Genomic DNA, 57,671 nt, shown 5'->3' on the forward strand with positions numbered 1-57,671 from the left:
ACAAGCATAAACGCCTTTGGTGTCCATATAATAGGACTGGTAAGTGTTATGCGAGAAATATAAGGATAATTTATATCATGGAACATGTAAATTTTTATATTCAGATCAAACCGGAGAAAAAGCCATATCAGAGGAACTCCCCTCTTAATGACTTATTCACCGGACAGTAACCCAACTTATTTAAACACGGGCTCCTTGAACTGGGTTAGTTTTGCTGCGGAATCCTTCTCCACATCTGCGTGCAGACTGTTTCCATGGGCATCCATAGTTACAATAGCAGCGAAACCATCCACATCCAGATGCCACATCGCCTCAGGAATGCCAAATTCCATGAAATCCACAGCATTGACCTTTTTGATGCATTCCGCATAATACTGCGCGGCTCCGCCGATCGCATTGAGGTATACACCGCCGTGCTCCTGCAGGGCTTTTAATGTTTTTGGACCCATTCCACCTTTTCCGATGACAGCACGTATACCGAACTTTTTAATAATATCGCCTTGATAAGGCTCTTCACGGATACTAGTAGTCGGACCCGCTGCTTTAACATGCCAGCCTTCTTCGTCCTTCATCATTACAGGACCACAGTGATAGATAACCGCACCTTCTAAATCCACCGGAGCATCATGATCCATTAGATACTTATGCAGTGCGTCACGGCCCGTATGCATTTCACCGGATAAAATAACTACATCCCCAACGCGCAAGCTACGAATATCCTCTTCACTAATCGGCGTGCTCAGACGTACTTCACGAGATTCAGTAGCTGCATTGTTATCACCTGTACTTGCGACTTCTGGTTCGGATGCCTGAACCCTTCCATCATCTACCGAGATCCCTGTTCCACTCTCATATAGCCAATTCTCTATATTGCCCGTTGACGGATCAACCAGCACGCCTTGACGGCGGAACGCCCAACAGTTGTAGGCAACAGATACGAAAAAGCTAGCAGGCAGACGATTCATAACACCAATTTTACAACCAAGCAGCGATACTTCTCCACCAAAGCCCATCGTTCCTATGCCCAGTTTATTGGCATTCTCCATGATGTAATCTTCCAGCTTGCTGAGGTCCTCTATTGGATTAACATCCTCCACTTTACGGAACAATTGCTTCTTAGCCAGCTCGTAGCCAGTCGTGCGGTCTCCGCCGATACCAACGCCAATAAAACCAGCGCTACATCCTTGCCCTTGTGCCTGATAAACGGCATGTAAAATGCATTTTCGAATCCCGTCCAGATCACGGCCTGCTTTGCCCAATCCTTCTAATTCTGCTGGAAGGCTGTATTGAATATTCTTATTCTCGCAGCCTCCACCCTTCAGAATAAGTCTAACGTCTATTTTATCTTCTTCCCATTGTTCGAAATGAATGACTGGTGTACCTGCCCCCAAGTTGTCTCCACTGTTCTCACCTGTCAGTGAATCTACGGAATTAGGACGAAGCTTGCCATTCTTGGTCGCCCGTACGATGGCGTTATGAATATCTTTTTTCATCTCAATCTGATTGATTCCCACAGGTGTGTGAATAATAAAGGTTGGCATCCCCGTATCCTGACAGATCGGTGACACTTGCGCTTCAGCCATTCCGATATTTTGTGCAATCGTTGTTAAAGCAAGACCTGACCGGGTAGCTCGGTCCTCTAGCGCGCGCCCCTTGGCAACCGCCCGGCGTACATCACCCGGCAAGTTCGTGGACGTTTCTACAATTAGATTATAAATGCTGTCTTCAAAATGCTGCATATTCATTCAAGCTCCTCTCAGCAGATCCAGGTTATCTAAAATCTGATACAATTAATATAATAATATCATACCTAGCACCGCATGAAAGGGGTTACTTTAAAATTGAACTACCATTTTTCCGCCTATTTATATCGGCTTCAATATATTCAGCGTTGGAGCCTTATGCGCAGCACCGCACCTGAGAACGTTGCTGAGCATTCTTTTCATGTTGCCCTGCTCACTCATATGCTCTGTTCTATTGGTAATGTTCATTACGGACGTTCATTAAACGCCGAACGAGCAGCAACCATGGCTCTGTTTCATGATGCCAGCGAAGTGTTCACAGGTGACATTGCCACGCCAGTGAAATACAATAACCCTCGCCTACTTACCAGCTTCCGCGAAATGGAAAGAGTTGCTGCGGAACGCTTAACCGGCATGATTCCCCCTGAGCTTCAGGTCATTTACACACAGCTCATGCAGCCAGAAGACAGCCCTCCCGATTCAGAGGACGTCCTGCTGCACAGCTACGTTAAGGCAGCCGATCGACTGGATGCTTACTTAAAGTGTGTGTGGGAGGTTGCTGCGGGCAACCGTGAATTCGCAGCGGCGAAGGAGCAAACAGCAGCGAAGCTGCGCGGGCTCGGGCTACAGGAAGTAGATTACTTCCTGACTCATATGGCTCCAAGCTTTGAAATGTCTCTTGATGAGCTCTCAGCGGGAAACTAAATTCCAAGATAAATACAAAAAGCTCTAATCCAGCTAATCCTGAATTAGAGCTCTTTTTGTATAAACAATTAGGTTTGAATGAGTTACTATCCGTTTACAACCTCGCCACCATTTACATGGATAACCTGTCCGGTCACATAACTCGAGTCGTCAGAGGCTAGATACACATAAGCTGGGGCCAGTTCCTCCGGTTGTCCCGGTCGCTTCATGGGCTGTGTGCCGCCGAACTCGCTAACCTGCTTCGCATCAAAAGTAGATGGAATAAGCGGTGTCCAGATTGGACCCGGTGCAACACCATTTACCCGGATGCCTTTCTCCGCCAGATTCGTAGATAAGGAACGCGTAAAGCTCAGAATGGCTCCTTTAGTTGACGAATAGTCCAGCAATTGTGGACTACCACGATAAGCAGTGATCGAAGTTGTATTAATGATAGCAGATCCTGCTTTAAGATGAGGCATGGCCGCTTTGGTCAAATAGAACATCGCAAAAATGTTCGTACGGAATGTTCGCTCTAACTGCTCGGACGTAATATCTTCAATCTTAGCTTGCGGATGCTGCTCCGCCGCATTATTGATGAGGATATCCAGTTTGCCAAGTCCCTCAACTGTCTGTTTTATGAGATCCTTACAGAAAGATTCCTCGCCAATATCTCCGGGAATTAGAATACATTTTCGGCCTTCCTGCTCTACCTGACGTTTCGTTTCCTCTGCATCAGAATGCTCATTCAGATATGATATGACGACATCTGCACCCTCTTTAGCAAAAAGAACAGCAACTGCCCGTCCGATACCGCTGTCTCCTCCGGTAATAAGCGCCGCCTTGTCCTGCAGTTTACCTGCTGCCTTATAATTAGCCGGCTCAAATTTCGGCAATGGCTTCATTTCACTTTCAATTCCCGGCTGATGATGCTGCTCTTGCGGGGGTAAGGTTTTCGTAGTTTTCTGGTTGTTTGACATAATCCCTATCTCCTCTCGGTAAGCAATTGATAGTCAACTGATCATCTTAGGATGGCTCAAGTGTTAATGTTTATACGTTACTTGCCCAATTTCTCAAACCACTTTACGATAAATTCTTACCACAATGCAGATAAAATCAAACAACCTGATGTTTTTTTAATCACAAAAAACTTTCATGAACCCTCGGCTCACATCCCACTATGAAAATGGTATTCCCTCTTATTCATCCGCACCTTTCGCTGGATGAAAGCCTGCATGAGTACAGTTTTTTGAGCAGATATTCTCTTCATAAATCCTAAAACTGCAAATATACAGGTATATTCTCACTTATAGCTCGGAGACTTCATCTGATGTAAGAATAACTACAGATTTGCAGGAATTATCGCTTTAGCCCTCCGCGTATCATTAAAAGATGTACTTTTGCAGGTTTATTCGTCGTCGGTAATCGTTACTGGTTAGTCAACCATCAGCATCTTTGAGCTACACCTTGTTGCTTGTACCCTTGATCGTTCCTTATGTTTACGTAAAAAAAGGACTGTCCGCTAAGCCTGTAATGGCAATTCGGAACAGTCCTTTTTTGTTTACCGAGAATTAGCCTTGCTTCAGTAAAAGCAATTTTTCCTTAAGTTCTACAATTTTAATTATAAGATCTCCCGCAATCAGTTTCTTTTGATCGTCGGTAAGCTTGAAATATCGATCATATACCCAGTTTACAGCTGCCTCATCATTCAATACTAACAAATCTACAGCAGGAAGCTTGCCAATTTTAAAACCCACATTATCTGCTTTCTGTTGGTCAGTCAAGTTAGCTTTGCCCTGATAGTAACCCAACACCTTTAACTCTGAATCGTATAGAATCACCATATATTCTTCTTCAAAATTCGGTTGAGTATAAAATGGCGATTCATCGTAGTCAAAACTTTCATACGAAATCTCAACAGCGCTATAACTTTCAGAAATCTCATTAAGATATGCTACCGTAGATGAAATATGCTCTACATTAAAACCCTTATTAGGGCCTACAATTTCATAGAATGCTGTATTTGGGGTTGTAGTAAAGTACTTCACTTCAGGATGTTGCTGAACAAATACACTATCTAGCGAGATGCTATTATTAATGTAATGCGAAATGCTTGCGCCTGTAATGTTTACACCCTCACTATATTTAGTTACTGTAGACATATCAAGAGTAGTATATTTCGCATTAAGATCTAATTTTATTGACTTATAGCCAATGGGTGCACTATCCTCATCAGTTAAAATAATCGTCATGTAATCCTTTATATGATCTGGATATATTGGAAAGGATACAAACATATCAATAGGAAACCATCCTTGTGCTTTATCCAGATCTGGTGAACCTTCGAGAGCGGTAGTGAAATAATATTCTGCATGTTCAGCTTGAGTACGTAATGCATGCGACACCTTACTTAAATTAACAGTAATAGTAGCAGCGTTCGTATATTTATATACAGCTTCTTGTACTAAAGTTATCTCGTTTACTAATGGAACATTTACCACTGGCGATGGTGTTGGGGTGGTTGTTGGCGTTGGTATCGGTGTAGTTGTTGGTGTTTCCCCGCCACTACTACCGTTACCGCCTCCACCACCACTCGAACCGCCAACAGCCGCTCCTACAGTAGGTGCAACCGTAGGAGTAGGCATAGTGATGGAATCCTTCTGAGACCCCTCTACCAAGTCAGGCTTTTTCTCAAACGAAGATCCTTTGGCCCTGTCGTTCACCGTTACAGATAATAGCTGACCCTGTCCAATTACCTTTGTGAGTGCATCCAGAATAACCTTACTCACTGTAGTACCTTCACCTAGATTAAGAATCGCTCCAGTCTGTACAAATATATTCTTGATTTGGGTTGTTCCTTCAGTTACGAGACGAACAACTCCGCTTTTTCTCTGAACGACTACTTGCTCTATGGTAGAATTCTTGAAGTGTATAGAATTAACACCGCCACCCTTAACAATGACTTTTCCTTTTACAGTTACATTATCTAAAGATACTTCACCTTCACCAATGCCTTCATCCAAAAGCAAGTCCCCGTGTATAACAGCGTTCTGAAGGTTAACCCCATAAGTACTCACTGTTAGACTATTATAACCCGTTAGTTGAGCAGGGTCTTTACTGCCAAAGACTCCAGATTGGGTAATAAGAAATCCACCACCCATTGGTGCATTCAAGGATTCCAATATAGCTACCGCTTCGGCACGAGTTAACGCCTGCGTTGGAGCAAAATTTCCACTAGGGTAACCTTTCATAGTTCCACTATTAATCATTGCTGCTACCTTGCGCTCACTCCATGCCGATATCTGGTCTCGATCTTTGAATTGATCCAATACATCTAGGTTGTTTGGCTCTTCCAAAAACAACAGCTTACTGATAATTGCCGCAACCTCCTGGCGGGTAACGGGAGCATTCGGGCGAACCTTATCTCCGTAACCCTTTATGTAACCTTGCGTAACTGCCTTGGAGAATTCCTCATACACCCAACCGGTTGCAGGCAAATCAGTAAATTTCACCGGTTGACTCTTTGTAATCTCGAAGACACGATTCACAAGGGCAACAAATTCAGCTCTAGTAATACTTTGGTTGGGCTTAACCGATCCATCTTCGAATCCCTTTAACAAACCCTTCTCTAACCAGCTCTCGATCTGCTGTTGCGCCCAGTGACCCTCATAATCTTTAATCGGGCTACTAGCTGCCGCGGATGCAAAACCCAACGAACTGAATAATAAACTAAGACCCAAGCTTACACTTAAAATTCTTCTTAACTTCCCGCCCATCCAAACTCCCCCGTAATCCATCAGTTAATTAAATAATTGTTATTTTAATCCAATCTCTAAACATATTAATATTACTCTATCACTACGTGAATTGAAAACGTTTTTTTCATACAAGTGCCATGCGATTTCAAAAAAATATGTTTTTTTATTCAAAAATGTAAATATAATAAAATGAATTAGAAAGGGGGGCCGCAAATGAACGAGCATAACCAGCACATCGTTGTTTGTGTTAAAGGGATTATCCTTCATCAAGGTAAAATACTGCTCGTAAAACGTGCTGCCAATGATTCCATTGGTGCAGGGACTTGGGAATGTGCTGGGGGAAAAATCGAATTTGGAGAAAAGCTAGATACTGCACTGATGAGGGAAATTGAAGAGGAAACTAGCCTAATTATAACTATTGGGAAATTATTATATGCAACTTCCTTTTTAACAGATCCGAACCGACAAATTATTCTGCTTACATATTTATGCACCGTCCAAGAGAACAAAGTTCACTTATCACTAGAACATTCTGATTATCACTGGTGTACCAAAGATGAACTTTATCGCCTTTTACCACATGGAGTCAGGGCTGATTTTGAGCAAAATGGTGTCTTCGCATTGAAGGAGCTGCTGTGATCTCTAACAAATGCACAAAAAACCCGCTCTCCATTACGGAAGCGGGCTCATATTGATACGGATTAAATAATGTCGTTAAATACCATGAAGAATACCATGATAAGCAATGACACTGACAGTAGCGCACTAAGTGTACGCAATTTTCCTGTTTCTGCCTTAACGTCACGGTTCTCACGAATTCCAGCAGCGGCAAGACGCAGAGGCTTGCTCATAATACCACCAAGTGCAAACATAGCTAGCAGCAGTACAACAATAATAATCATCCACGCTACAGAATATTCACCCTTGGTCATCATGTAACCACCTGTAAGTAGTTGAATTACCAATCCGTACTGTGCAAAGCGGTTAAATCCAGTAACTGCACTTAGCGTACCTTCTTTTGCCGCAGGCGACAATTTTTCAGCACGACCTAGAATGAAAGGCAGTACAAGGTAAAACCCAAGTGCCAGCGTCCCGATCATATGTAAGAAAAACAAAACGTTCCAATCCATATCATATCTCCTCCAATTTAACTGTGATATTAGTTACATTTAATTATACCCATAATAATAGAATAAGAAAAGCTATCATAGGTGTCCATTCTTTGAAGTTGTTAAATCATTGTCCTAAAATCCCTTTAACTCTCTGTAATGCAACTTCTACAACTTTATCCATATCATAATATTTGTATTCTGCTAATCGACCGCCAAAAATAACTTTGTTTTGAGCTTCTGTTAAAGCTTTATACTTTTCATACAGCTCATTGTTTTTATTATCATTGATCGGATAATATGGCTCATCGCCACGTTTCCATTCTTCACTATATTCACGACTAATAACGGTTTTAGGCTGCGTCCCAAAGTCAAAATGCTTGTGCTCAATAATACGGGTATAAGGCGTCTCACTATCGGTATAATTGACTACTGCATTCCCTTGATAATTAGGCGTATCCAATACTTCTGTTTCGAACCTTAAGCTCCTGTACTCCAAAACACCATACTTATAGTCAAAGAAAGCATCGATAGGGCCAGTGTAAACCACCTTTTCTGCCATGCTGTCCCATTTTTCTTTCTCGGCAAAATAGTCTGTACTCAGTACCACTTCTATCCCTTCAATCATACGCTCAACCATAGATGTATACCCACCTATAGGTATCCCTTGATAAGGGTCGTTGAAATAATTATTATCGTAAGTAAATCTTACTGGCAATCTTCGTATTATAAACGCGGGGATTTCTGTGCAAGGGCGACCCCATTGCTTCTCCGTATAGCCACGAATTAGTTTCTCGTAAATATCCAGACCAACTAGGTTAATAGCCTGTCCCTCTAAATTTTGAGGGCTTTCCACATAATTATCCTTACGTTGCTGCTCAATTTTCTCTTTGGCCTCATCTGGTGTTACAGCACCCCACATTTTATTAAATGTGTTCATATTAAACGGTAAATTATAAATTTCACCAAGATAATTCGCTATAGGACTATTAATATATCTGTTAAATTCAGCGAACTGGTTTACATATTTCCATACAGCCTTATTGCTGGTATGAAAAATATGAGCGCCGTATTTATGCACCTGAATATCCTCTACTTTTTCCGTATAAATATTTCCTGCAATATGGTCGCGTTTATCGATAATTAAGCATGTTTTCCCAGCTTTTTTCACTTCATGAGCAAATACTGCACCATATAAGCCCGCACCCACAATTAGAAAGTCATATTTAGTATTCATAAATGTCACTGTCCAATCATCATTATTATGAAAATAAAGAAAAACGAGTGCTTGAGATAAAACTACGGCGAGATAGATCGCAGTCTCTTCCACACTCGTTTTTACGATTTTATAATTCTTGCAATGCCTAGTTAAAGCCAACTAATCTTTGTGTTATTTTGTAGGCGCCTACTGAAATACTGCGTCCAGGACGACCAGGCAAATTCATTAATCCACCCATCATCCCATATCTAAGACGACGATACAACTCAACATCTTTATCTTTAATATACATCCATAACTCTTTCTTCTTGCTTAGATTCTCCGCCGTTCCTGATCGTATTGCCAAAATGGCCGATATAACGGTCACGATTTCAAGCTGATGGAGCATATACTGATGGAGCTTTGGATTTTTAATATTTTTAATTTGCACCTGTTCAAGCATAAGCTTGTTTACTTTAATCTGTTGATCAATTCTTTTGATCATGACACACTCTTGGATGGATTGATCTTCCCTGCCTATAAAATATCTGTAAAAATCCACATTGATATAGTACATGTTCTTAACATGTTCAAGCGGCACATATACAAATAAATTATCTACATAAAAAGTGTGCTTGGGAAGCTTCAGTCCACAATCTCTTAGCAGCTGTGTTCTGTAAATAACAGAGTGCATCAAAATATACTGCCCTTTACGAAACCGTTTAATGTCATCCCAGGAGAAAATGACCCCTTCTGGTAGCACATTTTCATATTTCATAACTTTCTTGTACTTTGCATTCTCTTTTTCATATACAAAATTGCTAAGAATCATATCTACTGATTTCTCTTCTACCATAAAATCGTTCAATGTACTTAATATCTTGAGATAGGCTCTCGTATCTACCCAGTCATCACTGTCTACTACCTTTAAATATAATCCAGAGGCATTTCGGATACCTGCATTTACAGCTTCGCCATGTCCGCCATTTTCCTGATGAATTACCTTAACGATAGTAGGATATTTTTGTGCATATTCATCTGCAATTGCTGCAGTTCGATCAACGGAACCATCATTTACTATCAGTAATTCTACATTCTCCCCTCCAGGTAACAGGGATTCGATGCAATATCTCATATATTCTTGTGAATTATAGCAAGGAATTACTACTGATAATAATTTCATACTAACACTACCTTTACCATTTCCTATTTTTCAGGTTCTTGTTTAAAAATCACTTTAAATATAGGGTAGAATACCCAGAAAGAAATCAAAGCATTGATCATCATTGTAATAAGATCCGCTGCTGTTTCACCGAACGAGCCCATTTCCCATGTGTTCATCAATAGGTTATAGACAGGAGCTTTATAGAAGCCTTGAGCTGCTGCTGCACCTATCGTGATTACAACGTACGCAAGCACATACCAAAAGGCCGCTGACCAAATGTTGCTATTGGATTTGAAGGTTATGTTTCTTTGTAGGAAAAAATTAATGATCTGTGCAAGGCCTATCGTAATTTGGACGGCTAGGAAATAAGCAAGTCCACCTCCACCTCCAGAAGCAAGTGAGCCCGATCCATAATCGAATAGATAATAATCACTTCCATCAAAGTTAGTCCCAAATTGAAGCCATTGGAAGCTTGTATTTACCAATGATGTTTGAGCGAAGATCCCTTTAAATACAGGCATTAAAACAAGCTGTAATATAGTCATTCCAGTACTTAGCAAAAAGAAGACGAAGAACTGAGCAATGTTGGGGTGCTTTTCCTTGTAGTTATTCCAATAACCCATCGCTCCTGCACCTGTTTTTTTAGTTTCGATATTTATATCGTTCATTATATTCTACGACTCCTTTATCGCTTTTGCTAGGGGATTTTTCTCCTTAGCGACTCTCGTCATCTTACGTCTTTCGCGCAATACTTGATTTAAACCTTTAAAGAATTGACCATTTACAATGGTCAAAATTCCATCCAACATCGGCATATTCACAACTCCGCCTGTCATTCTCGCAACACCTCTGAATGGCATATGATAGACAGACATCATAATTATGTTGGCAGTGCTCCTCTTACCGATCTTTCTTAAGAACCAATGTGCAAAAATCATTACGGAATATGCAAATCTCGCAATCCCTCCCTTTGCATATTGGCACTGGGCAATCGTATCGTTGTAACCAAGGGGTTGTGATCGATCCCATTTGGACACAGGCAGTTTGTAACCAATCAAGTGCTCAAATTCTTTTGCACCTACTTGATTGGCTCTACCCGAATAGTAGGTTGAAAGCTGATCCTTATCATATGGGATTGGTGCTCCTGTACCTTGGACAAAAAGAGTATCTGTCAATCTGATATCCGCACTTGAAGCACCAATACTGATTTCATACTCTGCTTCTTCAACTTCCCACTTATTCGTCTTCACATTAAAATAGCGGAATGTCTTATCATCAAAATATAGAGTTACCTTTTTGGTTTCGCCCGCATTTAAAAAGATTTTAGTAAATCCTTTTAATTCCTTTTTAGCTCTGAATATAGCCTCGGATTTGCAGCCTACGTACAGCTGTGCTATCTCCATGCCAGCAACACCACCGGTATTTCTCAACTCAAAGGTTACGCTATCCTTATCTACTTGAATATTGGAGTACTTAAATGTTGTATAGCTGAGTCCGTATCCAAACGGGAAACGAACTTCTTTATTTGCAGAATCATAATAACGGTAGCCAATATAAATACTTTCCCTGTATTCTATGCTAACTTCCTTACCCGGAAAATGATAATAGGAAGGTGTGTCCTCATATTGAATTGGATAGGATTCTGCTAGTTTTCCTGAAGGATTCACTTCACCTGATAAAACACTAAGTATAGCTCTTGCGCCAGCTTGTCCGGCTAAATATCCATGTACTAATCCTTTTACTTTATCAATCCATGGCATTTCTACTGCGGAGCCGCATGAGAGAATAGCCACAATATTGGGATTCACTTTATACAAAGCATTTAGAACGTCTATCTGATTCTCTGGAATCTCCATGTCTTCTCTATCCAGGCCTTCAGCTTCAGTAGCTTCATCTAGACCCATATAGAAAAGAACAACATCTGCCTCTTTGGCAAGAGTACATGCCTTATTTAGTTTTTTAATATTCTTTTTTCCGTAACGTTCAAAGCCTGGCTCATATCCTATGTTAACAATACCCGATTGACCAAAACAATCTAATATATTATCAAGGATTGTTGGATTTACAATAGATGATCCAGCGCCCTGATATCGTGCTTCTTTAGCGAAATCACCGATTACAGCAACCGTTTTACCTTTTTGAAGTGGTAATATCTTTCCTTCGTTTTTCAGCAGTACGATGGACTCTTCCGCAGCCCGCTGTGCGACCTTGTGATGCTTTTTGAAATCAATCTCTTGCGATTTATTCAAAGCTGCTTCTGTTGTAAAATTAAGATCCAGCAGCCTATCTACACACTCATCTAATACTTCTTCTTTAATTATTCCATTTCGAATGGCTTGGATGATTTCCTCATTAGTCTCACCAGCCGTGGTTGGCATTTCCAATTCATTACCCGCGAGTAATCCGGCTACACGATCATTACTACCACCCCAGTCAGTGACAACGACTCCATCGAAACCCCATTCATCACGCAGGATCTCTTTCATCAAATGGATGCTTTCATTCGTGTAGCTTCCGTTTAACTGATTGTAGGAAGACATAACCGTCTTCGTCTTACCTTCCTTCACTGCAATTTCAAATGCAGTCAGATACAACTCCCTAAGCGTTCTTTCATCGACGATGGTATCAATAGACATCCGTCTTTCTTCCTGGTTGTTCACGGCAAAATGCTTCACGCAGGCAGAAATTCCATGCGATTGAATGCCCCGGATATAACTAGCACCCATTTTACCGGCAAGATATGGATCTTCGCTGAAATATTCGAAGTTTCTTCCGCATAAAGGATTCCTCTTCATGTTAATACCAGGTCCCAAAAGAACATCGACTTGTTGTGCAACCGCCTCTTTCCCAAGATAATCTCCAATAGTCTCACCCAGTTCTACATTCCAGCTATTGGCTACGGTCGCAGCGGGTGGAAAACAAGTTGCAGGAATACTGGCATTCAGACCCAGATGGTCTGCTGCCGCCGCCTGCTTTCGTATCCCATGAGGTCCATCAGCAAGAAACATGCTACGAATTCCAAGACGATCAATGTTCTGGGTAGTCCAGAAATCTTTACCTGACATTAATGACGCTTTCTCTTCTAACGTCATTTTCTCTATTAAGTCTTTATATTTCATTTTTAATACCTCTTTTGCATTTCAGCGGTACCCCCAAATAGGAGTACCGCCATAAGATTTTTTCCTGCTGATTCAAGCCTAGGGTGAACTTACATACTAATTTTTTTCTGTCTTACAAGTTTTCTTGAAACCAACAGAACGGCAATAAGTACACCAAGTCCGATAATAATATTTGCAGCGATCAGCCAGTATTTCCATAAAGGCAAGACAGATACAATTTTAGAAGTTACAGAGATTCCGTTCATAGCATTACTATTAATGATTGAATAGAGAATAGAGTGAGTCGATTCTCTGATGTTGCTTACTGTACTAGCTGTTAACTGGTCCTTAGAAAGATTCCATAGATTAGCATCCGTATTCAACCAGAGATTAGTACCTGCTTCTTGACCTTCCAGAATATCTTGGTAGGAGAAGATTGGGAAAGACGCCTGATCGGTGATTACAAACCCTTTAAATCCCCACTCGTTACGAAGTGTTTCCGTCATAAGTCCTTTATGACCACCCGACCAACGAGCGCCAAGTCTATTCATACTCGCCATCGCACCAAGTGCATTTCCTTCACGAACCGTTGTTTCAAAAGGCTGTAGATAGAGTTCACGAGTAGACTGCTCATTCGCAAACATAGCGCCGCCCATACGATTTGTTTCCTGCTCATTTAAAGCAAAATGCTTCATAGTTACAAATGCACCCTTGGATTGAACACCTGCAACTTCACTTGCTCCCATTTTGCCTGATAGGAAGCTGTCTTCAGAGAAATATTCAAAGTTTCTTCCTCCAAATGCGGTACGATGCATGTTAATACCTGGCGCATACCAGCCTGCTACTTTATTGCTAAGACTATCTTCACCGATTAGCTCACCCATTTCGCGAATCAGATCAACATTCCATGTAGAAGCCATAACAACTTCTGCTGGATAGGCCACAGCCGATGTATTACCACCAACAAGCGTACTGGAAATCCCAGCAGGACCATCCTTATCAATCGTTGCAGGTAGGTTGATTGATGGGATAGGCAATGTTGCATATCCTCCCATTCGAACTAGCTCAGTCATTTCATCAATCGTTAACTGATCAAGCAGCACATCCCAAAGCTTATCGTCATAATCTTTTCCAATAAACATGGCAGCACTTAATTTCCCATATTCCTCACTGATCTTCCCTGTTACAGGCATGACAGCATCAGGATTTTCTGTGTGAGAAATTTCAAGGTCTGCAAGTAGCTCCTTAGGTGCAGTCATAGAACCCTCTGCATATGTAGTTGGCCATGTTCCAGTCCAGTCATTTCTTGAAAGGTATTCAAATGATGGATCATATTTTTTAATATCTACATCAGCAAATTGATTTGTAATTTCATTTCCTGTTGCTGCGGATACTTTATACGTAGTAGAATCCAGCTTGTCGACTGTGAAATCTTTAACCATAGCTACATTACCGTCATAGTCCATACCATCTGTTGTTTTCTTACCCTTTGCTGCAAGGATGTTATTCAACGCATCATGTGCGTTTCTGCCTGCCGCAAAATAATAGGTTCCCGCATCAACAATGTATGTGCCATAACCGTTTGCATCGTAGGTTTTCATTTCTTCTTTATCAATCTCAATATTGACTGTTTCTGACTTACCAGGCTCAAGCAATGAGGTTTTTTCAAATCCTACGAGCTCTACTGAAGCCTTTTCAATTTTGTTTTCTTTGTCATATTCTGTATAAGGAGACTGCATGTTAATCTGAACAACATCCTTACCTGCAACAGAACCTGTGTTTGTAACTTTCAAGGAGACCTCGTATTTGTCATCCTTTTCTTTTACGCTGTAATCAGACCATTCAAAAGTCGTATAAGATAGACCATATCCAAATGGGAACTGGACTTGATTGCTGTAATCGTAATTTGTTGTACTTTCATTACCAAGAACAACATCTTCATATCTGGTTTCATAATAGCGATTACCAACATAAATACCTTCAGAGTAAACCATAAAGGCGTTACCCATCACTACTTTGCTGTTTGCAATATTGTATTTACCGAAGTTCTTCATCGCTGGGGCGCTAAACACATCATAAGCATACGTATCTACTAATTTACCGGATGGGTTGACATTACCGTTTAGAACTTCAGCAATACCATCAGCACCATGCGGTCCTATAGCACCTACAACAATAGCTGCATCAATGCCATATTCCTCTAAGAAGCCTGATTCTAAAGTATTAGAGGAGTTTATTAATACGATGACCTTATCAAAGTTTTCATTAGCTAGCTTCAACAAGTCTTTTTCATTCTGATCAATTTCAAGATAATGAGATCCTGTAGGTAGTACTTCGGTTGTTAAATCCGTGCTTTCATTACCGGAACGGCCAATTACTACTACAGCAGCATCATTGTAATCTGCGAGGCTTTTAATAACATCAGCTTTATAAGCACTCTGTGGGACTTCATTCACGGCAAAAGGCCCTTCACCATAAAGGTCTGGAATTTGTTTTCTGTAAGAAGATCCGTCACCCGACTTATAGAAATCCCAAAGTGTTTTATTGATTTCAAACCCTGATTTTGTAAGCGAGGTCAATAAATTTCCGGATTCACTTGTATCAACTGATCCCGAAACACCAGCTCCGTAAACAAGATCAACAGAGTTTTGACCGAGCAAACTGATTTTCGTTCCAGATTTTAGCGGCAGAGCATTATTATCATTTTTTAGTAGCACAATACCTTCTTCGACGATTTCCTGACTAAGCTGTTCGCCCTTTGTCTTTGCTTCATCTGCGGAATTAAATGCGCTCTTATAATATTCAGTGTCCACTTCTTTATCATCTTCAGAAGCTACGATTTTGTCAGTGGAATGACCTAAATAGATCGAGATAATCTGAGAATACTTATCTGCATAAAAGTTACCTACGATAAGGCCTATTATTAATAAAATACTTACTACGAATGTGCTAATAGCGGCCGTTTTTGATATTTTCTTCATGTTTATGCCCCTTTCTTTCGCTGCCCTCATCATACTTTATTCTCTCTAAGTTAATTCACGATTCATTTGAATGAACATTACATTTATTATTGTGCTTTCACTTAAGCCTCCCTTAGTTTCCTCGCTTAAGGATTCACGCTTCACGAAAATTGCGCTTTCATTATAGCTTTTCATTGTTTTGTGAAACCCTTTATATTTTACACTTTAACAAACTAGGTACATTATTCGCCATCAACCAATAGTTAGGGGGCATAAACCAGAAGTTTACCTCATAAAAAAGCCATCTTGATCGTCGTATTGACATCAAAATGGCTTGTTCTCATGGATATATTCTTTTACGTAACTTAAGAATAGTGAAACGGCTCTAGACTGAATATCTCTTTTTCTGCTGACTAAATAAATATTCTGGGGAATTTTTTCCACAAGTCTTATAATTTTCAAATTCTCATTCTTGTAGAATTCTTCAATAAGATCTACTGAAATGGCTACGTATCCATTCTCTTCACATAGGATATGTGCATTTGTAATATTGCTAAACTCATGAATAATATGAGGTGTAAACCCATGCTCTAGGCACTTATCAATAAGGCTGTGCTCTTTCCCTTTTTCCACAGACTTTACGACTAGCTGTTCATTTTCTAAGTCCAGGATTGAGATTTCATCTTTTTGTGCTAGCATATGGTTTTTTGAAACCACTGCCACGACTTCACCTGGTTGAATCAACTCATAGACCACATTGTCTATTTCCTGCTCTCCCAATACGATGCCGACATCAAATTCTTCTTGAAAGATCCTGCCGAGCGGATACTCATCCGGAAACTCTCTTAGCTTCATTTGAAATTCCGGATACATAGCAGTAAACCTAAACAACATGTCCGGAGGCACTGTAGATGTGGTGGAGAAAGTAGCCAATACACTTAATGTGCTCTTTCCCCCGCTCATAATGCCTATTTCTTTTTTAATATCATCCATAAGATAACAGATATGTTTAGCCCGTGCATATAATAGTTCTCCGCATTCAGTAGCTTCCATTCCTTGCGGAGCCCTGAAGAACAATTCTGCTTCTAGATCCAGCTCGAGCGTCTTTATAGTCTTACTTAATCCTTGTGGAGTAATGAACAAGTCCTTGGCAGCAGAAGTTAAACTCTTCTTTTCGTAGACCTTGATGAAGCATTCCAATGCGTCTTTATTCATATTTTTTTCCTACTACCTATTCCGATTGGTTTCACACTGTTGTGATTTCTTAACATCTTTCTTCTTTCTTTCAACACATGAATTAAGCCCTTAAAGAAATGACCATTTGCTATCATCAAAATCCCATCCAGCATCGGCATATTCACAACGCCGCCTGTCATTCTTGCAATACCCCTGAATGGCATATGATAAAAAGACATCATAATTAGGTTAGCTGTGTCTCTTTTTCCTATTTTCCTGAAAAAACGATGTGCAAATACAATAGCATGGTAGGCTAGTCTTGCAAATCCTCCCTTTGCATACTGGCACTGCGCAATCGTATCGTTGTACCCAAGTGGTTGTGTCCGGTCCCATGTCGGAACAGGTACTTTATATCCTATCAAACTTTCAAATTCCTCTAACCCGACATCGTTTACTCTACCAGAATAATACGATGGAAGCTTATGTTTATCATATGGAATGGGTGCTCCTGTACCCTCAACAAACATCGTAGCTGTCAATCTAATATCGGCACTCGATGCTCCAATAATAATATCATACTCTGCTGCTTCTATCTCCCATTTATTTGTCTTCACATTAAAATAACGGAAGGTCTTTTCGTCAAATGGAATCATTACCGTCTTCGTTTCACCTGCATTTATAAATATCTTAGTAAATCCTTTTAATTCCTTATTAGGTCTGAAAATTTCATTGGACTTACATCCAATATAAAGCTGTGGAATTTCCATTCCGGCAACTCTTCCAGCATTGGTTAACTTGAAGGTTACTCCATACTTGGAAACCTCGATGTCTGAGTATTCAAAGGTTGTATAGCTTAGTCCAAAGCCAAACGGGAATTGCACACCGATATTCGCAGTATCGTAATACCGATAACCAATAAATATCCCTTCCCTATACTCTACACTGACCTCTTTACCTGAAAAATGGAGAAGAGAGGGTGTATCCACATATTGTAGGGGATAGGTTTCTGCCAATTTTCCCGAAGGATTTACATCCCCAGATAATACCCGAAGGATTGATCTTGCCCCTGCCTGTCCGCCTAAATATCCGTGTAACAGTCCTTTTACTTTATCAAGCCACGGCATTTCTACTGCGGAGCCGCAAGAAAGAATCGCCACAATATTCGGATTCACTTTATACAAGGCGTCTAATAATTCAATTTGATTCTCGGGGATTCTCATGCTTTGCCTATCAAGTCCTTCAGCTTCAGTAACCTCATCCAGACCAATATACAGCAGAACGACGTCTGCCTTTTCAGCCAGAGTGCATGCATTATTAATTTTTTCTATATTTTTCTTTCCGTAACGTTCAAAACCCGACTCAAATCCAATGCTGATAATACCCGATTCTTCAAAACAATTTAAAGTATGATCCAAAATGGTAGGATTCACTATAGATGATCCTGCCCCCTGGTAACGTGCGTCTTTGGCAAAATCTCCGATTACGGCAACTTTTTTACCAAATTTAAGTGGCAGTATATTTCCTTCGTTTTTTAGAAGAACAATGGACTCTTCCGCAGCTTTCTGTGCTACTCTGTGATGCCTCTCTACATCAAACTCTACATGGAGCTTCTTGTAAGCTTCCTCTGTTGTGAAAATAAGCTCAAGAAGTCTGTCCACAGATTCATCCAGTACTTCCTCTTTGATCTTCCCGTTATGAATGGCTTGTATTATTTCTTGATCCGTCTCTCCTGCAGTTGTTGGCATTTCCAGCTCATTCCCGGCGAGTAAGCCAGCTACACGATCATTACTGCCGCCCCAATCGGTGACAACAACTCCGCCATAATCCCATTCACCTCGTAGAATATCTTGCATCAAATGCATATTCTCATTGGTGTAAGTTCCATTTAACTTATTGTAGGAAGTCATTACCGTCTTGGTCTTACCTTCCTTCACTGCAATTTCAAATGCAGTCAGGTAGATTTCCCTGAGCGTTCTTTCATCGACGATAGTATCAATAGCCATCCGTCTTTCTTCCTGATTGTTCACAGCAAAGTGCTTCACACAGGCTGAAATTCCATGCGATTGAACACCTCTGATATAACCCGCTGCCATTTTACCGGCAAGATATGGATCTTCGCTAAAATACTCGAAGTTTCTTCCACACAAAGGGTTTCTCTTCATGTTAACACCAGGCCCTAGGAGAACATTAACTTTCTGAGCAACAGCTTCTTCGCCGAGATATTCTCCAATTTTCTCTCCCAGTTCTACATTCCAGCTATTCGCTACGGTCGCAGCCGTTGGAAAGCATGTTGCCGGAATACCTTCATTAAGTCCCACCTTATCTGAAGCTACCGCCTGCTTTCTAATCCCATGAGGTCCATCAGCAAGAAACATGCTGCTAATCCCAAGACGATCAATATTTTGCGTAGTCCAGAAATCTTTGCCTGACATTAAGGATGCTTTCTCTTCTAAAGTCATTTTTTCAATTAAATCTTTATATTTCATTTTAATTTCCTCTTTTTATAATTTAAGCGGTACCCCAAAAGAAGTACCGCTGAAACACTTAAAAATATATTATTATTGTACAAAAAATAATCATATAAATCTATCGGTATAAGTATAAACGCTTTCGGCGTCCTTGGAAGTAGAGTTACAAGCTGAGTACATCCGTAATTGCATACTCGTATCCTATACACTTTCGTAGTGAGGTTCCGCTTACGGACCGTATTGCACTTATTCCCTAATAACAAGCCCATTCCCGGGTGATTCAGGGCGGATAACGGCGCTGGCTAGTTTACGTCACCGGCGGCACATTGTATTCGGTTTTTCGCATACATTTGGCTCGTTTACGTTTCCGGCGGCACATTGTGTTCGGTTTTTCGCATACATTCGGTTCGTTTACGTTACCTCCGGCACATTGTATTCGGTTTTTCGCATACATTCGGCTCGTTTACATTACCAGCGGCACATTGTGTTCGGTTTTTCGCATACATTTGGCTCGTTTACGTTACCAGCGGCACATTGTATTCGGTTTTTCGCATACATTTGGCTCGTTTACGTTACTGCTGGCACATTGTATTCGGTTTTCCACATACATTTGGCTCGTTTACGTTACCGGCGGCACATTGTATTCGGTTTTTCGCATACATTTGGCTCGTTTACGTTACCGGCGGCACATTGTGTTCGATTTTTCGCATACATTTGGTTCGTTTACGTTACCGGCGGCACATTGTATTCGGTTTTTCGCATACATTTGTCCGTAAGCTCGACTAAAACATGCATTTCCGAGGATAAGGTCCGCTCGGTCCGTTATACCTCCCAAAGAGGCGTGTACTTATTAAAACAAGGCTCCCCATGGCCACAAGTTGAATAGGCCCATCCCTTGAATTCGTTTCACATTTCTACGCAGTCTCGAAATTTTATAAATTCTATTATAGCAAGCATAAACGCCTTCGGCGTCCTTATTAGGATTTAAAAAAAGAGAAGGTCCTTAAGCCATTTTCACGGCCTTTGGGACCCTCCCCTTACATCCTATTCAATCTACACAGATAATGATCTGGCAGATCTAACTTATAGGTGATTAATAATTTCGTCTGCAAATGCGGAGCATTTCAGCTCTGTTGCACCTTCCATCAGACGAGCAAAGTCGTAAGTCACGGTCTTATTGTTAATAGCAGTTTCCATACCTTTATAAATCAGGTCCGCTGCTTCCTGCCAGCCCAAGTGCTCCAAGAGCATTACGCCGGACAGAATTACAGAACCAGGATTCACAACGTCTTTGTCTGCATATTTAGGAGCTGTACCATGGGTAGCTTCAAAGATAGCGTGGCCAGTAATGTAGTTAATGTTCGCTCCAGGAGCGATGCCAATGCCGCCGATTTGTGCAGCAAGTGCGTCGGACAGGTAATCCCCGTTCAGGTTCAACGTAGCAATAACATCGAAATCAGTTGGACGAGTCAGAACTTGTTGCAGCGCGATATCTGCAATAGCATCCTTGATAATGATTTTGCCAGCAGCTTCAGCATCCTTCTGAGCAGCATTAGCAGCAGCCTCACCATCACGTTCCTTAATCACATCATATTGACTCCAAGTGAAGACCTTATCTCCAAACTCTTGCTCAGCCACTTCATAACCCCAGTTTTTGAAGGCACCTTCAGTGAACTTCATGATGTTGCCTTTGTGAACCAGCGTTACGCTCTTACGTCCGTGCTTGATCGCATATTCAATTGCAGCGCGCACCAATCGTTTCGAACCTTCGGAGGATACCGGTTTGATTCCAATACCAGAAGTTTCAGGGAAACGGATTTTGTTAACACCCATCTCTTTTTGCAGGAATTCGATTACTTTCTTCACTTCAGCAGAGCCTTCTTGATATTCAATCCCTGCATAAATATCCTCCGTATTCTCACGGAAAATAACCATATCCACCAGCTCAGGACGCTTAACAGGAGAAGGAACACCTTCAAAATAACGAACTGGACGCAGACATACGTACAAATCCAATTCTTGACGCAAGGCTACATTCAATGAACGAATACCGCCTCCGATTGGAGTTGTAAGCGGGCCCTTGATAGCCACAAAGTATTCGCGGATTGCTTCCAACGTATCATTTGGCAGCCATTCACCATATGTATTGAAGGCTTTCTCGCCAGCAAATACTTCGTACCAAGCGATTTGCTTAGTGCCGCCATAGGCTTTAGATACTGCTGCATCAAGTACGCGCTTGGAAGCTTTCCAAATATCACGGCCTGTACCGTCACCCTCGATAAAAGGGATGATTGGATTATTCGGAACTTGTAGCTTTCCTTCTTTAATTGTGATTTGTTCGCCTTCTGTAGGTAGATCGAATTTTTCTAGTTTCAACATTTGAGTGTATTCCTCCTAAAATTTTGTGTGAATAAGTATCATTAACAAGCATCGAATAAAACTCTCATCGTAATTAAAAACCAAAAATTTAAAACACAATCGCTACGGTTCATTCTACTAAACTTTAGGAGCAGCCTGCAAGACTGCTCTATCTTTCGTCTACTGGAACGTATTTCTGTTCAATCATGCCTGTGTATTCTGCACGTGGACGAATAATGCGGTTATCTGTATATTGCTCCAGAATATGCGCGGTCCAGCCTGAAGTCCGGCTGATCGCAAAAATCGGAGTAAATAGCTCCCGTTCAATGCCAAGCTGCGTATAAACAGAAGCCGAATAGAAATCAACATTGGGTCTAAGTCCCTTTTGCCCCGTAATCATTTGTTCAATGTTAACGGACATGTCGTATAGGGTAGTGTCATTTTTCATAGTGCCCAGCTCTTGTGACATCTTCATCAAATGCTTTGCACGTGGATCACCATTCTTATATACTCGATGACCGAAGCCCATGATTTTCTCACGGTTATCCAGTTTTTTACGGATAAACGGTTCAACCGCTTCCAAGCTTCCAATCTCTTCTAGCATCTTCATAACGGCTTCATTCGCTCCACCGTGAAGTGGGCCTTTGAGCGCGCCAATTGCGGAGGTAACTCCAGAATAAATATCAGATAATGTCGCAACTGTAACCCGGCCTGCAAAAGTGGAAGCATTTAGCTCATGGTCCGCATGCAGAACAAGTGCGGTATCAAGCGCTTTGACAGAGACGCTGTCCGGCTCTTTTCCCCACAGCATATACAGGAAGTTCTCTGCAATAGAAACGCCTTCTTTCGGAGCCACAGGTTCCAGCCCTTTGCGAATACGCGACAGTGCTGCCACAATTGTTGGGAGTTGTGCCTGCAGTTTTACGGCCTTAATCTCGTTCGCTTCTCTGCTCATGTCGTCAGCTGCTTCATCATAGAGAGCAAGGCTTGATACAGCCGACCGTAACGCTGCCATGGTGTTGGCGTCTTTTGGATAGAGCTTCATTTGCTCAATTACCTGCTCAGGAATTGGTGCAAAAGCACTGAGATCCCGCTTGAGCGCTTCCAATTCTGGCGCCGTCGGCAGATTACCGAACCACAACAAATAAGCTGTTTCTTCGAAGGTAGCATGTTCTGCAAGCTCATCAATATCATAACCGCGGTAAGTGAGTACACCATCCACAATAGAGCTAATGGATGAAGTTGTTGCAACGATACCTTCCAAGCCTTTGGTAGCTGTCATAGCATATCTCTCCTTTGCCAACAAGGTATAAAACAATGTTCGTTTCATGAAAACATTTCCAATTTAAAGCATTAAAAAATCTAATAAGTGCGTTTAAGGACATCACCGTCAGGAGTGCTGCGTCGCTTCCATACTTCGTATCTTTATTCATCATACTGGATTTTGTCGGTTATGTGAACAATATGGAAGCTTTGCAGCGCATCAAATGATTTTATCAGAGAGATAGAAAAAAACTTCTAAACCCCTGATTCACTGTTGTTATTTCAGTTTAGAGATTCCAGCCCATTTTGATATTTATCCTGCATCCTAGTCTTTAAATAGGTTCTATGAATATATATGAAGACGAGCTTTTATTCCCCTGTATTTGCAGGAATGAAGAAGGTGTGGTCTCGATATGGATCGTTTGGTATTAAAAAGAATACTGCGCGGCCTGTGGGTCGTTCTGGCTACTTCCATCCTCCTGCTGGCAATCTACCTATTGCTTCCGCTGTTATACCCTCTGCTGCTCGCTTGGCTGCTCGCATATATCATGCATCCATTAGTACTTATTCTTAAAGGCCTCAAGCTACCAAGCTGGCTGGCAGTGTCGCTCTCTCTGCTATTTTACATAGGAGGAACCACACTAGTCCTGACCGCGATGATTACAAGACTCGTGAAAGAATTGATCGTTCTGCTACAGACCTTTAATCTCCACACCGACCAATGGAGGGATCTCCTGCTGTCCTGGAGCCAGAATGTAAGCATTCAGAATATCATCAATCAGATTAATCAATTCTACCGAGATAATCCTGACTATCATGCTACGATTGACAGCAATATCAGCAGAACAACGGAAACTGTTGGTTACGCAGTCACGCAAGTGGTCACAGGTTTTTTTAATGTAATATTGAAATTGATCTCCGCTCTTCCTAGTCTGGGTACGATTCTTATCGTGGTTGTCCTTGCTGCCTTTTTCATTAGTACGAGCTGGGAGCGTAATAATGATAAACTTACAGGCTGGCTGCCTACAGCATTCCTAAAGCCTGTGTCAGATATCTGGAGGGATTTACGCAGAGCACTCTTCGGTTATCTTCGCGCCCAGATTATCCTGATCTCCATCACAGCGATCATTGTCGTGATTGGTCTGCTGCTGCTCGGTGTGAAGTCTGCATTCGCTATCGGCTTAATGATTGGCTTTGTGGATCTGCTGCCTTATCTCGGTGTTGGAATTGTGATGCTGCCCTGGGCGCTTTACTCTTATATGACGGACAATCTGGCACTGGGCATTGGACTATCCATACTCTATGCCGTTATCCTTATTACTCGTCAGGTGCTTGAGCCGAAGGTGCTCGCCAGCAGCATCGGACTTGATCCCCTTGCTATGTTGATTGGCATGTTCGCAGGTCTACAGTTGTTCGGTATGCTAGGGCTAATCATCGGCCCCGTTGTCCTAGTAGTCCTTGTTGCCTTCAACCGAGCCGGCGTATTCCGAGCTTTACACAGCTACATTGTTAGCGGCAGATTAAGATAGTCATCGATAATCATCGATTCGTCACATAGCAAACAGAGCGGGCCCTCCATCAATGACAGGGGTCCGCTCTGTTATTGTTTTTGAACAGGCTACTAACGACGGTAAAAGGTGAATGTGCCATTCTTCATCTTCTTCTCAATCCATTTCAGCAAAAATATACGGTACAAAGGCCGAGTCAATGGAAATACTAGCGTGAACCCGACAATATCGGTTACGAAACCCGGCAATATCAGCAGCAATCCTCCGAAAAAAATACATAAACCATCCAGCATCGTCCGACCAGGAACGCGGCCCTCCTGCATATGTGTTCTGCTGTCCTGCAGCACCTTCTTACCTTCGAATCGCATCATTAGTAGACCGATTACCGAAGTGGTCAGCATAAGCAGCAGCGTTTTGAATGCTCCAAGTTGATCTGCTACGTAGATAAAACCGAATAATTCCACAGCAGGAATAATAAATAGTCCAGCCCATAACCATTTGTTTCTAATCATACTGAACCTCCTTCTTCCCGCAGCGCCTCTTTTATTGCGTGAAAGAGCTCTGGAAGTGCTCTATCCAGCCTAGCAGGCCTCCATTCCCGGTTCACCCAAACATGACTTGTCGTGCCGGTAACCAGTAGCTCCCCAGGTGGATCCATCGACCGCAACTCCCCTTGAGTAGCCACTAAATCATCTGAATGTATACCTTCTTCTTCCGAAAGCCTCCGCACCTGATATTCAAATACGACTCTTAACGCTGAGAAGGTAGTCATTCGCGCATACACGGAGATAAGATCATCATATCGCGCCGGACTTTTAAATTGCAAATCTGCTGAAGTGACAGGAAGCAAGACGCCTTGTTTCTCAAGTTCACAATAAGTAAAGCCAACCTGACGAAACATCTCCGTACGACCAGACTCAAACCAGTTCAAATAGTTCGCATGATACACGACGCCCATCTGATCACTTTCCTGATATCGGACACGCAGAGTCGATTTATACCATCGGCTGGGCAAGCCAGCTCGCTCTAATTCCATCTAAAATACTCCTTTCGTTATAGCAGCAGGGAAGCGTTTAAGCCTGGGCCCCATCTGAAGGCGTCGATAATTTGCTCCGAGAGCTCCGAGCGACATATAACAGCAGCATCGCCCCAGCTATTGAGCTCAACATACAAGACAGGTTCATTACTCCTACTCCGCCTTGATTGAGTAAGAAACCATTCAGTAAATTACCGACAATGCCAGCAAAACCTGCGAACACCATATTAAATACACTTTGGCCAGTGGCCTGCATCTCGTTAGAAGTGATTTGAGATACATATTCGACCGCAGCAATATAAAAGAACCCAAACGAAAGACCATGCAGCACCTGCACTCCGATCATTACCGATGGATGTGGAAAAGCAACCTGAATACCCCACCGCAATACATAAATAAGTGCCCCAAGGAACAAGGTGCGCTCACGCCCTATTCTCTTGATCACCTTAGAAGCAAACAACATGGAAGGCACATTCGTCACTGATGCGAGAAAGAGCGCAATCCCTGCATAGCGAGTAGAGCCTCCAACAGATTGAAAAGCGATTACAAAGTATGTACCAAAAGCAGCCATCGTCTGGTTCACAAGAAAGCTTCCACCCAAAAACGCCAGGAAGATTCGATTTCCCAGCAGTTGTCTTACCCCCTGAGTAAACGATTGTCTCATCATATGGTTCTCTTCCGCCTGCTTCGGCAATGTAAACGCAATTAGGACCGCAATCAGATTAAAAAAGAGAAAAGGCAGCCATATCGTGGATACAGAGAAGGTGGATACATACAATCCCCCTGCATACGCCCCCACAGCCGCCCCGATGCTCATCATAAGCCGGATGCTACCATAAGTGGCCCCGGCTCTATTCGCCGCTGAAATCGCGTAAGAATCGGCTATAGGAGCCTGTGTAGAGGAGAAGATCGTTGAAGCGGTATACACCATAAGTAATACTATAAAATATTCTGAACGGTAAAAGACCGCTAACAAGGCCGGTACCGCCACACTTAGGATTAGTACTAAACGCGTCTGATTATACCGATCAGAGATAATTCCCCATATTGGCTGAATCGTGATCGCGATAAGCGTGCCTGTTGCCATTAGTATACCTATCTGACCACTATTAAGTCCATTGTGGACAAGCAGCAGCGAAAGATAGGAGCCAAATGAACCGCCGGCCAATCCTAAAAAGAGATAAAAACCACGCAGCTTCAACAATTTTTCCATTTGTGCTATAAGTCCTCTCTAACTTCTTAATCAAGAAGAAATGACGTTTATATTTTTATATTTTAACAGAACACCCGTACTTCATATGTAATCATCGCATTTAATATAGCAGTACTATAAAGGCGGTGGACAAGTTGAACATAAAACATAATCCTCTTATCGTAAATCATCGCTGTCTAACAGACAAATCTAATGCGAGTAATAGACAGAGCTCTGTCTTCGGCTGGTCTTCGAAGAACTGGAGTGGCTACACGATTACTGGTAGAAAAGGAGCCTTCAACCGCATTTCCGGCGAATGGATCGTCCCATACGTAAAACCAACCCATAAATCCACCTATTCCTCCGCATGGATTGGCATCGATGGATTCAAGAACAGCGATCTTATCCAGACGGGAACAGGTCATGAATTCGTAAATGGGATTGCCCGTTATTACGCCTGGTGGGAAATACTACCGGATAATGAAACCGTAATCCCTCTTTCAGTACACCCAGGAGACCATATGAAGGGTACGATCACGAAAATAAGCCACACGAAGTGGTCTATCACACTCCGAAACTTAAGCCGAAATTGGACCTTCCGAACGCTCCAGCGATATACCGGTCCACAAACCTCCGCCGAATGGATTATGGAGGCACCTGAGGTCGATGGTTCCATCACAAAGCTGGCACGCGTCTGTACTACCTACTTTTCCTGCTGCCGCATCAATGGAAAACGACCTAAGCTAACTCTTTCTAAGGGCGGTATCATGGTCCAGAATAACATCACCGTTGCTGTTCCTTCCTGTCCAAGCTATCGAGGGGACTCTTTTAACATCAAACGAATATATTAACAGCATAATTGGATTTAGTGTAATCTTCAATCGAATATGTAGATGAACAGAAAAAAGAGCTGCCTCATTTGTAGAATTTCACTACGTTCGAGACAGCTCTTTTATTTAAAATATAAGCGTTTTTGCTTAGCTAAGTAAAAACTACGAATCAAGCAAAGTCAGCCGAGTACTACTCGATTGTGCTTACTTTTACCAAGTTAGTGGAACCGGAACGTCCAAGTGGAATTCCTGCAGTAATCACAACGAGGTCGCCAGTTTGAACCAAACCGGAATCCTTACCACCTTTGATTGCTGTTTCCAGCAATTCATCTGTGGAAGTAGCTACTTTACCGAATACTGGCGTTACGCCCCAAACGAGGGACAATTGACGCATAGTTCTTTCTTGTGTCGTAACCGCAATGATTGGTGCTTTAGGACGGTATTTGGAAACAACGCGTGCAGTATGACCTGTAACAGTCGAAGAAAGAATAGCCTTAGCGTTCAGATCCAAAGCGGAAATCGCAACGGATTGGCTGATAGCTTCTGTAACTGTTGTCTCTTGTGCAGTTTGTTGTTTCGAGAAAATTTCACGGTGGTCCAAAGCGGATTCCGCTTTCTCAGCAATGCGGGACATTGTGAGTACGGACTCAACTGGATATTTACCAGCAGCAGTCTCACCGGAAAGCATGATCGCATCTGTTCCGTCGAAAATAGCGTTTGCTACGTCACTTGCTTCAGCGCGAGTAGGACGTGGGTTACGTTGCATGGAATCCAGCATTTGTGTAGCTGTGATTACTGGTTTGCCAGCAACGTTACATTTTTGAATCATCAATTTTTGAGCCAAAGGTACATCTTCAGCTGGAATTTCAACACCAAGGTCACCACGAGCAACCATCAGGCCGTCAGAAGCTTCTAAAATTTCATCAAGGTTGTCAACACCTTGTTGGTTTTCGATTTTGGAAATGATATGGATGTGAGAAGCATTGTTTTTCGCAAGCAGCTCACGAATTTCCTGAACGTCGCTAGCTTTGCGAACGAAGGAAGCGGCGATAAAATCGATGTCCTGTTCGATACCAAAAAGAATATCGTTGGTGTCTTTTTCCGTAATACCCGGCAAGGAGATGTTTACTCCTGGTACGTTAACGCCTTTTTTGCTCTTGATCGTACCACCGTTTACAATACGGGTCTTGATTTCTGTACCTTGAATGTCGACAACTGTCAAACCAATCAGACCGTCATCAATAAGGATGGTGGATCCTACTTGAACATCATTAGGAAGCTCGCTGTACGTGATGGAAATACGTTCTTGGGTGCCAAGGATTTCTTCCGTGGTTAGTGTCAGGTACTCGTCCTGAACTAGTTCAATCGGTTCTACTTCCAACTTGCCTGTGCGAATCTCCGGTCCTTTTGTATCGAGCAGGATAGCAACCGTTTTGTTCAGTTCTTTAGATGCTTGACGGATCGTTTGGATCCGAGCACCATGCTCTTCAAAATCGCCGTGGGAGAAATTCAAACGGGCCACATTCATACCAGCCAAAATCAATTTTTTGATATTCTCCAACGATTCACTCGCAGGTCCGATCGTACATACAATTTTACTTTTCCGCATTAGGTTTTCCTCCGTTTTTTCGTTCTCTCTGTCTCACTTTTTCCAACTACAAAATCTACTACAAGGCTAACTAATTAAATAGGAACTTTGTCACATGTGCCTTTAACTACGCCCTTATGAATATTACTGCAACTTAGACACAAAATCAATGTTGTAGGCTCTTTTGCAGTAATTTGAGGTCGAATTATCTGCACGCACAAAAAAAATTAAAATAATCTCGGCAGTCAGTCGAGATTATTTTAATTCCAATAAAATGTATATTTTACACTAACTGCAATATGGTCCGCTAAGTATGATTATATGTCTTAAAGTGCAAATGAAAACGCACCTCTTACACTTCAGATTCTACTTCTTCTTCGAGAGAAATCTGCTCCTGCTGGGCTTCTGCAAACTCACCAATTTTACGGAATTTAAGATAACGATCTTCCCTCAATTCCGCACTATTCAGAGGAATTAGCTCCTGCAAATGACGCCATAACGCATCCTTAATTGCAGCTGCCGTAGCTTCGTAATCACGATGAGCGCCACCTTTTGGTTCAGGAACAATCTCTTCAATAACTTCCATTTCAAGCAGATCAGCTGCCGTTATTTTCATGGCTTCCGCCGCTTGATCAGCCTTCGAAGCATCCTTCCAGAGAATCGAAGCAGCACCGTTCGGGGATATTACGGAATAGATGGCATGCTCCAGCATAAGCACTCTATTACCAACTGCCAGTGCTAGTGCTCCACCACTTCCACCTTCTCCGATGACCACACAGATTACAGGGACACCAAACTGAGACATCTCACGTAAATTACTGGCGATCGCTTCGGATTGTCCTCTTTCCTCGGCTGTGTTGCCTGGATATGCACCTTTCGTATCCACAAAGGTTATGATGGGACGTTTGAACTTGTCCGCTTGCTGCATTAGACGTAGCGCTTTACGGAAACCCTCAGGGTGTGCACTGCCGAAAAAGCGTAAAATATTCTCTTTCGTATCTTTACCGCGCTGTTGACCAATAACCGTAACCGGGATGCCGTTCAGTTTGGCGATACCGCCTACAATAGCAAGATCATCTCCAAACATTCGATCACCGTGTAGCTCAATTAAATCTGTGAAGATCTGGTTCATAAGATCAAGGGAAGTCGGACGTCCTTGATGTCTGGCTAGATGCATTTTCTGGGAAGGAGAGATATTAGAATATACTTCCTCCTCAAGCACACGGTACCGTTCTTCCAGTCTTGCTACCTCGTCCGTAAAATCAATACCCTTCTCTTCGCCAAACTGCTTTAGCTCGGCAATTTTCTTACGCATTTCAACCAGAGGCATTTCAAAAGGCAACTCTCCTGCCAACCTAAAATCCCCCTTTCACATCATGCAATTCCAATATTTTGGTCAGTGTGGCGCGCATTTCTTTACGGTGCACAACCATATCAATCAAACCATGTTGCAGATTAAATTCAGCCGTCTGGAAATCATCCGGTAGCTTCTGGCGAATCGTCTGTTCAATGACTATACGTCCCGCGAAACCAAATACCGCCCCAGGCTCTGCAATAATAATATCGCCAAGACTAGCAAAACTCGCAGATACTCCGCCGGTAGTCGGATCCGTAATTATAGAAATATAAAGGCCGCCCGCTTCATTGAATCGCGCAAGCGCTGCACTGGTCTTCGCCATTTGCATAAGACTTATAATACTTTCCTGCATTCTGGCTCCGCCTGAGGTAGAAAAAATAAGGAGTGGAAGCTGTTGCTCCATAGCTTCTTCAATCGCTCGGGTAATCTTCTCACCTACTACAGATCCCATACTGCCCGAGAAAAATTCAAAATTCATCACAGCTACGATTACTGGATGTCCGCTAATAGATCCCTGTCCCGTAATCACGGCATCAGTTTGTCCCGATTTCAGCTGCTGTTGCTCCAATTTAGAAGCATAGCCTGGAAATTTCAGTGGATCTATAGAATACATTTCACTGTCAAACTCAATAAAGCCCTCTGGATCTAACGTCATAGCAATACGCTCAACAGCATTCAAGCGCAGATGATGACCACAAGTAGGACATACTTTTAGATTCTTTTCTAATTCCTTGCTATACTGGATCGTTCCACATTTGTTACATTTGCTCATTAATCCTTCAGGAATTTCCCGTTTGGGGCGTTCGCCTTCTGCAGACTCGCCGCTTCGCTCCAGACGTTCTGAAGGAATAGTCGCGTACTTCCGTTTCTTCTGAAATAAATCTTTGAACACACCCGCACCTCTTCAGCCGTTTATTTGCGTTATGCAGCTTGCCGCTGTCATGACTTTTCTCTTGTTAGAAATTCAGGGATGCAGAATAAGATTAAGGACTTCCTGTACTTCCTCCAGTTCACCCGAAGGAACCAATATCTCAAACTGCTGCTTGGACATATTGATTGGACGGCATTTTATTAAAAAACCTTCTTCAGTCAGCTTACTCTTAATCATATCCGCCACTTTGGCGGTTGGCGCGATATATATTACCGTCCACATGCCTTGCAAGGCCTCCCCAATCTTAATTCCCAGCCGTATCCCGTATAATGGAATTATGATAACACAGTTTTCTTTTTTCCCGCAACAGGAGTAGGGCAAAGGAAACAAGACTGAGGAACTCATTCAAATGAAATGAATCGGGTCAATTATTCCGTGTCCATGACTAGAGGATATACTTTTGCTCCTTCATGCCGATGAGCGATTCTAGCAGAAGCAGCTGCCGCGATACCCGCAACAAGGTCATCCAAGAACACGTGAATACTTCCCTTATCATCGTTCAATTCACCAATGATTCCAAGCTTTATTTTGTCCAAGTACCCAAATCCTGTCAGTCCGATCATCCCATAAACCCCTGTGATACCAAGTGCAAGAGTCTCGTCCGCTCCATAAAGTGATTCGTCCGCCTCCATAACTGCCTGGAGCGGCTGCGGAAGCAGTCTTTTCTCTGCCAGTTCATCCAGTGCGATCCCCGTCATTAACGTGTACTGCACTTCTCTTTTTCCCAAGACAGACTTCACACTGGAAAGGCATTCTTCCTTGGATAAACCGGGATAATAAACCGATTGTAAAATATATACGATTTCAGCGATGGAAGAAAGTGATACGCCTCTACGCTCCAACAGATCAACTGCCATTTGATAGGACATGATGTGATTCCCCTTTCCGCCCAGGGATTCGCCCTGTGGTTTCCTAATGTATGCGGAAAAGGATGGAATTGTTCTTATTTTATTCTTACAGTACCTGCCCCCAGCATAGACTCGATAGCCGCGAACAGCTCCTCTGTAGGCTTAATCCGATAGTTATCGCTAAGGGCCAGGAGCTTCTGATCCCGTTCGTAGAACAGAATCGTTGCTACTGGGCCAGAATGGTTCTGCAGCAGCTCCTTCAGGCGCGACAGCTGCGCAGCATTCTCGGCGGCCGGCGTGATCTTGATAAAGACACGCTGGCCTGAGGCCGGCGCTGTCGCCGCGGCCGGTGCAGGTGTTGCTGGCGCAGCAGCGCCGCCTGCAGGTCTCCCAGTGGGGCCAGTGGTGGCACCGCTGGCCCGCGAAGCAGGAGCTGCGCCGCGCGGCGGTGCTCCTGCTGAGGCCGAGCGTCCCGCGCTATACGAGCGGGACGCGGCGGCACTACGGCGCTGCAGCAGGCCGCGGATAGTCTCCGCGGATAACAGCGCCACTTCCTCGGCCAGCAGCTTGAAGCCTTCGTCCTCCTGCTGCACCTTGGCGCGCAAGGCCAGCAGCGCGCCCTTAGCAATCAAGCTGCGGCTTCGCTTCCACACCTCTGGGAAGAGCACGACCTCGCAGCGCTCGATCTGATCTTCCCATTCGATGAAGGCCATCGATTTCCCCTGCTTCGTCGTAATTTCCTTAACGGATACGACCATTCCGGCCGTAACCGTCTGGCTCTCATCCGCAGCTTCGCCAAGATCCATTAGCCGCTGCATCCCTGGCTCGTCCAGCAGCTCGGCGCTATCGTCGAGTGGATGACCGGAAAGATACAGACCCAGCAGCTCACGCTCCATCTCCAGCTGCTGTCCTACTGTGAACTTAGGGATATCCGGATACCGAATTTCCCAGTTCGGTGTCTCCACCAAATCGTCGAACAACTGGATTTGCAGCTCATCCCGCTCCTTGCGCCATTTCAGCGCAGCGTCAACGGTTTCGTCCAGCATAGCTAGCAGCTGGGCTCTATGACCCGGCAGACAGTCAAAAGCTCCTGCCTGCAGCAAAGACTCCACTACCCGCTTGTTGCAGATTCGCAGATCCACACGTCGACAGAAATCGAGCAGGCTGTCGAACGGCCGCTCCTTGCGGACCGCCATAATGTTCTCTACTGCAAGTGTGCCGACGTTCTTAATCGCTGCGAGCCCAAAGCGGATATGCCCTGTTCCTGTTCCTTCGCCCGGAACAGGAGTAAACAGCACGCCGCTCTCATTCACATCCGGCGGTAATACGCCGATGCCCGTGCGGCGGCAGTCTAGCACATATTCCGCCACCTTACGGTGGGTGCCCATCACTGCGGTCAACATTGATGCCATAAACTGCACCGGATAATGCGCCTTAAGATAGGCCGTCTGAAAAGCCAGCACTCCGTAAGCCGCCGCATGCGCACGAGGGAAGCCATAATCGGCAAATCGTACGATCATATCATAGACGGCGTTCGCATCCGTTTCGTTATACCCCTGCTGTAAGCTCCCCTGTACAAAATGGCCGCGTTCCTTATCTAGCGTCTCGCGTTTCTTCTTAGAGACCGCTCGGCGGAGCAGATCCGCTTCACCAAGCGAGAATCCAGCCATAAGCGAAGCAATCTGCATAATCTGTTCCTGATATACAATAATCCCATAGGTATCCGCTAAAATAGACTTCAAATCTGGATGAGGATACTCTACTTCAATCTCCCCGTGCTTGCCTGCTATATATTTCGGGATAAATTCCATCGGACCCGGGCGATACAGCGCTAGAACCGATACAATATCTTCAAAACCGTTAGGCTTAAGATCCTTAAGCACTCGTCTAACGCCCGCCGACTCCAGCTGGAAAACCCCTGTCGTCTCACCAGCACCTAGCATTTCATACGTGAGCGGATCATGATCTGGCACGGTACGGAAATCAGGAACACTGCCGCTCATTTCTTTTATTGAATTCATACAACGCTCAATAATAGACAAAGTACGCAAGCCCAGAAAATCCATCTTCAGCAGCCCAACACTTTCCAAATGCTCCATAGAGTATTGGGTTAACGCTGTACTCTCGTTGCCTTCCTGAAGCGGCACAGCATCGGTCAGTGGGCCTTTGGAAATGACAACCCCGGCAGCATGTGTCGAAGCATGGCGAGGCATACCTTCCACCTTCATTGCCATATCCAGCAAACCTTTGATCTTCGGGTTACTATCATACATCGCTTTAAGATCCGGTGTACTCTCCAGCGCTTTAGCAAGGCTGATCCCCAATTGTCCTGGGATAAGCTTGGCGGCTTTGTCTACCTCGTTATAAGGCAAATTCAGCACCCTGCCTACATCACGAACAGCAGCCCTTGCTGCCATTGTTCCAAACGTAATAATCTGTGCCACATGCTCTTTTCCGTATTTCTCCACCACATAAGCGATAACCTCGTCACGACGCTCATCACTAAAATCGATATCAATATCTGGCATCGTGATCCGTTCTGGATTTAAGAAACGTTCAAAGAGCAAATTATACTTAAGCGGATCCACATCGGTTATTCGTAGTGAATACGCAGTGAGACTCCCCGCGGAGGAACCCCGGCCTGGTCCAGTAGCAATTCCCTGTCGATGACAATAGGCGATAAAATCCCACACAATCAGAAAATAATCGCTAAACCCCATATTCTCGATAACACCAAGCTCATAGGCAAGACGCTTCTCAGCGGTCTCTTTTTGCTCAGCCGACGCCCACAGCGGTGTGTCTATATAACGATCTTCGAGCCCTTTATAGCACAACTCTCGCAAATAAACAGCGGAGTCCTTACCTTCTGGAATAGGTGAATAAGCAGGTAGAATATGTTGACCGAAGGTAAGCTCCAAATTACATTTTTCTGCGATCAATAGCGTGTTACTGATAGCTTCAGGCACATGCGGAAACAACGCCGCCATCTGATCACTGCTTTTTAAGAATAGCTGATCTGTTCCGATCTTGAGGCGCTCCTCATCATCCACGGTTTTACCTGTTCCAATACAGATCAGAACATCCTGTACCTCAGCATCTTCTTTAGCTAAATAATGGACGTCATTGGTAGCTACAAGTGGGATCTCACAAGCCTTAGCAAGCGCAATCAGCTTCGGATTTACTCTCTTTTGCTCGGAAATTCCGTGATCTTGAAGCTCCAAGTAGAAGTCCTCGCCAAAAATCTCCTTATATCGCAGCGCAGCCTTGCGCGCCTCATCGTCTCTTCCATGCAACAAATGCTGCGGCACTTCGCCGCCTAGACAAGCACTAAGGCATATAATCCCCTCGGAATGAGCGGCCAGAACCTCCATATCAATGCGAGGTTTATAGTGATGGCCTTCCAGATGGCCGATAGAGATCAGCTTCATCAGGTTCTTGTAGCCGGTTTCATTCTTGACGAGCAGAATCAGGTGATAAATCGGTTGATCTTTACGACTGCCACGCTCACGGCGAGAGCCCGCGGTTAAATAAGCTTCACAGCCAATAATCGGCTTGATTCCATTCTCTTTACACGCTTTATAAAAGGGGATCGCCCCGTACATCACTCCATGATCCGTAAGCGCCAGCGACTTCATGCCGTATTCGCCGGCCCGGCGCACGAGATCGGTAATGCGCGCCGCCCCGTCCAGTAAACTGTATTCGCTGTGCACATGCAAATGCACGAAAGGGCTCATCATCCCACTTCCTTTCTACTACAAAAATCAAACATAAGATGAAACTATTTTATCATATTAAAGGGGGACCCGCCCATAGAATGGATTAAGAGCACATGGACAGGCAACATTTATAGATGCCTTGTCCGGGAAGGGGCCTTTATGAGCATTTTTATGAGCAAAGCCATCCTTGATTTCTTTATCGCCTTTGGCATCGTAATCGGCGGAGCTATGCTCGGCGGAATCGGCGCCGTAGTATCCCTCCAACCGCCGACGCAAACGATGCTGGATGTGTCAGACCGGATAAAAATATGGGCACTAGCCGCCGCTGTAGGTGGGACTATGGATCCTCTGCGTGTCATTGAAAGCAACATGATTGGAGGCAATCTCTCCCCTGCCATCAAACAAATCATGTATATTGCCTTCGCTTTTCTCGGAGCCCATATGGGCAGTGAGCTAGTAAAATGGGTATGCGGCAGGGGGTAAGCCAGTGAGAGTTCCACCTTTCAGTCGTTTTCGTAGATTCACCCAAATCTCAGCCATATTCGTACTCGGAATCGTCGTGGGAGCCGTCATATACAATGCTATTTTCCATGTTGGGTATAATGTGTTGTGGCTGCAAAATCAAGACTTACGCGTAGACATTGAGCAATATCAAGAAGATATTAAAACGCTCAAAAAATACAATAATACATCTACCGTAATCAGAGAGATCAAAATTCGATCGGAGGAAAGTAAAGCCCAAGAAGGCTCAACCCCAGTTGACCCCGTAACTTTAAAATTAATACTTAGTGAAATACGCTCAGATCTGGAGCCAATGCGCGGACGTAGCATGTTCGACATTGATACAGACAGCAAGCTAGTTAGGCTTCTATTAGATGGAAAGCTATACATTGTGCGAGAAAAGGAGTATTCCGTCAAAATCCGTACAATGCTCGTCATGGAAGGCGTTCTGCAAATCTGGGTAGAAATCAGTCCTTTTAAGCGCAACTGACAACAATCGTGTGATACAATAATGGACAGACAAAAGTGGAAATTACTTCAAGGCTTTTGCACGACAAGATAAAGGAGCTGGCTGTCCATGGTTTTATTTATCAAATACTTATTGTTTGTCCTGCTGGTGATCTTTGTAATCGGTGCCGCTGTGTTCAGCTTATCCTCTCGCCGTGCCTTAAACCCCCAAGATAAAGGTCTAAAACGCTCCGTCATGAATGTGATGCTGGGCGCAATGCTCGTCACGCTCTCTCTGATTTCCATGTTTCTGTTTCGCGGCTCCACCGTTAATATTATTATTGAAGCTGCCTTTCTTCTGATCGGTGTGTTCAACATCTTCTCAGGACTACGTAGCTATAGTTATTACAGTCGTAGCCGCAGCCAGAAGGATCATCAGTCTAAAGCCTAAACTAAGGCCTGGATAGTTATCAAGAATAAAATAGACTGCCCTCACTATTATCGTTGAGGGCAGTCTATTTAGCATATTTAGGATTCGTTATATTTTAGCCGTGATCAATGGATTGCAGCATTAGGACTGCTTTCGCTACCAGGGTATCCGAATAGCTGATCTCTATTTCAAGCTTACATGTACGACGACTAATCTCGAGCAGTTTCGGCATTACAATAATCGCGTGTTCGATCTGTACCGGCCGAATAAAATAGGTGGACATATTATCTAATACATAGTCGTTTCCTGTAATATCCTTAGCTGCCTTAAACGCAGAGAGCGTCATTAGTGTAGACAATATACCTTCAGAAATGGTACCAAGGTCTGTAGCCATCTGGGGCGTAATAAAGCCATGAAAAAACAATCGTCCCTCTTCATCCCGCTCATCCGCAAAACCGTTCCAGATGAGATGGTCGAAGGTCTCTCCTAGCTGTGGTGTGTTACGTACATCACGCAGACTTTGCAGCACTTCTTTACGAGTTAGGGAGCCAACCAATTTGCGGTTACGATCTACAATGGGTAGGAAATCGACGCCTTCCCACATCATAATCTGCGCGGCTGAGGCTAGTGAGGTATGCAGTGCAGCGGTAACCGGACTCCGAACCATTGCTTTTTCAATACTTTGCCCCTCCGCCAGGTCCTCCACTTCGCGTCGGCCGATAATACCAATCACTCGGTTCCATTCATCCGTAACGGGAAAACGTTGCTCTCCAGTTTCCTCTGAAATCTGCCGCAGCTCACCAACGGTGCTTGAAATTTTCAACGTATTCAGTCGTGGTTTGCTGTCGACAATATCCTCTACTAGCATAATTTTTTTCTTAATTAATCTATCAAAAATCGCGCGATTAATCATTGAAGCCACTGTAAATGTGTCATGTCTTGATGAAATTATGGGGAGGTCCAGCTCGTCCGCTAACGCCTTAACTTCACGGCTCGTCCCGAAGCCACCTGTAACCAGAACTCCGGCACCCTGCTCCAACGCCAAGGAGTGAACATCATCGCGGTTACCCACAATGAGCAAACTGTCTGCGTCTATATATCGAATCATCGCGTCGACCTTCATCGCCCCGATTACATATTTATGTAGATGTTTACTCAGTCCGCTAGCCCCGCCGAGAACATGACCCTCCACAATATCAACCACGTCACCAAACGTCAGCTGTTCAGAAATGTTACGAGGCTTCTTTTCGACACGTACTGTACCAATCCGTTCCTTCGTAATGACGATCCCAAGATTCTCAGCTTCCTTAACTGCACGATATGCAGTCCCCTCACTGACCAGCATTTCTTTTGCAAGCTTACGAACAGATATTTTAGACCCTACCTTAAGACTTTCAATATGCTGCAGCAGTTGCTCGTGTTTAGTAATTGCATCGCCTTGACCTTCCAACTGTTACACCCCCGTACTCCGATCTGTACTATACTGTACCTATTATACACATAGAGAATGGCACAGTACAACCTATTCATGAGCTTGAGGATTCCATTTATCTCCTTGTATACAGTTACCAAAGAAGAAAATGTTTGATCCATAAAAAGTAATCGTTGTTGGACAAACTGGGCAGATGGATAGAGGATATTCCCTTAAGAAAAAAGGAAAAATATGTTATGATCTAGATATGAAAGGGGATGGTATTATGCAATTTCTTTTTATACTCGCGGTTCTCATTCCTGCGGTGTGGTACTTCGCAGCTCTAGGTAAACGGATATCTGCAGAAGAAAAGAAAGCCGGAAAAGATCTCTCGGATGAGATCAATCCTTTTACGGGTGGAAGATAGCTTTAATTCCCCTGCTTCGCGGGGGTATTGTTAAAGCCCACTGGCTTTAGCTAGTGGGCTTTTTTGTGAATCTAGGGGATTTATACCCTTCTTTTCGCCAATTCTGCGCTTTCCACGGGAATCTAGGGGATTTATACCCTTCTTTTCGCCAATTCAGCGTTTTCCACGGGAATCTAGGGGATTTATACCCCTCTTTTAGCTAATTTAGCGCTTCCCACGAGAATCTAGGGGATTTATACCCCTCTTTTCGCCAATTCAGCGTTTTCCACGAGAATCTAGGGGATTTATACCCTTCTTTTCGCCAATTCAGCGTTTTCCACGGGAATCTAGGGGATTTATACCCTTCTTTTCGCCAATTCAGCGTTTTCCACGGGAATCTAGGGGATTTATACCCCTCTTTACGCCAGTTCGGTGCTTTTCCCCGGAAAATTCCAATCTAGTAACTTAAGGGCGCAACCCCAAATCTATGATCTTTGCGTAACTCTAGTTTCTTCATTCCATTTAGATTGCCACTGTTCCAATTTTGCTTTTCGCACAGCTTCCAGACGCTTAGTCTTCTCCTCATCAACCCCAATAATAAAATGCAGATGTGCCGCGATGACCGTAAAGGCGAATAGTGACCAGACCACTCCAAAACCAAATACCCAGCTGGGTCCATTCGCAAGTGATAGCTTCGGCAGTGCATACAAAAGCATAGCTAACGCCAGCAACAGATAGACACCATGTTTAAACTTGTTTCTTTTTCTCATAACTAACAACTCCTTCGTAGACAAGATATTCGATTGAATCTATATCTCTACTCTATGAACATGAAGTCCGTAATATGAGACAAGTCCACTAAAAAATATACTTCTATTCAAAAATATACAGTGAAAAACATAAAATAGTATGCATTTATGTAGCTAGCAGAGCTTATATATGAGATGATAATTTCATTTAGGGAGGCGATTTCGAATTGAATGCAATTTATAATCATACCGAATACATAATTCGAAAAAAAGTATTTTCGATCATGGGTGCGAAGCTTCATATTTATGATAACGCGGAGCAGCTTGTGCTTTATTCGCAAATGAAAGCTTTTAAGTTGAAAGAGGATATTGCGTTGTTCACTGATGAGTCTATGCAGAAGGAACTTCTGCGCATAAAAGCCCGCAGTGCGGTCGACTTTAGTGCTACTTATGATGTACATGATTCGGAGACTGGCGAGCATGTTGGTGCTCTACGCCGTAAGGGACTTAAATCCATTTTGAAAGATGAATGGACGATTCTCGATCGTCATGATCAGGAAATTGGAAAAATCAAGGAAGACAGCACCGCGATGGCCCTACTCCGCCGCTTCATTTCTATTATCCCTCAAAAATATAATATCGAGATGGATAATGCAACGATTCCGACTTTCAAAACAAACTTCAACCCATTCGTTACAAAAATCATCGCTGACTTTTCCGACGATCCCAAAGGAATGCTTGATCGCCGCCTAGGTTTGGCTGCTGGTATTCTTCTCTGCGCAATCGAAGGTAAACAAGATTAGCTAGTGTACTTATACACTAGCCACAAAAACAAAGAGGGTGTCTCCAATGCCAAACGGCTTCGGAAACACCCTCTTTAGATTGTCACTGCTGAAGCTTTCTACGTAAACCTTCGCTTAATAAAAGCTTTTATTCGCCATACAATTGCGACAAGCTCTCGGTAATGATTTTGTTTACATCCTCGATTACAACACTCAGACGGCGTTCAGCATCGAACAGACGGCGAATCCCAAGATTCTGGTTAAGCACCTCGAATAATTTCTCCATCTTCTCCATTTCTTCCTGTGGAGGCATATCTCCGCTCATCATCCGTTGTTGAAGCTCCAATTGGCCATTACGGAAATTGTCGAGCATCGCTTTTGCTTCGGGATCTGTTTCTACCAGCTTCATCGCATTGGTGATATCCGCTACCTCGCTGCTTTCTTTAATGGCTTTCGCCAGTTCATGTGCTTTGTCGTGAATACTCATTATGATTCCTCCTAAAAGTTTTGTTAGCATATGCTTCTCAAGAGTTACTTCGTACAAAACTCACTTCGAAAGCATATGCCTAAGTTTTGTTAGCTACTGCTTCCTGAGTTACTTCGTACAAAACTCACTTCGAAAGCATACGCCTAAGTTTTGTTAGCAGCTGCTTCCTGAGTTACTTCGTACAAAACTCACTTCGAACGCGCTGCTTAAGTTTCCAAATATCAACTCATCCCATACTTGTTTCGCTTCTTGGGCCAGACTTTTGAAATGATGTGGCAAGGTTTTTAAAGAGTAGGTCAATCACCAAGGGTCATATGTCTCCATATGATGAATGATGTGTAACCCTTAGCTACCAAATTGCCGGCATCATGCTGCCTACCGGAAGGAGATCCACCGATGTCCCAATTCAAGATCCCGGTCCATACGGTCCACTCGGGCATCCTGCAGGAAAACGCTATAATGCTTGGCGAACGATCCATGAAAAGACTCAAAATCCCGGCTCACGGAACGCTCCAGCTGGCTTTCGGCTCTTTCCGGCAGGAGGTTACCATTATCCCGGCCCCCAAAGCCGACAGCCTACGTGTAAGCGAAGGACTGGCGCGGCGGACCGGATGGAAACATCGACAAACCCTCAACGCCTCTTACAGCTCCGTAAGTCGTACCTTGCGACTTGGACCGTTAATCGGTGTACTCGTCAGTCGTGACCATCCTGATAATCTCGACAGACTGTTTGGACCCATTACCATGTTCTGTCGAGAATTAACAAATGCCTGCCACGCACAAGGCGCCTATGTATATTTCTTTACCCCGGAAGCGCTGGAAACAAGCAGCTCTTCCATCCAGGGCTGGGTATACAACGAGGGTTGGAGGAAAATGAGTCTGCCCATCGCCGATGTAATCAACAATCGGCTAACGACGCGAAAGGTGGAGAACAAACCTAGCGTACAGCATTTTTTGGCGGATGTAAAATCACGGTATGGAACGCATTTCTTCAACGAAAAATTTCTTGACAAGACAGAAGTATTTGAAGCTTTAGCGCATGACCCTACCCTGCAGCGATATTTACCGGAATCGCATGCTTTGAACGGTTTTGCTGTAGTAAAGAAGATGTGCAGCCAATATCCAAGTGTATTTCTAAAGCCTGTACGAGGCAGTCTCGGCAAAGGCATTCTCCGAATCTCCAAAGAAGAAGGTGGAGGCTACCGTTTGTTGTCTACTACCTCATTAGGCACACGCAAGCAAAGCTATACGACTTTAGCTAAGCTGTACCAGTCCATCGCTCCCAAGATGAAGACAACACGTTACCAGATTCAACAAGGATTACCTTTGATGGAGCTCGGAAGGCGGCCTGTAGATTTTCGGGCACTTGTACAGAAGAACGGCAGTGGAAAATGGGGGGTTACCTCCATTGTCGCTCGCACCGCAGGAAGTAATCATTTCGTCTCCAATTTAGCAAGAGGTGGCAGTCTCAGCACTGTCCGCGAAGCCGTTAGCAAGAGTAGTCTTCCTGCTGGCACAAAGGATAGCGTACAGCTTCAGCTGCCGAGAGCAGCACTTGCTATTGCAAGAGGGGTAGAAACCTTTATCCCTGCTCATTTCGGAGAGCTCGGAATCGACTTGGCACTGGATCAATCCGGACGTATATGGCTCCTGGAGGTTAATTCCAAACCTTCCAAGAACGATAATACACCGCTAAACGATCAAAAAATCAGACCGTCCGTCAAGCAAATGATTCTATATTGCCGTTATTTGGCCGGTTTATAAGGAGGACACAATGACTGAAACAGCTATGGGGTTCCTCGGTATAATGACGGGTCGTCGACATGGGAATCCTCCGATCGCCGAACCAGAATTTTGCAGTCATTTATGCCGGGCAGCTCCGCGATATAACCTCAAAGTCCTCGTATTTCATCCGGACGGAGTAGCGGCAGATGGGTCATCTATAACCGGTTATACATGGAAAGATGGAAGCTGGTACAATACGACTTCTCCGCCACCAGATATTATTTATAATCGCTGTTTTTACAATAGTCCGAAAGAAAGAAAAGAAGCTTCGTCTGCCCTTTCTTTTCTTCACCGCTCTCTACCTTGGTCACGGGGGTTACCTGATAAATGGGGCGTATACGAGATCTTGAAGCGTAACCGAAGAGCAGCTATTTTACTGCCGGAAACTGTACTCTATACCGGTACACGCAAGTTAAGCACTATGCTCGCTGAAAGAGAATACGGGGTCTTTCTAAAACCCAAAGCAGGCTCTCACGGCAAACGAACACTACATGCCATACTGCAGAACCGAAGCTCTGGAGGAGGCATTAGATTACGAGGGCGCGATGGGTCAAATACACCCTTTCAATATGTATTTAGCTCGCAGGATGAAGGACTGAACTGGATTCATGAATTTATCGGCACACGCCGCTATATCATACAGCCTTATTTGCACCTAACTAATTCTAAGGGGCAACCGTTCGATGTGCGTGTATTGATGCAAAAGAATGGCCTCGGCCGCTGGGATCTTACTGGAATGGCCGTTCGGCTGGGTAACCCTGGTTCACTGACTTCGAACCTGCATGGCGGTGGAACAGCGGTTCCTCCCTTGCCCTTTTTACTTGCAGAATATGGTCAGGACGGAAAAGACATCATGCAGGAGCTTGCTAAAGAAGCTGCATACTTGCCTCCTCTTCTGGAGGCCGCATGCGGTAGACTTGGAGAACTCGGCCTAGATTTCGGTATTGATTCTAGCGGTCGAATTCATTTACTAGAAGCAAATTCCAAGCCAGGGCGCACGGTATTCCGGCTGACGGGCGACCGCCGGGCTGCTAAGCTCGCCGCCGAGAATCCACTGTCTTATGCGCGCCATCTGCTACACACACAGCGACGGATACCATCTCTATCTACGGACAGCTCCGTTATAAACGGGAGAATGATAACAATGGTTCCTAAGGAGGATTCATAAATGAGTCTCACTTTTTGCAATGTGCATTTCACTAAGCAGCCCCAAAGAGTTGTATATGTATCAGGTGCACTGATGAAAAGCTTGAAGTTAACCGGGAAGAAGAATATACGCCTAAGGCTCGGTAAAGATGCCATCCCGACCATGATCAAGCCCATCAAGCGCGCCGGAAATCATCTATTCCTCGCCACTGGTGTAAAGAGTGCTATCAAGGTTCCGAAATCTGGGGGTATCTATTTACGCAATCTGCAAAACGACGAAGTACAGCTTGGTCCTTTAGTCGGTGTATTGTCCGACGGACCAGCATCTTCAGCTCAGCCCTTCGGTTCTCGCACTGGCTTTATAAAGCAATTGCTGCGAGAAGGCAGTAACAAATGTTATATATTTGCCTTTATGCCGCGTGATATTAACTGGCAACAGGAGCAGGTCTATGGTTATTTCTTAACCGCAGGCGGCAAATTCGAGCGAAAGATGGTTCCGCTACCTGATGTCGTCTACAATCGACTACCCAGTCGGAGAGCTGAAACTTCACCCTATATCAACCAGCTACGCGAACGCTTTATGCGCAAGAAAATTCCTTACTTCAACTGGAGCTTTTTCAATAAATCCGACATCTATCGGTTACTAGAGAATGACGGAGCTGCAAACCGTTATGTACCTGAAACCCACAGCAATCCCTCTAGTGAAAAAATGAGAGAAATGCTGGAGCACCACCACTTTGTATACTACAAGCCTTCTGCAGGCAGTCTGGGACACGGAATTTACCGACTGACCTATCTGCCTAAGAAGGGATACTTTGCCCGTTACCGCAAAGGAGGAAAAAACGTACTACTGCGCTTTACAACTTTTGACAGCCTCATGCGTATGCTTCGTTCGCGGCACGGGCAAGGTCTTCAAAATTATATCGTACAGCAGGGAATACGTTTGATTGAAATTGATGGTTGCCCTATTGATTTTCGATTCCATATGCATAAGAACGGCAATAATCAATGGATCGTAGTCGGCATAGGTGCTAAAAAAGCCGGCCGAGGCAGTGTCACCACTCACCTTAAAAATGGGGGAGCCTTGCTTACACCTGGGCAGGCACTCGGGCGTGTATTCGGTGGCAGAGCAGATGAAGTATTGCAGCGTGCGAAGAGTACAGCCGTCAAGCTGGCAGAATCCTTAGAAATCCAGCATCGTCATTTGCTCGGTGAAATCGGCTTTGATCTCGGCATTGATCAGGATGAAGACATCTGGATGTTCGAGGCCAACGCCAAACCAGGACGTTCCATCTTCCGTCATCCTTCCCTGCGCGCTGAGGGCAAAGCTTCCATCGAGCACATTTTGGAGCATTGTCTATACCTCAGCAAATTCCGCAGGAGGGATGAGATGTGAGCACCCACATTCCGGATGAATCAAAACCCGTTATTGCCATACTGACAACCAGTGACAAAGTAAGGCATTTTAATGGCAACCGCAATAACTTCCGGGACATTATTCGCACAGGCAAGGAACAGGGATTTCTTGTCTACGTCGTCACCGTCCGTGACTTGAAGCTTGAAGAACGAATGGTGAACGGATATGTCCCATCATCTAACGGAAAAATATGGTACTGCGTCCCTGTACCTCTTCCTCAAATCATCTATAATCGAATCCCCACCCGTGAGGATGAAGAAAAACCTGCTGTCGTACGCAAAATAGCTCAATGCCTGGAACATCCAGGCATTAAGCTATACAATCCATATTTTTTCAATAAATGGAATCTATTCGAATGGCTGAAGGGCTCGCACGCCACCTCGAAGCATGTTCCAAAAACGAGACGTTTACGAAGCGCAAACACGCTTACCGCCATGTTAAATAATCATACCAGCCTCTATCTTAAACCAGAGAATGGCAAAGCAGGCAAAGGAATTATGCGTTTAAAATACCGTGCAGATACCACTTTGCCCTATCGACTGCAAATTCAAAGCGGCAAAAAAAATGTAACATACAAAGCCGCTTCAATTGAGCGCCTCTGGGCAAGGATCGGAATAGAAAAAGGAACCTCTCGCTACATCGTACAGCAGGCCATTGAGCTGGCGACTCACAGAGGACGACCATTTGATCTACGTGTACTTCTGCAGAAAAATGGCAGAGGCGGTTGGGGAATGACCGGCATAGGTGCGCGTTTAGCCGGTGCCCGCAGTATTACCACTCATGTACCTCGCGGCGGCAGTATAGAGGAGCCATCCAGCATGCTGGAAAGCACATTTGGAACCGAAAGAGCAGCCTCCATCCTAAAAAGTGTACCTACAACTGCTCTGTTAATCGCTAGGCAAATTGAAAGAGCCTCTGATTCTATGCTTGGGGAGATGTCGATGGACCTCGGTGTAGATGAGAACGGAGGACTCTGGTTCTTTGAGGCAAACTCCCGGCCGATGAAATTTGATGAGCCTGCGATTCGCAAGCTTTCCTTGGAGCGAATCTTTCAATACGGGCAGCACTTAGCACGCCATTCTAAATAGAACTCATTAAAGGATGTGACACAGCATGCAGATATCCTCCATCTATGACACTGATGATAAAAAATGGAAGTCGCGGCTAGCCGGACTGCTTGAGTTTATAAGAGAACATGGGGAGCGGCGAATTACAAACCAAGCTTGCAAGGTACTGGCCCGATTAACTCCAGATCAGTTGTCAGAGCCAGGTGTCTCGCTGCTAGTCGCCACCGTACGCGGTCAAAACGGCCGCCAGCTAGCAGGAGTAAGCTTCGTATCCAGTTTTGGTGAAGAAGCCTGTCTCGTTGCTGTGCACCCTTTATACCGTAATAAGCATACCGGCACCGCCCTTATGGCCGCTCAGTTAAAGCGCCTTGGACGTCTGGAATGCTGTGTTGCCAGCGATAATACTGCCAGTCTGAAGATGTGCTTCAATGTTGGCCTTGCCGCAGTGGCGCTTACCAGTGGCCCTACTGGCAAGCCAACTTTATTGATCCGGTCACCAAATAATACCCTTAGCACTACCATTTCTCCACAAGAAGGTGAACTCCTGTGCCAGAGCCCGTCTTAGGCATTCTTACTTTGTATTTGAATGAAGCCAAGCAGCTTGAAGAAAAGGCCGTGTACCGGAGAATGATCATTGAGGGCAATCGAATCGGCTTGGATGTTTTTGTGTTCACACCCATGGATATCCATCCCAGCAAAGAGCAGATCCATGCCCTTGTCTTTGATCCCAAAAGCGGGAAATGGTCACGCAAATGGCGTTCCTTCCCGAACATGATTTATGATCGTTGCCGTATCCAGCGCAGCGAACGCTTTCAGCAGTTGCTTCGTTTCCGTGAACGTTACAAACATCTCCTGTTTCTGAATCGTCCACTGCGCAACAAATGGACCATTCACCAGACGTTCTCGCAAAAGAGCCGTTTTCGGCAGCATATGCCGGAAACAGTACTGTATCACTCCTCTGCCGACCTACATCGAATGTTAAAGCAGAGCCCGGTACTCTATATCAAGCCAGCAAACGGTACAGGTGGACGCGGTATCCTTAGAATTGAGCGGGTAAAGGACAGTAAAGGTGTATTTGATATCCAAGGTCGTCGCCAAGACCGCCGGATTATTCCACCTCGAAAGGTCTCTATCTCTCGATTGGATTCCATCGTTCGACAATGGTGTATTGGTGGACGTTTCCTCGTCCAGCAGGGTATTCCGCTACGCCTACCTGGCGGACGGTTCCATGATTATCGCATGCTTGTTCAAAAGAATGGGCAAGGTGTCTGGGAGCTGACAGGCATGGCAGCAAGGGTCGGTGCCGCCCGAAGCGTAACCTCCAATCTTCATGGCGGTGGTCGCGCGGTTCGAGCGGAAACGCTGTTGAAGGAATGGCTGGGTAATCAAGATAAGACCGATAAGGTCATGCGAACTGCCGAGAAATTAGGACTTGATGCCGCTGCCTTCCTTGAAGAAAGTTTCGGAGCCTTATGTGAGCTCGCACTGGATCTCGCCATTGATCGCGAAGGAAGAATCTATGTGCTGGAGGTTAATCCAAAACCTGCTCGTGAAGTGTTCGCCCGATCAGGGGACGGCAGCACATATCGTAAAGCCTTAGTACGTCCTATGGAATATGCATTGTGGCTTTACAATAACAAAGGGGCCCCTGCTACAGCCAAGACAACTGAGGAATAAACAAACAATATAGAAGCCATCAAAAAGACGTCCCCCGCTCGTATCTATACGGAGCAGAGGGCGTCTTTTTGATTGATAAAGGTTCCATTTATTCATATGCTTTTTTATTAATTGTTGCTGAATATTTCTTATTGTTTATATGTAATGTTTATTTTTTTCATATACAATAATTATATGTATAAAATACCTTCAAATCGGACTTGCAAAGGAGTTAATGATTACAATGAATAGACCTATACGTTTTGGGATCATCGGAAGCGGCTGGCGGGCAGAAATGTATCTTAAGCTAGCCCACCTGCTTCCGCAGCAATTTCAGGTAAGCGGAGTATTTATCCGTAACCGTACCAAATACCAGCAGCTGATCGAGAAATGGAACCTTACCGTATACAGCTCGATGGAACAGCTTGCGGCTGAGAGTGATTTTGTGGTTCTGGCGGTGTCCAAGACCGCTGCCTCCTCTCTGTTGCTGGAGCTTTCAGCTCTGCAAATACCTGTGCTGGCTGAAACGCCTACCGCCTCAACCCCAGCTGAATATGAACTACTTCGCTCCAGTGCCATTGATTTTTCGCTGATTCAGGTTGCCGAGCAATATCCGCTGCTGCCTCACCATCAGGCAAGAACCGCCTATATACAATCCGGGCAGTTGGGTCAGGTAGGCCATGTTCAAGTCTCTGTAGCGCATGGTTATCATGGCATCAGCCTGATCCGTAAATGGCTCTCGATCACTGGCACAGCATGCGAAATCACTGCCCGCCGGCTGGAGGTTCCCATCATGGACTACGCCTACAGGGGCAGGGAAGCCGAAGATGCCCTGAAGACAGAGCAGCAGGATATCGCGATTATGGTGTTTCCGTCCGGCAAAAGCGCCGTGCTCGACTTCACCCGCTCCCAATATTTCTCGCCACTCCGTACCAATAGAATACTTATCCGCGGTTCACATGGGGAAATTCGCGATAATGAGATTATCCGCCGCCTGGGAACCGAAGAGACTGAGCATATGACCATTAGACGGATTCAAAGCGGACAGGAAGGCAGTCTGGAAAATCTCTCCTTGCATGAATTACGTGCAGGACAGCTTAGTCTATTTCAGAACCCTTTTCATCCCGCTCCCCTGTCTGATGAAGAGATAGGGATAGGACAAGCCTTATTGAATATGTCCAGCTTCCTGCGCACAGGAACTTCTGTATACTCTTTAGCGGATGCTTTAACGGACGTTAGGCTGTCTTTCGCTGTCGATGAAGCTATTTCCTCGGAAGGTACAGTTACTTTGAAGGATGAGTTTATTCACGCAAAATAAACTAAACCGACTTCGACGTTCATATCCGTACCTTTTCTATTCTGCTATCTGAAAATTTAGTATTTCATGCGATAAAACTTTCATGCGGACACCAGAGACGTTATTTGCGATAATTTAGTTGTTTTTCGCTATTAGCGGACTCCAATGCAGTTATATCACTAAAATGGTATGTTTTCCTACCTATTTATGACCAATAACGTCTCTCGAGTCCGGAACTCGCTCAAAATGAACTGAAATACGCAAATAAGTGCATCTGGGTCCGTATGCAGGCACACATGTTCATTTACACCTTTCTTCACACCTCGAAAACAAACAGATATCCCACCTTTTTTTCAGAGATAAATCCCATGATTCTATTCATTCAAAGCAATTATCGGCTATAATCAGTGGATTTCCCCCTTCAAAAAAAAGCCGCCCCATAAGTGGCATTCGCCACTTTTGAGACAGCTCCTGATCTTTTCAGATTCACGAAAGAAATGAATCTATAACTATTCCTGCCTTATTAGGGTCAATTCCTGCTCCATTACACTGAACCCGGTAGGACGATGTATGGACAGCACGGGATTGCCGACAGGGTCAGGCGGTAATTCAACATATAACGTCTGAATATCGCCTGGGGATAAATCCGGAATCTCCTGCTTAATTACACATCCGTCCGTATGTGAAACAGAAAGCGTATATCCTTTAACAGTATAGCTTGGAATATCGTCTCGGCATTTCAGCGTAACCTCAAGCCCACCGTCCTTCCATACCGGTTCCTCTGACAGCAGAAGCGGAGATGAAACTTCGCGAAGTGCTGCATAGGATGGCTTCGCCTGATTGTAAATGTCCAGGGAGCCATGCACTCTTTGCCGAAGTCTGCCGGTCCCTTCTTCTCCCATTTGCGTACGGTAATCGTTCAGGCTGAAATAGATTAACGCCGCAAATTGCGGATAACGCCGGTAAATCTCTGTTTTATCTCTTAGTATACTTATTCTTCTGGCATCCCCGCCTTCATATGCGGGTTCGCATAGACCATACTCAGCTATAACGATTGGCTTATCCGGATAATCAGCAATGATCTGCCGAATGATCTCTTCTTCATCGAGATCGCCGTGCCAGGTTCCAACATAATCATTCCACATCAACAGATCTCCGGCACCTGTGGCATCAATCGCAGGATTAATTTGTAGCGTATTGCTCACATAATTAACGAGTCGCGAAGGATCGAGCTGCAGAATCTCCTGCTTAAGCTGCTGCATGTACTGAAGTGTTACCTTGGATTGACCGTCCATTTCATTCCCCATCCCCCAGGCAAAGATGCACGGATGGTGGGAATGATTCAGAATCATCTCCTTCGCTTGAGCCATGGCCTGCTCGAAGGTGATCTTACCCGGCTCAGCCGGCTGCCCCCAATGCGGAATCTCCTCCTGTACCAAGAGACCGTTACGGTCACACCAGTCCAGCAGCTCATTTCCCTGCTGCCAGTGGAAGCGGGTAATGACGCAGTTTGCCTCTTTCAGCTTCACCAGCATAACCGTAAGATCCTCTAGTCGTTCTGCCATTCCAACCTCAGGATGAGAGCCCGGCATCCACTCCACACCCATCAGCCGGACGGGTTCGCGGTTCAGCCATAGCTCATGCCCTTTAACCACAATCTCACGGAAGCCAAAAGAGCGAACTACCCGGTCTTGTACCTGATTCCCCGTACGCAGCACAATCTCAAGCTGGTATAAATGCGGATGGTCAAAATGCCATAAATCAATTTCCGGCAGCAAGATGTCAGCAATTGACCATGAGAGTACTCCAGCCTGCACCATTTCGGTCCCTTGCCATATCTTCGCTCCATTCCGGTAAATGGCGATATCCGCGCTGACGGCATCCCCCGGTTCACAAAGTTTGATGTGGGCGGCTATTTTTCCACCTGTTTGTCCGCCATCGTCAGCGAAGCAAACCTTAGGTTCCACCAGGATGTGCTCAACGGACACTAAGCCCGTTACGATCAGCGTTACCGGCCGGATCATGCCTCCGTCATCCGCCCAGTCAAAGCTGTTGCTCATTGGCAATGCCTCATCACTGTTGCTATTGTCCACTCTAATCACAAGCCGGTTCTCGGCAGCGATAAGAATATTCGGGGTAAGCTCCACTTCAAACGGCGTATATCCAGAATTGTAATGGCTGGCGGCTTTGACACCGTTCACCCAAATATCCGTATCGCGGTAGACCCCTTCAAAGGCGAGACGTATCCGTCTGTTCGCCCACTCATCAGGAATATTTAGAGTTTGTTCATACCAGCCTGCCCCGCGGTATTCCTCAAGACCTTCCTGCACATTCCATGTATGAGGAACGGAAACCAAAGCCGGAGATGGCAAACCGTCAACTTGCCACCCCTCCCGTTCACCTTGGTTCAGAGGATCAGGCTGGAAATTCCAGCCCGCCTCTAGTCTCACAGTGTAACGTCCTTCTTTGATCAAGATATTCACAACCTTCCGCCTGAGTTTGTATCCCTAACCAATCAGTTCGCTTCTGCACTGCATAACCGGTGGTGAATCATTGCCCCCTGATGATTCGGCTCCATTTCCAGAGCGATTTCCAGCTCTCTCGCAGCTTCATCGACACGGCCAAGTCCAAGTAGCCCCAGTCCCCGCATATACCGGCAGTGAATCACATTACGACGATCCAGATCATCCTCAAACACCAAGAAGTCCGGAAGGGATACCGCAAAATAGTCAATTTTGATCTCATCAAAAATATGCTTTTCCGCATAATCGATCAATTTATTGAATCGGCGTTTGGCTTCCTTTTCGTTATGGAGCTTCATCCAAGCGAGACCTTGATAGAAGATCATTTCCGGCGGCTGATCGTTGTAGTACATCGCGCTTGTCGGCTCCTCCAGACCCTGTGAAGCAGCGGTGTAACTCTCCAAGGCCTCCTTCCCCATCTTAAGGCCTTCATATGCCATACCCAGATAATAGTAAATATTGTTCTCCTGGGCACCATCTAGCTTACCTTCACCCAGATTGAGTGGATATACCAGCGCTTGCTTTAAGTGGGTAACAGCTTCCTCGTAACGTCCTGCATGCAGATGTTGTTTGCCAAGCTCGGTATGGGCGAATTTATACTGGCCGGTTACTTTACCTTCTCCGCCTTCCCAAGGGTGGAAATTCCGTGAGCTTAATGCTGCTATAGCTTCATCATACCGCTCAAGATTGTTAAGTAGCGTAACATATTCAACAAAAAGATCATCCCGCTGTTCCACCTGACTACGCTTAGACTCCAGAATGTCGAGGCGCTCAAGTGAGGTCCAGGCCAGCTTCTTGCGGAGCTGATCCAGTTCAAACAGAACCCGCACATCTTCCGGAGAGCAGGCATAGGCTTGCTCCAACGCCTCCATTGCCGCCTGAGGATTCCCTTGCTTATTGTAATAAGCAAGTCCGAGGTTCCGGTGAACCGTCGCAAAATCTCCTCTAAGTTCACGTGAACGCTCCCAGCTTGTGATCGCCTCCGTCTGACGTTTTTTATCATAATAGAAGTTGCCTAGATAATAGTAAGCCTTGTCATCTTCCGGGCTGGCCTTGACTGTACTCTCCAGCAGGGCAAGCTCGAACAAGGTATTCGGGAAGCAATACGTCGGATCAGCAGACTTTCCGGCAAGACGCTGCTCTTCAGCTTTCTTAGGCTGACCCGTAAGTGCATACAGCTCGCCAAGAGCGTAATGTAGCATCGGATACACGGATTCCCCACCCTGAACAGCTCTTTCAGCTACCGTAATCGCCTCTTCCAGAAGACCGCTGTTCATATAATCAGAGATCAGGTTGAGATAGTTGTGCGCGTCACCCCGCATCAGCTGATTTAATCCCGCTAAAACTTCTTTTGCAGCAGGATGTTCCAGCGCCCCGAGTGCCAGTACCTGCTCATTATATGCGCCAAAGTCAGCAACATCGAGTCCGGTTGTTTCAAGGGCAAATGCCTGTGCCTGATCAAAAAGACCAAGCTTGCGCAGCATAGCAGCCTTCAGATTACGGGCTTTGTAGTTGCGTGAATTGCGGATCAGTGAGCGTTCCACCAGATCAAGCGCTTCGGTATACTCACCCTTCTGACTGGCAATTTGCGCAAGGGAGAAGTATCCCGCATCCTGCCATGCTGCAGACCATACCGCTTTGTGAAAAGCAGTGTATGCCTCCTCTAGGCGATTCTGACCACGCAGTGCGACACCCAGCTGGTAATACGCTTCACTGTCATACGGGTTGGGATTTCTCCACGTCAAACGTTCAATGGCTGCACGGAAATACTGCTCACTCTCACAGTACAAGCCCCGGCGGAGCAGCAACGTTCCATAAGCCACATTCAGCCGGATATCCCCTTTGTCTCTTTTTAAGCCTTCCAGATAATAATCCTCTGGCTCAAAAGTGGCATGCCGATATTGCTCCAGATGCAGACCTGCCAGATACAGCTCTTCGGTCGAGCGCAGTTCATGCGGCTCTGCGAGCGGCCTCGCGGCATCAGGGACCTGCTCAATATCCGGACGTTTCGGTTGATACGCGATTAACACCCTGCCATCCGCAGCTCTGACGGTCAGCTTCAAATCATGCTCCTGCTCACCTGAATCCAGCGATATGATCTCTTTAAAAGCGTCATTCGGAGACAATTGCACCGTTTGCTCCATATATTTCCGGCTTGCTCCCTTCAGCTCCACCTTTGCCTGCTCCATTAGTGAGGTTGTATACACTTGGATAACGGCTTGACCGGCTTCGGCATCTACCTCCAAGTTAACGGCTGCTTCGATTGAAGCATTCTTCACTACACCGATGTTTTTGTAGGGCATGAAATATTGAGTGAAGGTTTTCTCCTCATACGGCTGCAACCAGGTAAAGTCAGGTTGGTTGTCTGTGTATACGCCCGTCATGAGCTCAATGTATGGACCGTCTTCGTCCGTCAATTGACGATCCCAAGCTTGTCCGAACTCCCCGTTCCCCCAGGTCCATTGCTTTTTGCCTGGTGAAATATGGTGATTGGCCACATGCAGCAGTCCTGCCTGAACACCATGGTCATATCCGCCGACAAAATTATAATCCGATTTATAGGCCATATACGAGGTTGGAACCGGAATGTTCTTGTAGCGAGAAATATCTACACCTTCAGAATAATCCTGTTTGTAATAAGTTCCGGTAGCGATTGGAAAACGGGATACATCGCGCTTGCCATGGTCAAATACAGCCGTTACGTCAGGAGGAAAGACCGATTGTGTATCGTCATTTACCGCTACAGCCGGATTAGCCCACCAGAGGAAAGTTTGCGGCTCCGCTGTCCGGTTGTACAATTGAGCATTAATTTCCAGATAAGCCTTGCCGGGATACAGCTTGAAGCCAGCGGTAACCTTGGTGCCGTACATCCGATCAATTTCGCTGACCCAAACGGTAGCGCTTCCATCTTCGGTTTGTTCGTATCGGTATTCTACCGGACCAAAAGTGTTGGGCCGGTGATGCTGCGGCCAGTTAAATTCAATACCACCGGAAATCCACGGTCCTGCCAGACCCACTAGTGCCGGTTTGATCACCCGGTTATAGTAGACGAAATCGTAGTTATTGGTTTTGTCTAACGCCCGGTAGATTCTTCCGCCAATCTCCGGCATAATTTCAATCCGGACATATTCATTTTCCAGAATCACCAGCTTGTAATTCTTATCGACCTTCACATCCGAGATGGACTCAATTACTGGATGAGGATACACGCGACCAGTGCTTCCTTGATATACCCTTTTCTCCAGAAACATAGGATTGGGGTCAGCCGCTCCAGCCTCATACGTAGGGATCAGCACACTCGTTTCCCATACATGAACATTGCCGGATGCCGCCACACTAACCTCTGGCTTTTGATTTATTGTTTTTGAATTCATGTTCTCATTAGCCTCCCTTGCCTTAATAGTTATACTTTAGCTTCTGGCGGAGGAGGTTCCAATTGACGAAATGCGGGAAGTGATGGATTATATTCTTATTCTGTATATTCCCCTCCGTTCCTTTTCGATTTTTGTTAAATTCTTATGTTCAGCCTATATAGAAACTATATGAGGAGGTACTGAAATGACAGGTGGAAATATTAAAAAACCTGAAGGATTCATGAAGGAAAAGCTATACGTACTCCCTGATTACTGGATGAAGGAGCTGGAACAGGAAGGACTAACTTCTTCTTTGTATATAACGGACATCGGATATTTCCCGAAGGCCGAGTACCATTTCAGGGAGCGTCCTGAAGGCAGCCCTGCGCATATTTTTATTTTTTGCGAAGCGGGAGAGGGTTGGGTTGAACTTAATCAAGGGGAACGGATGATACTACGTGAAGGGGATATGATTGTTATCCCACCTGACACACATCATAGGTATGGTGCAATGCCGGAGAATCCATGGAGCATTTACTGGTTTCACTTTAAAGGAGAACATGCAACACGACTCGTGCATTTGTTCGGCTTGTCCGCTACTCCACTCACTCTTTCTCCCAGCGGTATCGCTAGGTTTATAGAATGGTTCCACCCTGCCTACGAATTGCTTGCCGAGCGGACGTACGCTCTGACCACCCATGTTCATGTAGCCCAGACCGCAAGACAGCTGCTGTCCGGAATTGGAATCAACAGCAATAAATCCGCGCAGGAAAAGAAAAGAGAAAATTATCTGGAGCAAGCCATACAATATATGAACCAGCATATGGGCGGTTCCATACGGCTTACAGAGCTTTCCAGACATGTTGGGCTGTCGCAGCAGCATCTGATTCACTTGTTCAATCTCGAGACGGGAGTTCCTCCGATTGAGTATTTCCTGCGGCTAAAGATCCAGCGTGCAGGTCAGCTCCTGGACCTAACCGAGCTTAGCATCAAGGAAATCAGCTCTGCCGTAGGCATTAGCGATCCTTATTATTTCTCAAGGCTGTTTAAGAAAATGTCTGGCTTCTCTCCCTCCCATTACCGTAATATTCCAAAGGGATGATCGCCCTCGCCAAGCGAAATATCCAGCTCCCAGCGATATCTCTTTGTATTGAAGATTTTGATTAAATGATCCAAGGCGCTAGAAAGAAAAAGAGAATAGTGGTACCCACACAGATAAGAAGCAAAAGTTCTAAATTCTTTTCAAATAGATGTTTTATAAACCAAAGATAGCTCACGATACATAACAAAAAAACAATAATATAAAAAAATAAAGAATCATAATGAGTAACAGTAAATATGTCTCCACCACCAATAGAAAAGACTATACCTATAACTAAAAACCACATTCCCACTCCAAGTGCAGCGCTTAAGGCAATAAAAAAGAAACTCATTATCATTTTTTATACTCCTTCGACTTGCTTACTGGTTCCATACACATAGAAAGGAATAAATTGTAAATAACCCCTTCCAATAATTTATCGGATCATCTCCTTTGTTTATGTATATCTTTATTAGCTTTAAAAGCCTGCACTTACATTTGAAATCTTGACAATAAAAAAGACAAACCTCATCTTAAATGAGGTTTGCCTTTTATTCGTATACTAAATGTAAAACGCGATATTCCTATTCGCTAACGGATGCATTGTCGTACAAGTCTATCAACTCATCGAAGGAGGTAATAATCACATCGGAGCCCTTCAGCTCATCTTGACGACCAAAGCCTGCATACGCACAGCCGATGACAGTTTGTCCATTTCCTTTGCCTGCCTCAACATCAGACGAGCGATCGCCCACCATCCAGGCACTTTTGATTCCATGATTGTCGAGCAAAATGCGTAGCAATTCTGTCTTCGTCGCAGTCCCTTGACCACCCGCACTATACAATCCTTCGAATAGATCTTTAAGCTCATGCACCACAACTATACTGTGAATGTACTCCTCCAGCCCATTACTAGCCACAAACAGCCGCACTCCTCGCTCTTTTAGCGCAGTCAGTGTTTCGACCACCTGAGGGTACAGTAAAGTACCTCCTGCTTCAAGTCCTTCGACCTCTAACTGCAATAGCAGTTCATCTGCACGGCGGTGCACAGCCTCATCTGATTCGGGCATAACCTTCTTCCAAATGTCTGCCAGTAGCATCCCTAAGCTGCTTAGAATACGTTCTTCCGGTGGTGTCGGTCCAGTATATAGT

General features: G+C 44.6%; 46 protein-coding genes (1 of these 46 running past the window's edge). 17 read left to right on the forward strand and 29 right to left on the reverse strand.

From position 1 onward, the window contains the following. Positions 1–176 precede the first annotated feature (176 nt). Positions 177–1,739 (reverse strand): fumarate hydratase, encoded by a 1,563-nt coding sequence (locus NSS67_RS24420; RefSeq protein WP_339320693.1) that lies wholly within the window; start codon positions 1,737–1,739, stop codon positions 177–179. Positions 1,740–1,841: 102 nt separating this feature from the next. Here NSS67_RS24420 and yfbR point away from each other — a divergent pair, with 102 nt between their 5' ends. Further along, the gene (yfbR, locus tag NSS67_RS24425; RefSeq protein ID WP_339316253.1) at positions 1,842–2,447 is read left to right on the forward strand and encodes a 5'-deoxynucleotidase; all 606 of its coding nucleotides are present in this window, start codon (positions 1,842–1,844) and stop codon (positions 2,445–2,447) included. 86 nt (positions 2,448–2,533) lie between these two features. On the opposite strand, the gene NSS67_RS24430 is transcribed toward yfbR, so the two are convergent. Then, entirely contained in the window at positions 2,534–3,403 is an 870-nt protein-coding gene (locus NSS67_RS24430; protein WP_339316254.1) for an SDR family oxidoreductase, read from the reverse strand. Between the two features lie 591 nt (positions 3,404–3,994). Further along, on the reverse strand, positions 3,995–6,199 hold the full coding sequence (locus NSS67_RS24435; RefSeq protein ID WP_339316255.1) for an S-layer homology domain-containing protein: 2,205 nt from the start codon (positions 6,197–6,199) through the stop codon (positions 3,995–3,997). A gap of 195 nt (positions 6,200–6,394) precedes the next feature. On the opposite strand from NSS67_RS24435, the gene NSS67_RS24440 reads away from it, so the two are divergent. Further along, positions 6,395–6,820, forward strand: coding sequence for an NUDIX domain-containing protein (locus NSS67_RS24440; RefSeq protein WP_339316256.1), 426 nt, complete (start codon positions 6,395–6,397; stop codon positions 6,818–6,820). A 62-nt stretch (positions 6,821–6,882) separates the two neighbouring features. Here NSS67_RS24440 and NSS67_RS24445 read toward each other — a convergent pair whose 3' ends face one another. The 10 genes from NSS67_RS24445 to NSS67_RS24490 form a co-directional block, all read right to left on the reverse strand. Further along, positions 6,883–7,311 carry a hypothetical protein gene (locus NSS67_RS24445; protein ID WP_339316257.1) on the reverse strand — a complete coding sequence of 143 codons (429 nt, stop codon included), beginning with the start codon at positions 7,309–7,311 and terminating at the stop codon, positions 6,883–6,885. 106 nt (positions 7,312–7,417) lie between these two features. Beyond that, positions 7,418–8,527 (reverse strand): UDP-galactopyranose mutase, encoded by a 1,110-nt coding sequence (gene glf / locus NSS67_RS24450; RefSeq protein WP_339320694.1) that lies wholly within the window; start codon positions 8,525–8,527, stop codon positions 7,418–7,420. A gap of 127 nt (positions 8,528–8,654) precedes the next feature. Next, positions 8,655–9,671 carry a glycosyltransferase family A protein gene (locus NSS67_RS24455; protein WP_339316258.1) on the reverse strand — a complete coding sequence of 339 codons (1,017 nt, stop codon included), beginning with the start codon at positions 9,669–9,671 and terminating at the stop codon, positions 8,655–8,657. A gap of 23 nt (positions 9,672–9,694) precedes the next feature. Next, entirely contained in the window at positions 9,695–10,321 is a 627-nt protein-coding gene (locus tag NSS67_RS24460; protein ID WP_339316259.1) for a GtrA family protein, read from the reverse strand. Positions 10,322–10,327: 6 nt separating this feature from the next. Continuing rightward, positions 10,328–12,772, reverse strand: a complete 2,445-nt coding sequence (locus tag NSS67_RS24465; RefSeq protein WP_339316260.1) for a glycoside hydrolase family 3 C-terminal domain-containing protein — start codon at positions 12,770–12,772, stop codon at positions 10,328–10,330. Positions 12,773–12,861: 89 nt separating this feature from the next. Then, positions 12,862–15,732 (reverse strand): glycoside hydrolase family 3 N-terminal domain-containing protein, encoded by a 2,871-nt coding sequence (locus NSS67_RS24470; RefSeq protein WP_339316262.1) that lies wholly within the window; start codon positions 15,730–15,732, stop codon positions 12,862–12,864. Positions 15,733–16,035: 303 nt separating this feature from the next. Beyond that, entirely contained in the window at positions 16,036–16,926 is an 891-nt protein-coding gene (locus NSS67_RS24475; RefSeq protein WP_339316264.1) for a LysR family transcriptional regulator, read from the reverse strand. Continuing rightward, positions 16,923–19,373, reverse strand: a complete 2,451-nt coding sequence (locus NSS67_RS24480; protein ID WP_339316266.1) for a glycoside hydrolase family 3 C-terminal domain-containing protein — start codon at positions 19,371–19,373, stop codon at positions 16,923–16,925. The genes NSS67_RS24475 and NSS67_RS24480 overlap by 4 nt, the downstream gene beginning before the upstream one ends. Positions 19,374–20,438: 1,065 nt before the next feature. After that, on the reverse strand, positions 20,439–21,734 hold the full coding sequence (icd, locus tag NSS67_RS24485; RefSeq protein WP_339316267.1) for an NADP-dependent isocitrate dehydrogenase: 1,296 nt from the start codon (positions 21,732–21,734) through the stop codon (positions 20,439–20,441). Positions 21,735–21,882: 148 nt separating this feature from the next. Continuing rightward, a complete protein-coding gene (locus NSS67_RS24490; protein WP_339316268.1) occupies positions 21,883–22,995 on the reverse strand; it encodes a citrate/2-methylcitrate synthase in 1,113 nt (370 codons plus the stop codon). Between the two features lie 394 nt (positions 22,996–23,389). On the opposite strand from NSS67_RS24490, the gene ytvI reads away from it, so the two are divergent. After that, positions 23,390–24,505 (forward strand): sporulation integral membrane protein YtvI, encoded by a 1,116-nt coding sequence (gene ytvI, locus NSS67_RS24495; RefSeq protein ID WP_339316270.1) that lies wholly within the window; start codon positions 23,390–23,392, stop codon positions 24,503–24,505. A 92-nt stretch (positions 24,506–24,597) separates the two neighbouring features. Here ytvI and NSS67_RS24500 read toward each other — a convergent pair whose 3' ends face one another. The 3 genes from NSS67_RS24500 to NSS67_RS24510 are packed head-to-tail and all read right to left on the reverse strand — an operon-like array spanning position 24,598 to position 26,733. Continuing rightward, positions 24,598–24,996: an FxsA family protein gene (locus NSS67_RS24500; RefSeq protein ID WP_339316272.1), complete on the reverse strand. Its 399-nt coding sequence runs from the start codon at positions 24,994–24,996 to the stop codon at positions 24,598–24,600. Next, positions 24,993–25,520 carry a thioesterase family protein gene (locus NSS67_RS24505; protein ID WP_339316274.1) on the reverse strand — a complete coding sequence of 176 codons (528 nt, stop codon included), beginning with the start codon at positions 25,518–25,520 and terminating at the stop codon, positions 24,993–24,995. The genes NSS67_RS24500 and NSS67_RS24505 overlap by 4 nt, the downstream gene beginning before the upstream one ends. Positions 25,521–25,557: 37 nt before the next feature. Then, positions 25,558–26,733, reverse strand: coding sequence for an MFS transporter (locus tag NSS67_RS24510; RefSeq protein WP_339316275.1), 1,176 nt, complete (start codon positions 26,731–26,733; stop codon positions 25,558–25,560). A 134-nt stretch (positions 26,734–26,867) separates the two neighbouring features. Between NSS67_RS24510 and NSS67_RS24515 the strand changes: the two genes are divergently transcribed. After that, on the forward strand, positions 26,868–27,563 hold the full coding sequence (locus NSS67_RS24515; protein ID WP_339316276.1) for a G1 family glutamic endopeptidase: 696 nt from the start codon (positions 26,868–26,870) through the stop codon (positions 27,561–27,563). Positions 27,564–27,732: 169 nt separating this feature from the next. Here NSS67_RS24515 and pyk read toward each other — a convergent pair whose 3' ends face one another. The 6 genes from pyk to NSS67_RS24545 form a co-directional block, all read right to left on the reverse strand. Beyond that, the gene (gene pyk / locus NSS67_RS24520) at positions 27,733–29,151 is read right to left on the reverse strand and encodes a pyruvate kinase (RefSeq protein WP_339316277.1); all 1,419 of its coding nucleotides are present in this window, start codon (positions 29,149–29,151) and stop codon (positions 27,733–27,735) included. 331 nt (positions 29,152–29,482) lie between these two features. Next, positions 29,483–30,484, reverse strand: coding sequence for an acetyl-CoA carboxylase carboxyltransferase subunit alpha (locus NSS67_RS24525; RefSeq protein WP_339316278.1), 1,002 nt, complete (start codon positions 30,482–30,484; stop codon positions 29,483–29,485). Position 30,485: 1 nt separating this feature from the next. Continuing rightward, positions 30,486–31,379, reverse strand: a complete 894-nt coding sequence (accD, locus tag NSS67_RS24530) for an acetyl-CoA carboxylase, carboxyltransferase subunit beta (protein ID WP_339316280.1) — start codon at positions 31,377–31,379, stop codon at positions 30,486–30,488. Positions 31,380–31,451: 72 nt separating this feature from the next. Beyond that, a complete protein-coding gene (locus NSS67_RS24535) occupies positions 31,452–31,640 on the reverse strand; it encodes a glutamate decarboxylase (protein ID WP_313641472.1) in 189 nt (62 codons plus the stop codon). Between the two features lie 146 nt (positions 31,641–31,786). Further along, entirely contained in the window at positions 31,787–32,287 is a 501-nt protein-coding gene (locus tag NSS67_RS24540; RefSeq protein WP_339316282.1) for a phosphatidylglycerophosphatase A, read from the reverse strand. A gap of 74 nt (positions 32,288–32,361) precedes the next feature. Next, entirely contained in the window at positions 32,362–36,000 is a 3,639-nt protein-coding gene (locus tag NSS67_RS24545) for a DNA polymerase III subunit alpha (RefSeq protein WP_339320695.1), read from the reverse strand. Positions 36,001–36,141: 141 nt separating this feature from the next. Here NSS67_RS24545 and NSS67_RS24550 point away from each other — a divergent pair, with 141 nt between their 5' ends. The 3 genes from NSS67_RS24550 (at position 36,142) to NSS67_RS24560 (ending at position 37,381) form a co-directional block, all read left to right on the forward strand. Then, positions 36,142–36,465, forward strand: a complete 324-nt coding sequence (locus NSS67_RS24550; protein ID WP_339316283.1) for a YtrH family sporulation protein — start codon at positions 36,142–36,144, stop codon at positions 36,463–36,465. A 4-nt stretch (positions 36,466–36,469) separates the two neighbouring features. Further along, positions 36,470–36,973 (forward strand): hypothetical protein, encoded by a 504-nt coding sequence (locus NSS67_RS24555; RefSeq protein WP_339316284.1) that lies wholly within the window; start codon positions 36,470–36,472, stop codon positions 36,971–36,973. A gap of 87 nt (positions 36,974–37,060) precedes the next feature. Beyond that, positions 37,061–37,381: a YtpI family protein gene (locus NSS67_RS24560; RefSeq protein WP_339316285.1), complete on the forward strand. Its 321-nt coding sequence runs from the start codon at positions 37,061–37,063 to the stop codon at positions 37,379–37,381. Between the two features lie 94 nt (positions 37,382–37,475). Here the strand turns inward: NSS67_RS24560 and NSS67_RS24565 are convergent, their stop codons facing one another. Continuing rightward, positions 37,476–38,810, reverse strand: coding sequence for a DRTGG domain-containing protein (locus NSS67_RS24565; RefSeq protein ID WP_339316287.1), 1,335 nt, complete (start codon positions 38,808–38,810; stop codon positions 37,476–37,478). A gap of 247 nt (positions 38,811–39,057) precedes the next feature. Between NSS67_RS24565 and NSS67_RS24570 the strand changes: the two genes are divergently transcribed. After that, on the forward strand, positions 39,058–39,198 hold the full coding sequence (locus tag NSS67_RS24570; protein WP_339316288.1) for a hypothetical protein: 141 nt from the start codon (positions 39,058–39,060) through the stop codon (positions 39,196–39,198). A gap of 464 nt (positions 39,199–39,662) precedes the next feature. Here NSS67_RS24570 and NSS67_RS24575 read toward each other — a convergent pair whose 3' ends face one another. After that, the gene (locus NSS67_RS24575) at positions 39,663–39,947 is read right to left on the reverse strand and encodes a hypothetical protein (RefSeq protein WP_339316289.1); all 285 of its coding nucleotides are present in this window, start codon (positions 39,945–39,947) and stop codon (positions 39,663–39,665) included. Positions 39,948–40,153: 206 nt separating this feature from the next. Between NSS67_RS24575 and NSS67_RS24580 the strand changes: the two genes are divergently transcribed. Continuing rightward, positions 40,154–40,729 (forward strand): hypothetical protein, encoded by a 576-nt coding sequence (locus NSS67_RS24580; RefSeq protein WP_339316290.1) that lies wholly within the window; start codon positions 40,154–40,156, stop codon positions 40,727–40,729. Between the two features lie 127 nt (positions 40,730–40,856). Here NSS67_RS24580 and NSS67_RS24585 read toward each other — a convergent pair whose 3' ends face one another. Next, complete coding sequence (locus NSS67_RS24585; RefSeq protein WP_339316291.1) at positions 40,857–41,195, reverse strand: YlbF family regulator; 339 nt, start codon at positions 41,193–41,195, stop codon at positions 40,857–40,859. A gap of 396 nt (positions 41,196–41,591) precedes the next feature. On the opposite strand from NSS67_RS24585, the gene NSS67_RS24590 reads away from it, so the two are divergent. The 7 genes from NSS67_RS24590 to NSS67_RS24620 all read left to right on the forward strand — a co-directional run bounded on the left by NSS67_RS24590 (position 41,592) and on the right by NSS67_RS24620 (position 49,584). Beyond that, positions 41,592–42,959: a YheC/YheD family protein gene (locus NSS67_RS24590; protein ID WP_339316292.1), complete on the forward strand. Its 1,368-nt coding sequence runs from the start codon at positions 41,592–41,594 to the stop codon at positions 42,957–42,959. A gap of 10 nt (positions 42,960–42,969) precedes the next feature. Beyond that, a complete protein-coding gene (locus tag NSS67_RS24595; RefSeq protein ID WP_339316294.1) occupies positions 42,970–44,148 on the forward strand; it encodes a YheC/YheD family protein in 1,179 nt (392 codons plus the stop codon). Next, the gene (locus NSS67_RS24600) at positions 44,149–45,522 is read left to right on the forward strand and encodes a YheC/YheD family protein (protein WP_339316295.1); all 1,374 of its coding nucleotides are present in this window, start codon (positions 44,149–44,151) and stop codon (positions 45,520–45,522) included. Continuing rightward, positions 45,519–46,631, forward strand: a complete 1,113-nt coding sequence (locus NSS67_RS24605) for a YheC/YheD family protein (RefSeq protein WP_339316296.1) — start codon at positions 45,519–45,521, stop codon at positions 46,629–46,631. Before NSS67_RS24600 ends, NSS67_RS24605 begins: the two co-directional genes overlap by 4 nt. Before the next feature lie 25 nt (positions 46,632–46,656). Next, the gene (locus tag NSS67_RS24610) at positions 46,657–47,175 is read left to right on the forward strand and encodes an N-acetyltransferase (protein ID WP_339316297.1); all 519 of its coding nucleotides are present in this window, start codon (positions 46,657–46,659) and stop codon (positions 47,173–47,175) included. Further along, positions 47,157–48,287, forward strand: a complete 1,131-nt coding sequence (locus NSS67_RS24615; protein WP_339316298.1) for a YheC/YheD family protein — start codon at positions 47,157–47,159, stop codon at positions 48,285–48,287. Before NSS67_RS24610 ends, NSS67_RS24615 begins: the two co-directional genes overlap by 19 nt. A gap of 223 nt (positions 48,288–48,510) precedes the next feature. Then, positions 48,511–49,584, forward strand: coding sequence for a Gfo/Idh/MocA family oxidoreductase (locus NSS67_RS24620; protein ID WP_339316299.1), 1,074 nt, complete (start codon positions 48,511–48,513; stop codon positions 49,582–49,584). A gap of 488 nt (positions 49,585–50,072) precedes the next feature. Here the strand turns inward: NSS67_RS24620 and NSS67_RS24625 are convergent, their stop codons facing one another. Further along, complete coding sequence (locus NSS67_RS24625) at positions 50,073–52,046, reverse strand: sugar-binding domain-containing protein (RefSeq protein ID WP_339316300.1); 1,974 nt, start codon at positions 52,044–52,046, stop codon at positions 50,073–50,075. Positions 52,047–52,078: 32 nt separating this feature from the next. Then, a complete protein-coding gene (locus NSS67_RS24630) occupies positions 52,079–55,459 on the reverse strand; it encodes a DUF5107 domain-containing protein (RefSeq protein WP_339316301.1) in 3,381 nt (1,126 codons plus the stop codon). A 184-nt stretch (positions 55,460–55,643) separates the two neighbouring features. Here NSS67_RS24630 and NSS67_RS24635 point away from each other — a divergent pair, with 184 nt between their 5' ends. Next, positions 55,644–56,540, forward strand: a complete 897-nt coding sequence (locus NSS67_RS24635) for a helix-turn-helix domain-containing protein (RefSeq protein ID WP_339316302.1) — start codon at positions 55,644–55,646, stop codon at positions 56,538–56,540. A 61-nt stretch (positions 56,541–56,601) separates the two neighbouring features. Here NSS67_RS24635 and NSS67_RS24640 read toward each other — a convergent pair whose 3' ends face one another. Together NSS67_RS24640 and NSS67_RS24645 are read right to left on the reverse strand one after the other, a co-directional pair. Further along, on the reverse strand, positions 56,602–56,877 hold the full coding sequence (locus NSS67_RS24640; protein ID WP_339316303.1) for a hypothetical protein: 276 nt from the start codon (positions 56,875–56,877) through the stop codon (positions 56,602–56,604). 226 nt (positions 56,878–57,103) lie between these two features. Continuing rightward, positions 57,104–57,671: the 3' portion of an HAD hydrolase-like protein gene (locus tag NSS67_RS24645; RefSeq protein ID WP_339316304.1), read on the reverse strand. It continues 158 nt past the right edge of the window; 568 of the gene's 726 nt are visible here — the last part of the coding sequence; the start codon falls outside the window, past its right edge; its stop codon occupies positions 57,104–57,106.

The organism is Paenibacillus sp. FSL R10-2734 (genome assembly GCF_037963865.1).
Classification (GTDB): domain Bacteria; phylum Bacillota; class Bacilli; order Paenibacillales; family Paenibacillaceae; genus Paenibacillus_AQ.

What these genes read in the sequence shown, in the direction of transcription:
- icd (WP_339316267.1), bottom strand. Translation starts at nt 21,734, where the DNA reads ATGTTGAAACTAGAAAAATTCGATCTACCTACAGAAGGCGAACAAATC.
- NSS67_RS24535 (WP_313641472.1), bottom strand. Translation starts at nt 31,640, where the DNA reads ATGTGGACGGTAATATATATCGCGCCAACCGCCAAAGTGGCGGATATG.
- NSS67_RS24610 (WP_339316297.1), top strand. Translation starts at nt 46,657, where the DNA reads ATGCAGATATCCTCCATCTATGACACTGATGATAAAAAATGGAAGTCG.
- NSS67_RS24440 (WP_339316256.1), top strand. Translation starts at nt 6,395, where the DNA reads ATGAACGAGCATAACCAGCACATCGTTGTTTGTGTTAAAGGGATTATC.
- NSS67_RS24620 (WP_339316299.1), top strand. Translation starts at nt 48,511, where the DNA reads ATGAATAGACCTATACGTTTTGGGATCATCGGAAGCGGCTGGCGGGCA.
- NSS67_RS24510 (WP_339316275.1), bottom strand. Translation starts at nt 26,733, where the DNA reads ATGGAAAAATTGTTGAAGCTGCGTGGTTTTTATCTCTTTTTAGGATTG.
- NSS67_RS24475 (WP_339316264.1), bottom strand. Translation starts at nt 16,926, where the DNA reads ATGAATAAAGACGCATTGGAATGCTTCATCAAGGTCTACGAAAAGAAG.
- NSS67_RS24550 (WP_339316283.1), top strand. Translation starts at nt 36,142, where the DNA reads ATGAGCATTTTTATGAGCAAAGCCATCCTTGATTTCTTTATCGCCTTT.
- NSS67_RS24430 (WP_339316254.1), bottom strand. Translation starts at nt 3,403, where the DNA reads ATGTCAAACAACCAGAAAACTACGAAAACCTTACCCCCGCAAGAGCAG.
- NSS67_RS24540 (WP_339316282.1), bottom strand. Translation starts at nt 32,287, where the DNA reads ATGTCCTATCAAATGGCAGTTGATCTGTTGGAGCGTAGAGGCGTATCA.
- NSS67_RS24590 (WP_339316292.1), top strand. Translation starts at nt 41,592, where the DNA reads ATGTCCCAATTCAAGATCCCGGTCCATACGGTCCACTCGGGCATCCTG.
- NSS67_RS24435 (WP_339316255.1), bottom strand. Translation starts at nt 6,199, where the DNA reads ATGGGCGGGAAGTTAAGAAGAATTTTAAGTGTAAGCTTGGGTCTTAGT.
- NSS67_RS24500 (WP_339316272.1), bottom strand. Translation starts at nt 24,996, where the DNA reads ATGATTAGAAACAAATGGTTATGGGCTGGACTATTTATTATTCCTGCT.
- NSS67_RS24575 (WP_339316289.1), bottom strand. Translation starts at nt 39,947, where the DNA reads ATGAGAAAAAGAAACAAGTTTAAACATGGTGTCTATCTGTTGCTGGCG.
- NSS67_RS24445 (WP_339316257.1), bottom strand. Translation starts at nt 7,311, where the DNA reads ATGGATTGGAACGTTTTGTTTTTCTTACATATGATCGGGACGCTGGCA.
- NSS67_RS24470 (WP_339316262.1), bottom strand. Translation starts at nt 15,732, where the DNA reads ATGAAGAAAATATCAAAAACGGCCGCTATTAGCACATTCGTAGTAAGT.
- pyk (WP_339316277.1), bottom strand. Translation starts at nt 29,151, where the DNA reads ATGCGGAAAAGTAAAATTGTATGTACGATCGGACCTGCGAGTGAATCG.
- NSS67_RS24505 (WP_339316274.1), bottom strand. Translation starts at nt 25,520, where the DNA reads ATGGAATTAGAGCGAGCTGGCTTGCCCAGCCGATGGTATAAATCGACT.
- NSS67_RS24570 (WP_339316288.1), top strand. Translation starts at nt 39,058, where the DNA reads ATGCAATTTCTTTTTATACTCGCGGTTCTCATTCCTGCGGTGTGGTAC.
- ytvI (WP_339316270.1), top strand. Translation starts at nt 23,390, where the DNA reads ATGGATCGTTTGGTATTAAAAAGAATACTGCGCGGCCTGTGGGTCGTT.
- NSS67_RS24640 (WP_339316303.1), bottom strand. Translation starts at nt 56,877, where the DNA reads ATGATAATGAGTTTCTTTTTTATTGCCTTAAGCGCTGCACTTGGAGTG.
- NSS67_RS24465 (WP_339316260.1), bottom strand. Translation starts at nt 12,772, where the DNA reads ATGAAATATAAAGACTTAATAGAGAAAATGACGTTAGAAGAGAAAGCG.
- NSS67_RS24455 (WP_339316258.1), bottom strand. Translation starts at nt 9,671, where the DNA reads ATGAAATTATTATCAGTAGTAATTCCTTGCTATAATTCACAAGAATAT.
- NSS67_RS24460 (WP_339316259.1), bottom strand. Translation starts at nt 10,321, where the DNA reads ATGAACGATATAAATATCGAAACTAAAAAAACAGGTGCAGGAGCGATG.
- NSS67_RS24545 (WP_339320695.1), bottom strand. Translation starts at nt 36,000, where the DNA reads ATGAGCCCTTTCGTGCATTTGCATGTGCACAGCGAATACAGTTTACTG.
- NSS67_RS24595 (WP_339316294.1), top strand. Translation starts at nt 42,970, where the DNA reads ATGACTGAAACAGCTATGGGGTTCCTCGGTATAATGACGGGTCGTCGA.
- NSS67_RS24600 (WP_339316295.1), top strand. Translation starts at nt 44,149, where the DNA reads ATGAGTCTCACTTTTTGCAATGTGCATTTCACTAAGCAGCCCCAAAGA.
- NSS67_RS24635 (WP_339316302.1), top strand. Translation starts at nt 55,644, where the DNA reads ATGACAGGTGGAAATATTAAAAAACCTGAAGGATTCATGAAGGAAAAG.
- NSS67_RS24560 (WP_339316285.1), top strand. Translation starts at nt 37,061, where the DNA reads ATGGTTTTATTTATCAAATACTTATTGTTTGTCCTGCTGGTGATCTTT.
- NSS67_RS24490 (WP_339316268.1), bottom strand. Translation starts at nt 22,995, where the DNA reads ATGACAGCTACCAAAGGCTTGGAAGGTATCGTTGCAACAACTTCATCC.
- NSS67_RS24630 (WP_339316301.1), bottom strand. Translation starts at nt 55,459, where the DNA reads ATGAATTCAAAAACAATAAATCAAAAGCCAGAGGTTAGTGTGGCGGCA.
- NSS67_RS24480 (WP_339316266.1), bottom strand. Translation starts at nt 19,373, where the DNA reads ATGAAATATAAAGATTTAATTGAAAAAATGACTTTAGAAGAGAAAGCA.
- NSS67_RS24420 (WP_339320693.1), bottom strand. Translation starts at nt 1,739, where the DNA reads ATGCAGCATTTTGAAGACAGCATTTATAATCTAATTGTAGAAACGTCC.
- NSS67_RS24585 (WP_339316291.1), bottom strand. Translation starts at nt 41,195, where the DNA reads ATGAGTATTCACGACAAAGCACATGAACTGGCGAAAGCCATTAAAGAA.
- glf (WP_339320694.1), bottom strand. Translation starts at nt 8,527, where the DNA reads ATGAATACTAAATATGACTTTCTAATTGTGGGTGCGGGCTTATATGGT.